Origin of the sequence: Asanoa iriomotensis (assembly GCF_016862515.1) — a bacterium.
GTDB lineage: Bacteria > Actinomycetota > Actinomycetes > Mycobacteriales > Micromonosporaceae > Asanoa > Asanoa iriomotensis.
Map to the genome: position 1 here is coordinate 1 of NZ_BONC01000017.1, position 54,228 is coordinate 54,228.

The following is a 54,228-nucleotide window of genomic DNA, read 5'->3' on the forward strand; positions in this document are numbered from 1 at the left end:
TGGCAGCGGAGCGAAGCGGAGCGGTGTCCGGCGGGAGCGACGGTCGTGCCCACCGCGGGCCCGGGTAAATGATCTCGATGCGCGTCAGCGCAGGCGGCCCGTTTCGTGCAGGTGGTCGAAGACGAGCTGGTCGACGGGGGAGAAGCGGTCGCGGTCGGCGTAGCCGAGCCAGACCAGCTCCGCGATCTCGTTGTCCGGGTGCAGGGTGCCCTGGTAGTCGGCGGTGTAGCAGGTCATGGTCACCCGTGTGCCCGGCGCTTGGCCGTGTGCCTCGGCCTCGAACGTGCCCAGGTGCGCTTCGGTGCCGGGGACGATCGCGACGCTCAGCTCCTCGCGGACCTCGCGCACCAGAGTCTCGACGTCGGTCTCGCCCGGCTCGCGCTTGCCGCCGGGCAGGTAGAAGACGTCACGGCCCTGGTTGCGGGAGCTGAGGATCGAGCCGTCGGTCAGCAGGATCCAGGCGATCTTGTCGATGGTCACAGGTAGCGGCCGACCGGGGTGCGTTCGATGAGTTGCCAGGCCAGCCAGAAGCAGACCGGGACGCCGATGCCGCCTACCGCGATGGCTTTCGCTTCCGCCGGCAGGTCGAAGGGGCGCAACATGATCGCGAGGGTGAGCAGGACCGGGGCCTGTAGCACGAAGGCGGCGAAGGAGCCGCGGGCGCAGCGGCGCCAGGTGCGGCTGTCGCCGCGCAGGCGGTCCTGGGCCAGGCCGAGCACCCAGACCGAGCCGGCGACGACCAGGATCGCCTCGACGGTCGCGAGGAGCAGGGCCTGCCAGTGCATGCCGCCCTGGTAGGGGCCCGCGTCGTCGGCCAGGTCGCTGATGCCGACCGTCCAGGCGTAGACCGGCAGCGACACGATCGTGACGATCACCGCGACGCCGCAGCCGCGGCGCAGGCCCTCCGGGACCCGCTTGGCCCAGCCGAAGCGGGCCGCCGCGACGCCGAGGCCGAACATGGCCACGCACTGCGGCCACTGCCAGACGTGCAGGTCGAGGACCTGCTTGCTCTGCGCCGGGAACCAGAGGCGGACGATGAACGAGGCGATCGCGACGAGGCCGATCAGCGTCGCCAGTTGGCGGCCGCCCAGGGCCGCGGGCGCCTCTTCGACCGGCTCGCCGTCGGTGCGGGCGCGGTCCTTGGCCCAGACCAGCGCGGCGTACGCGAGCGAGACGTAGAGCAGGATCTCGGCGAACCAGAGCGGGCCGGAGTCCAGGAACGGGTGCCGGTTGGTGAACTCCCACCAGAACGAGACCTTGTAGCCGGCCGAGAGGTAGGCGAACCACATGAACAGCGGCCAGACCAGCAGCGCGAACAGCAGAAACGGCACGCCGAGGCGGACCACCCGCTCGCTGGCGAACTTGGCCGGGCCCTTGCGGGCCATCGCGGCGGGCGCGAACAGGCCGGCGATGAAGAAGAAGGTGCCGATCACGAAAAGGGCCGTCGGTCCGACGACGACGGCCATGGCGAGCTCTGACTTGGGATGGAACGTGGTCTCTTGGACTTCGTCGTAGGGCCACCCCCCGATGGCCGAATATCCCAGCAGCGCGTGGCCACCGATGATCCACGCGACCATCACGGCCCGCAGGTTGTCGACGTGCGGAAGCCGCTCGACACGTGTCGGTGAACCGATCGTGGCCATCCGGACCCCCTCTCCGAAACAATGGCGCACATTCAAGATTGCCACCGGAGAGCCGTCATCGGGGACAACCGAAGGGTCAGGGTGCGGTTCGTCACTCGGCGGCGACAACCACTCACACCGTTTGTCCCGATACGCTCGGTCCTCATGGACATACAGATCCGACCAATGGCGGCGGTCGATTGGCCTGCGTGCCGCCGGATCTACCAGGAGGGCCTCGACACGGGCGAGGCCAGCTTCGAAACTTCGGCGCCGGACTGGGACGCGTTTGACGGCTCTCGATTGACATCGCACCGGTTTGTCGCAATGTTCAACGGGCGAGTAGTCGGGTGGGTCGCGGTCTCGCCGGTGTCTGCTCGACCGGTGTACGCGGGAGTGGTCGAGCACAGCGTCTACGTCTCGTCGGAGGCGCGCGGCGGCGGCGTGGGCGGTGCGTTGCTCGGTGCGTTGATCGCGTCCACCGAACAGGCCGGCATCTGGACCATCCAGTCCGGCGTGTTCCCGACCAACAAGGCGAGCCTGCGCCTGCACGAGGCGGCCGGCTTCCGCGTGGTCGGCACCCGGGAGCGCGTGGGCCGCCACCACGGCGAATGGCGCGACGTGGTCCTGCTCGAACGCCGCAGCCAGGTGGTGGCGTGAGGCTCAGGCGTCGACGCCGGCGCTCGTGAGCAGATCCGCGACGATGCCGGCTTGATCGGGATCGACGTCCGTGGACGCCGGAGTGTAGGCGGCCCGGACCTATGCACATCGGATCGCGAACCTGTCGGTATGCGCCGTCCCGCCGATCCGGAATAGTGTCCTCCGGTTGCACGTTACGTCTCGCGGAATCGGAAGATGAAGCTCCGCTTCGTACGCGCTTTGGGGTTGTTCTCGATGGAACTTGGTATCTACTCGTTCGGCGACAGCGGCACCGTGCCCACCCGGCAGCGGCTCGCCGACCTGGTCGCGCAGGCCCGCTACGCCGACGAGGCCGGTCTGGACGTGATCGCGCTCGGCGAGCACCACCGGCCCGACTTCACGCTGTCGGCACCCGAGATCGTGCTCGCCGCGATCTCGTCGGTGACCGACCGGATCCGGCTCAGCACCGGTGTGACCGTGCTCTCGACGGCGGACCCGGTGCGGGTCTACCAGCAGTTCGCGACGCTGGACCAGCTCTCCGGCGGCCGGGCGGAGATCATCGCGGGGCGCGGCGCCTTCACCGAGTCGTTCCCGTTGTTCGGGTACGACCTGCGCTCGTACGACCTCCTGTTCGAAGAGAAGCTGAAGCTGCTGCTGCAGATCGCCGCGGAGTCACCGGTGACCTGGCAGGGCCGCACCCGGCCGCCGCTGGAGAACGCCGAGGTCACGCCGCGGGCGCTGCAGGAACCGTTGCCGATCTGGGTGGGTGTCGGCGGCACGCCGCAGTCCGCCGTGCGGGCCGGGCGCCTCGGCGCGCCGATGTTCGTCGCGATCTTCACGGACCCGGCGCCGGCCCGCGGCCTGGTCGAGCTGTACCACCGGGCCGCCGCCGGCGCGGGCCACGACCCGGCGACGCTGCGGGTGGCCAGTGGCGGCCACATGTTCGTGGGTCGCACGTCACAGGGCGCGCGGGACGCGTTCTACCCGTACTACTCGGAATACCTGAGCCTGCTCCCGCAGTTCTCCGGAGGTATGCCACGCGAGGTCTACGACCAGTGGATCCGGGCCGGCCTGCTGGTCGGCAGCCCGCAGGAGGTCATCGACAAGATCATGAGGCACCGGGAACTGCTGGGCATCAGCCGGTACGTGGGCCAGTTCGACGTCGGCGGCATGCCGTCCGGCATGATCGACAAGAGCCTGGAACTGTTCGCCACGGAGGTGGCGCCGGTGATCCGCAAGGAGACGTCATGAGCTCGCCCCGGGTTGCCGTCCTCGGCGCCGGCAAGGTCGGCACGGTCCTGGCCCGACTGGCGGTCGCCGCCGGCCGCCCCACGGCGATCGCGGGCTCGGGCGACCCGTCTGCGCTGGGGTTGATCGTGGACGTGCTCGCGCCGGGCGCGGTGCCGATGACCGCCGCGGACGCGGCGGGTCAGGCCGACATCGTGCTCGTCGCGGTGCCGCTGGCCCGCCTGGACTCGGTCCCGGCGTCAGCGCTGCGGGGCAAGATCGTGATCGACGTGATGAACTACTGGCCGCCGGTGGACGGCGTGCTGCCGCTATGGGAGTCGGCGACACCGTCGTCGAGCGAGATCGTCCGCGACGTCCTCGGTGTCGACGTGGTGAAGTCGTTCAACCACATGGGCTACCACGAGCTGGACGCGTGGACGCGCCCGTCGGGTGACCCGGACCGCCGTGCCCTGGCCGTCGCGGGCGACGACCCGGCTGCCGTCGAGGTGGTCGCGGAGCTCGTGGACGCGATGGGCTTCGACCCGGTGCTGCTGGCGCCGCTGAGCGCGGGCCGCGTCCTACAGCCAGGCTCATCGGACATCTTCGGCGCCAACCTGACCCGCGCGGAGTTGCTCTCCACCCTGGACAACCTCGGCGTCGCACCCGCCGCCGCCTGCCCGTAGCCCGCGCCGCAGCTCGGCGCTTTCGTCGGCCGGCCAACCCCGCGGTTGGCCGGCTTTCGCGTCCCGGACCCGAGCGGCCGGCGCCCTGCAGTTATGGGAGGTGGTCGCCGGGGAAGCTGCGGGCTGGATGGGCCGTGTAGGTGAAGACGCCGGCGACCACGCCCGGGTCCTCGTCCATGAGGGCGGTCGTGGCGGCCAGGTCAAGGTCGAAGATGCCGATGCCGCAGACGTCGGAGTCGTCCCGGACCGGGCAGACGATGCTGAGCGCGCCGTCGGCCCGGAGCCCGAAGTTGCGCCGCCCGTGCTCCCAGACGATCGCGTCGGCCTCCGGCGTGCCGTGTTTCGGGCCCGCGCGCAGGATCACCGCCGTGTAGCCCTTCGTGGCGGACATACCGGCCCGCATCTCGTCGTCGCTGACGTAGGTGGTCATAGGTGATCACGGTAGACCTGTCGAAACCCGCGCCACGGCTCCGACCTCCGGGGTGAACCTGACACCACCGGAGAGGTACTCATGGACATGAAAGACCAACGGGCAGGTCGCAAGCAGTGGGTGGGGCTCGCGGTGCTCGCCCTGCCGTCCCTGCTCGTCTCCATCGACCTGTTCGTGCTGCTGCTCGCCATCCCGCGGCTCAGTGGCGACCTGCACGCCAGCAGCACCGAGCAGCTCTGGATCATCGACGTCTACGGGTTCCTGCTGTCCGGGTTCCTGATCACCATGGGCGCGTTCGGCGACCGGCTGGGCCGGCGGCGGCTGCTGTTCGGCGGCGCGGCCGTGTTCGGCGTCGCGTCCGTGGTCGCCGCCTACGCGCCCGACGCCACCACGCTGATCGCGGCCCGAGCCGTGCTCGGCATCGCCGGGGCGGCCATGGGACCGACCACGCTCGCGCTGATCACCGGCATGTTCCGCGACCCAAGGCAGCGCGCGACCGCGATCGGCGTCTGGATCATGTCGCTGATGGGCGGCAGCGCGATCGGCCCCGTTGTCGGCGGCGTCCTGCTCGCGCACTTCTGGTGGGGCTCGGTCTTCCTGCTCGCCGTGCCGGCGATGCTCCTGCTGCTGACCATCGGCCCGGCGCTCCTGCCCAAGGACCAACCGGAGCGGCACCCCGCGCCGCTCGACCTCACCAGCGTCGCGCTGTCGCTGGCCGCGATCCTGCCAACGGTGTACGGCATCAAGGAGCTAGCCCGACACGGCGCCCAGCCGACCCCGCTGGCCGTGCTGATCGTCGGGCTCGCGTTCGCGGCGGCCTTCGTGCGCCGCCAGCAGACCCTGCCGCACCCGCTGGTCGACCTGCGGCTCTTCAAACAGCGCACGTTCCGCACCGCGCTCGGCGGGATGTTCGTCAACACCATGCTGCCGGGCGCGACGATGGTGCTGATCACGCAATATCTGCAGCTCGTCGCCGGCTACGAGCCGCTGCGCGCGGGCCTCGCCCTGCTGCCGGCCGTCGCCGCCGGGATCGCCTCGACCCAGCTCGCCCCGCCGCTGGCCCGGCGCTTCCGGCCGGCACCCCTGATCGCGGGCGGCCTGGCCATCTCGGTGGTCGGCCTCGCGCTGCTGACCACCGCCGACTCCGCGACCACGGTGGTCGCCGGAATGGCGCTGTTCAACGTCGGCGCGGGCCCGCTGATCACCCAGGGCACCGGCATCGTCGTCGGCGCGGTGCCGCCGGAGAAGGCCGGCGGCGCGGCTTCGCTGTCGCAGACGGCCAACGAGTTCGGGTTCGCGCTCGGGGTCGCGGTGCTCGGCAGCGTCGCGGCTGCCGTCTACCGCCACGGCGCTCCGGCCGGTGCTGGCGACTCGCTCGCCGCGGCCCCGGCGGCGCTGCTCGACCAGGCCCGGGCCGCCTTCACCGACGGCCTGCACGTGGTCGCCGCGATCAGCGCGGTGGTGATCGCGGCGACGGCCGTCGTCTGCCTGCGGGTGCTGCGCCACCTGCCGCCGGTCGGTCAGGAGCGGGCCGACGAGCCGGGCACCCAACCACTCGAGCCCGCGGCCGGATAGGCCCAGGCCCGGCGCGAGCTGACCTGCCGCCGGCGGCGTGAGCTGACCTGCCGCCGGCGGCGTGAGCTGACCTGCCGCCGGCGGCGCGGCAGGTCAGCGCGAGCCGCTGAGGAAACTCCGTCGAGGTGATGGGCGGTCGGCCACTAGGCTCCGCCCATGCCGGACCCGCAAGGATTCACCTTCGAGCAGCGCGCCGACGGTTCGGTCCTGATCCTGCACCGCGGCCGCGTCGCGACGACCCTGCGTGGGGCACGGGCGCGGGAGTTCCTCGCCGAGGTCGACGACGACCCGCAGCACGTGATGGCCCGCTGGACCGGCAACTACCGCCACGGCAACGAACGCACCGCCCGGAACCACCCGCGTAACCGCGGCTCCGGGCGGCGCTGACGTCAAAGCATCGACATGTGCACGTGATCCGTGTGGTCGCTCTCGCCGCTGTAGGACTTCCAGCCTGTGGCGGGGAACCAGATGCGTTTGTACCAGATCACGTAGAGGATCCCGAGCGCGTCGGCGTTTCGCACGAGGAACGCGGCCAGGTTGTTGCCGTAGAGCTTCTCGGCGGTGCTGGACGCTCTCGCGAACCCGCTCGAGCGCAACGACCAGTCGCAGGCGCGGCCTTTCGGATGCTCGTAGGGCCCGCCCGGCCGGTAACAACCGACGAACTTGTTGAACCCGGCCCGCTTCACTTCCTTGTACGCGTTCAGCGTGCGCTTCGTGATGCAGCCGCTGGTGGTCGGGTCCTCCTGGTTGCAGGACTCGTCGGGCCAGCTCCCGTCGGCGGCCCGCGGCGCCGGGCGGGCCTTCGGGGACGTCGCGGACACCAGGTCCTCGCCGCCGGTCAGCGCGATGCCGCCGCCGACGAGGTCGAGGGCGTTCTCGGCGGCGCGCTTCTGCTTGGCGATCGAGTCGGCCGCCGCCTTCTGCGTCGCCACCTCGGCGTCGATCGCCGCCTTCGCCTCCGCGGCCGTCCGCTCGGCCTCGGCGAGGGCGGTGAGCTTGCCGGCGTTGTACTGGTTGATCTGCTCCAGCGCGGTCGCCCGCTCCAGGAAGCCGTTCGGGTCCGAGGCGTTCAGCATCGCGGCCATCGCGCTGATCCGCCCCGACCGGTACGACTCGGCGGCGAACTTGGTCACCTGCGGGCGCAGCTCCTCGATCCGCTGCTCCGCCTGCTGCACCTGGAGGTCGAGCTGCAACTGCCGCTTACGCGACTTGTCCAGCACCGCCTTGGCCTTGGCGTACTGCTTGCCGGTCGACGCGAGCACGTCGCCCAGCATCGGCACCTCTTTTTCCTTGGGTGCCGCGGGCGTGGGCGTCGGGTTGGGCGCGGCATAGCCGGGCGCGGGCGGCACCAGGGCGACCGTTGCGGCGGCGACCAGAGCCAGAGCAGTTGCAAGCCAGCGTCGTCGCGCGGCGGTCATACTCGTCGTTTCCCTCCGTCAAACCGCGCACGAGCATACCCAAGGGAGATCCGGTCGCAACTGGTGCACAAAGCGACAGGCCAATCGCGAACCGTAGCGGCCGTCGAGCGCGCCACCCGAAACACGCCGCGCGACCGGCCAAGACACCGCCCGGCGACGACCCGCGACCGCCCCGAACGCGACACCACCGAAAGGGGCAAAACCCCTCGCACCGGGCGGCTAATTTGGTGACAATCCGTCGACAGATCTTCAGTGCGAGTCGCGGGGCACCCGGTCACCGCTGCCGCCGACCAGGAAGTCGAGATCCGCGCCGGTTTCCGCGCCGCGGACGGTGTCCACGTAGAGCTTTTCCCAACCCCGGGTCGGCCGGGCCAGCGCCGCGACCATCGCCGCCGCGGGCTCGCGCGCCGCGAACTCGGCCGCGGGCACGTCCACGTCGATCCTCCGGGCCTCCACGTCCAGCACGATCGGGTCGCCGTCGCGGACCTTCGACAGCGGGCCGCCGGCCGCGCCCTCGGGGGCGACGTGCAGCACCACCGTGCCGTACGCGGTGCCGCTCATCCGCCCGTCGCAGACCCGCACCATGTCGCGGACGCCCTGTTGGAGCAGTTTGCGGGGGAGCGGCAGGTTGGCCACCTCCGGCATGCCGGGATAGCCCTTCGGGCCGCAGCCGCGCAGCACCAGCACGGAGGACGCGTCGACGTCCAGATCCGGGTCGTCGATCCGGTGGTGCAGGTCCTCGACGGAGTCGAAGACCACCGCGCGCCCGCGGTGCTGGAGCAACTCGGGGGTCGCCGCCGCCGGCTTGATGATCGCGCCGTCCGGCGCCAGGTCGCCGCGCAGTACCGCGATCCCCGCGTCCGCCATCAGCGGCTCCGCGCGCGGGCGGATCACCTCCGGGTCGTGGATCACGCCGTCCGCGAGGTAGGCGCCCAGCGGCTGGCCGGTCACCGTCAGCGCCGAGAGGTCGAGGAGGTCCGAGATCTCCCGCAGCACCGCGGCGAGGCCCCCGGCCCGGTGGAAGTCCTCCATCAGGTGCCGCCCCGCCGGCTGCAGGTCGACCAGCAACGGAATCCCGTGCCCGGCCCGGTCGATCTCGTCGAGCGTCAGCGGCACACCCAGCCGACCCGCCAGAGCCAGCAGGTGTACGACGGCGTTGGTCGAACCACCCAGCGCGCCCAACGCGACGATCGCGTTGTGGAACGACGCCTTGGTGATCACCTGGCTGGGCCGCCGCCCGTCCTGGACCATCGACACCGCCAGCCGACCGGACTCGTGCGCCTGCGCCAGCAGCCGGCTGTCCGCCGCCGGCAGCCCGGCCGTGCCCGGCAGCGTCGTGCCCAACACCTCGGCGAGCAGGCCCATCGTGGAGGCCGTACCCATCGTGTTGCAATGGCCCTTGCTCCTGATCATGGCCGACTGCGACGCCTGGAAGTCGCGGTTCGACAGCGTGCCGGCGCGGACCTCCTCGGACAGCCGCCACACGTCGGTGCCGCAACCCAGCGGCACACCCCGGAACGTGCCGGAGAGCATCGGGCCGCCGGGCACCACCAGCGCCGGAAGATCAACCGACGCGGCGCCCATCAGCAGTGACGGGATGGTCTTGTCGCAACCGCCGAGCAGCACCACGCCGTCGATCGGGTTGGCGCGGATCATCTCCTCGATGGCCATCGCGGCCATGTTGCGCCAGAGCATCGCGGTCGGCCGGACCTGCGTCTCGCCGAGGGACACGACGGGCAGTTCCAGGGGTACGCCGCCCGCCTCCCAGACGCCGTTGGCCACGCTGCGGGCGACCTCGGTCAGGTGCATGTTGCAGGGCGTGAGGTCCGAGGCCGTGTTGGCGATGGCGATCTGCGGCCGGCCGTCGAACGCCGAGTCCGGCGCGCCGCGGCGCATCCAGGCCCGGTGAATGTAGGAGTTCCGGTCCTGGCCGGCATACCACGCGTCGGAGCGGAGGGGGGCAGGCATACTGCCCATTATCAAGATTCGCCTGATCGGGTGGCAGGGGGTGGCCGTGCGCGCGTTCGTCGTCGTCGGGCCGGGCCGGGCGGAAATCCAGGACGTAGCGCCCCCGGTGCCCCGGCTCGGCGAGGTGATCGTCGATGTCGAGCGGGCCGGCGTGTGCGGCACGGACGCCGAGTTCTACTCGGGGCACATGGCCTACCTGCACAGCGGCGACGCCGCGTACCCGATCCGGATCGGTCATGAATGGTGTGGCGTGGTCTCCGCGGTCGGCGCCGAGGTCGACCGCGAATGGCTCGGCCGGCGGGTCACCGGCGACACGATGCTCGGTTGCGGCAACTGCCTGCGGTGCCTGAGCGGGCGGCAGCACCTGTGCGCCGACCGCTTCGAGATCGGCATCCGCGGCGGCTGGCCCGGCGCGCTCGCGGAGCAACTCCCGGTGCCGGTGCGGGCGCTGCACCCGCTGCCGGACTCGGTCGACGCCACCCTCGGCGCCCTGGTCGAGCCCGGCGGCAACGCGCTGCGGGTCGTCGAGGCCGCGGCCGTCACCGCGACGACCCGGCTCCTGGTGCTCGGCCCCGGCACGATCGGCCTGCTCACCGCCCAGATCGCCGCCGCCCGCGGCGCCGAGGTGCACCTGCTCGGCCGCGACGCGGCGTCGCTCGCCTTCGCCCGCGAGCTGGGCTTCGCACACACCTGGACCGCCGACGACCTCCCCGACGCGTGCGTCTTCGACGCGGTGGTCGACGCGACCAACGCGACCGCGCTGCCGGGGTTCGCGGTGCGCCGGGTCGAGCCAGGCGGGCGGGTCGTCTACATCGGCATCGCCGAGGAGCCGTCGCTGGTCGACTCCCGCGAGCTCGTGCTCAAGGACGTGACCGCCGTCGGTGTGCTCAGCGCGTCGGGCGGCCTGTCAGGGACCATCGAGTTGTACGCGACCGGCGCCGTCGACCCCCGCCCGCTGGTCGCCGCGACGGTCGGGCTGGACGGCGCGGCCGAGGTGCTCGCCGGCCGGCGACCCGCCGAATGGGGCGCGGCACCAAAAGTTCATGTCGACCCTCGCCGGTGATTCCCAGATTGCGGGGCTAGGGTGTGCGGCGTGGGTCGGGCCTTGCGGATCTTGCGACTCGCCGCCAAGCACTCCCTGACCCGTTTCCTCGCCCTCGCGGCGCTGGGCTTCGGCTTCGATCTGGCGCTGCTGGCGGTCCTCGACGCGGTCACACCGCTGCCGGCGGCGGCGACGGTGAGCATCGCCTTCTGGGTGACGTACGCGCTGAACTTCGCGCTCAACCGGACGTTCGCGTTCCACGCCAACGGCCACGGCGTGCGCGGCCAGCTCGCCCGGTTCGCACCGCAGGTGCTGGGCGACTACTTGCTGACCCTGGTGGGTGTGACCGCCCTCGGCGCGCTCGGCGTCGGCCTGGTCCCGGCCCGCATCATCGCCGGCGGCACCAACCTGGTCTTCAACTACGTGCTGTACCGCTGGTGGACGTTCCGCCGCCGCCCCGACCCGGCCGCCGCGCCGACCTCCGAGCCGGAGCTCGCACTGGCCGCGTCGGATCGGTCGTAACCCGCTCGAGCGGGAATTCCGGGAGCGCGTCCCAGACCACGGTCGCACCCAGGTCGGCCGCCACGGCGTCGCCGATGACCCGGGCACCGTGGAGGTGGACGCGGGCGCAGGAGATCGCGCCGATCAGTCCGATCGCGTGCCGGCCGCCGGGCCGCGGCCGGAGCACGCTGCTCGCCGCGGTCGTGCCGCGCAGCGGGCCCGGCCAGACCTCGCTGCGCCAGCCGGAGACCAGACCGTGGGTGAGGCAGTGCCGCACCTGCATCCAGCCGTCGGCGCGCGCCTCGGCCTCGGCGAACGTGATGGTCTCGGTGGCCGGCCGCCCGCCGATGCCGGGGATGTTCCACACCCGCACCTCGGGCGCGTGGGCCAGCCGGGTCGCGCTGCCCGGAAACTCGCTCGCGCACTTGCGGCGGAAGTCGGCCACCGTCGGGTTGTTCGTCGACACCCGCTTCGCGATCTGGGCGAGCCCGTACCCGCGCTGGTGGAGCGCGGTGGCCAGGAAGTCCTCGACGAAGCCCTCGAAGGCGGAGATGACGCCGAGCACGATCGCCGGCGGCAGCGCCGAGTAGTTGCCGGCGTTGCCCGACGTGCGCGGATGGAGGCTCGCGAGCCGCCGCGGCACCTCCAGCGAGCGCGCGAAGCGGTCGATGCTGTCCTGGAGTGCGACCGGGAGCATCCGGCCATTCTCCCCGCCGGGCGCGGCGGCCACGCTCGTCCGTACCGCCGGATCAGAATGTCCGGTATGGACCTGCAGCTGGCCGGCAAACGGGCCGTCGTCACCGGCGGCAGCCGAGGGATCGGCAACGCGATCGCCTGGGCGCTGGCCCGCGAGGGTTGCGACATCGGCCTGGTCGCCCGTCACCGCGAGGAGGTCGGTGGCGCGGCCCGGGAATTGCACGATGCGATTGGGGTACGGGTGGTGCCGCTGGTCGCCGACACGTCGTCCACAGAGGCCGTCGACGCGATGGTCACCGGCGCGATGGAGCTCCTGGGTGGCGTCGACGTCCTGGTCAACTGCGCGGCCCGCCCGGCGGGCGCCGGCACCGCGCCGCCGGTGCTCGACGACATCACGGACGAGCGCTTCCACGAGGAGATGAACACGAAGGTCATGGGTTACCTGCGCTGCGCCCGGGCGGTCGCCCCGCACATGCGCCGCGCGGGCTGGGGCCGGATCATCTCGATCTCGGGCCTCGCCGCCCGCCGCACCGGCGACACGATCGCCAGCATGCGCAACGTTGCGGTGGTCGCGATGACCCGCAACCTGGCAGAGGAGCTCGGCCCGTCGGGCATCAACGTGACGGCCGTGCACCCGTCGAGCCCGTTCACCCAACGAAGCCCGGCCATCATCCGCGCGGCGGCGGAACGCGAGGGCATCTCGGAGGACGAGGCCACCCGCAAGGTCCTGGCGGGCAACGCGCTGCACCGGGTGATCCACGCCGACGACATAGCCGCCCTGGTCACATTCCTGGCCTCACCCCTGTCAGTCGCGATCAACGGCGACGTCATAGCCGCCGGCGGCGGCGTAGGTCAATCGATCTACTACTAGGCGATCAATTCCAACTGTCGGTGGTCGCCGTTGGTGAGCAGTGGCGAGGCTTTCGACGCGTCATGGGTCCTGACGTGGGTTGCGGTGGCGGTGGCGCCGGCTCGCGGGTCGTCGCACCGTTGGTCGTGGAGGCTTTTCGCTTTCGTTCGCTGCTGTCCGATCGCCGTTGGTTTGGGTCGTCTGGAGGAACGCGTTCTGTCGGCCCCGGTCCGAGCCAGTGGGGGTGTTCGCGGCGGCGTGCCCGCCGTAGCCGTTGCGTGCGGGAGGACACCTCGGCCGGTGCTGGCCTTTGCCGCCGTGGTCGTTCGCGCGTCGCGTCGGTGCTTGCTCCTGGTCGGGCGTGCCGGAACCGAGGTGGCCGTTGGCAACGGCCGGTTCGTGATCGGATGCCAGCGGACCGGGACGCCGAGACGCTCGCGCGTGACCACGTGGGGCTGGTCGGGACGGTAGGACGCCCGGGGCGTGATCGTGTGCGGCTGGTCGTGTTCGGGCACGGCGTGTCGACCAGACCTGGTGCACAGGATCAGCGGTGCGGCTCTCGAGCTTCCCGACGAGCCACACATGATCATGGCCGGGGTGAACCCGCCCACGGCCCCGCGGCCCGTCCCTGATCCGGGGCGGCGGCGCTGGTGGATCGCGGATCGAACTTCCCGATCTGCCACCGGTCAGGCACATCTCGCACCACGCGCCCGGACGTTGGTGGACCATCCCCGATTCGTGGAGGCTTCAGCACGGCGCGCGGTAGGACCCACCCCTTGGAACAGATCGGATCAGGGGCTGTCGTGAGTCCTGACCGGGCTGCGGCGGCCTTGTCCACGAGACAGACCCGCGGCCGCGGGCAGGAGCTGTTCCGGGCCTGGCCTGGCCCGTAGAGTCGTGGGTGTGACCGCCGAGCTTCCCTCGCAGCGCGACATTCGCATGTCCGACGCCGAGCGGGAGAGCGTGCTGGCGCGCCTCAACACGGCGGTCTCCGAGGGCCGGCTGACCATGGCCGAGTTCGAGGAGCGGGTCGACGGCGTGCTGCGTTCACGCACCTTCCGCGACGTGGAGCCGTTCCTGGCCGACCTGCCGCGCGTCGCCGTCGTCCCGGCGATGGAGGCCAAGGACGTGGTCGAGCTGCGCGGCCACGCCGGGCAGATCCGGCGGTCCGGGCGCTGGGCGGTGCCGCGGAAGCTGGTGGTGCGCGGCGTCGCCGGGATCGTCAAGCTCGACTTCCGCGAGGCCGTCTTCAGCCACCGCTTCGTCGAGGTCGAACTGTCCACACAGGGCGGCACCACCTTCATCGTCCTGCCCCGGGGCGCCACCGCCGACCTGGACAAGCTCCGCACGACCGGCGGCTTCACCCTCTGCCGGGTCAACTCCTATCCCGACCCGGCCTCCACGGCACCGCACCTGGTGGTCACCGGCAGCAGTGCCGCCGGGACGCTGATCGTCCGCTACCCCCGCAAGCTCGGCCGCTGGACCTGGTGACCGCACTCCCGCGCGGCGCCACCGGTTTCTGGGACGCCGCCGACGGCCCGCCTGCCCGCACTGACGTCCGCGCCTTCCGTCAGGCCGTGCACATGGCCGCGCGCGAGGTGGCCGGTCGGGTCGAGGGCTTCGAGCCAGCCGGCGTGACACCGAACTTCCACCTCACGGTCATCCGGACGGTCGACGACCGGATAGGCGTGGTCTGCCACGCGCTGCTGCCCTGGCTGGCGATCGCGCGGCCGCCGGACGGGTCCGTCGAGCCGCTGACGTTCCGGTCCGAACCGGCGCTCGCCGCCGCGTTGGGTTCGGTCCCGCCGTTCCGCGTGTTCGACCCGGTCACCCTCGCGACCCCGCTCGCACGCCTGGACCTCTCCACCCTCGACCGCGGTGAGCGGGAGGAGATCGGCCGCTGGAAGCCGGGAGAGTTGGTGTTCAACTGGTGGGACTGACCCTGGGGGTCAGGTCACGCCAACGCCAGCGCGGTGTCGAGTGCCTGTCCGGGCGGGCACGCCACGTCCGGCACCACCCCCGTGCCCTCCCAGTTCGCGCCGGTCACCGCGTCCACCACATGGGCGTGCGGCACATGGGCCAACACCGTTGGTGCGAGCCGGATCGGCAGGACGTGGTCCGCGGCGCCGGGGGTGGTCGAGCCGACCACCGTCACCCGTGCGTGGGCCTGGAGGTGGTAGGCGAGTGCCTCGCCCGACGAGAACGTGCCGGGACCGACCAGCACGTACGCGTCCTGGAGCAGCGCCGTGCCGCGCGGCCGCTCAGGCGTCCACCACGACCGCACCGATCCCCGGTCGACCACATCGGACAGTTTGACCGACCGGTCGCCGAGCAGCCACCCGGCGATCCACGCCACCGTTGCCGGCTCCCCGCCGCCGTTCCGGCGCAGGTCCAGCACCACCCGCCGCGCGCCGCGAAACAAGCCGAACGCCGCGTCCACATATGGCTGGGCGAGGCCGATCGGGTCCAGCCCGTCGATCCGCACCACCCCGGTGCCGCAGTCGAGCCGCGACACGCCCGACACGAACGCCGCGCGGCCGCGGATCACCTCAGGTGCCACCGGCGGCCACGAACCTGCCACGACGTCCGCCGGCGACGTGCCGTCCGGCTCGAAGATCAATGCCACGTGCCGCGAGAACGGCCACGCGGCTCGGGCGATCGCGTCGCAGTCCGCGGCCGTGACCGGCGCGCCGGAGCCGCCGAATCGGCCGCTCAGCTCCGCGACCAGCGCGTCCCGCCGATCATCGTCGGGCATCAGCTCCGACAGCCACCCCACGAGCCGTCCGACGACCGAACCAACGGTTGAAATGGTCACCCGCCGACCGTAGGCGAACGGCGCGGGCCCGCGCCTACGCCCAACGCGAACAGGGCGAACGCGGCATAATGTGACCTGGGTAACCGCCGTTCATAGCCGGCGGGGGCGTCTCGTCTCCTGTTGGAGAGGAAGGAGACGTCATGAAGATCTTCGTCGCCGGTGCGGCCGGCGCGATCGGCACCCCGCTCGTCGCCCAGCTCGTCGCCCGCGGCCACGAGGTGGTCGGCACGACCCGCAAACCCGACCGGACAGCCGCGCTGCGCCGGCTCGGTGCCGAACCGGTGATCATGGATGCGCTCGACCCCGACTCCGTCGCCGACGCGGTGGCCCGGGCCGAGCCTGAGGTGGTCGTGCACCAGCTCACCGCGCTCGGCGGCCCCGCGAGCTTTCGCAACGCGAAACGCATGGTCGCCGCGACCAACCGGCTCCGCACCGAGGGCACGGACCACCTGCTGGCCGCCGCCCGCGCCGCCGGTGTCCGCCGGTTCGTCGCGCAGAGCAACGGCGCCTGGATGCGGCGCGCCGGCGGCCCGGTCGCCGATGAGAGCGGCCTCCTCGAACCGCACCCGCCCAAAGGCGCCGAGCCGCTCGTCGGCGCGCTGCGCCACCTCGAGGACGCCGTGACCGGCATCGACTGGGCCGACGGCATCGCGATCCGGTACGGCGGCTTCTACGGACCCGGCACCGACTTCAGCGCCGACCCGGACGCGACGATCGCGAAGCTGATCCGCAAGCGCCGGGTCCCGGTCGTCGGCGGCGGCACGGGCGTGTGGTCGGTCGTACACGTCGACGATGCCGCGACCGCGACCGTCGCGATCATCGAGCGCGGCCGCCCGGGCATCTACCACGTCGGCGACGACGAGCCGGCGCCCGTACGCGAGCTGTTCCCGGCCCTGGCCCGGGCGCTCGGTGCCAAGCCGCCCCGCCGCGTGCCGGCCTGGCTCGTGCGACCCTTGGCGGGCGCGAGCGCCGTCGACATGATGACCCGGTCACGCGGGATCTCCAGCGAGAAGATCAAGAAAGAGCTGGGCTGGGCACCGAGGTACGCGAGTTGGCGCACCGGCTTCGTTGAGGGAATGAGCTAGATGTCCGAGGTGTACGCCGAGTTGCGCCCCCGCGCCTTCGCCATCGCGTACCGGATGCTGGGCAGTGTCAGCGAAGCCGAGGACATCGTGCAGGAGGCGTTCCTGCGCATGCACCAGACGGAGGAGATCACCTCGCCGCGCGCGTTCGTGGCGACGCTGGTCACCCGGCTGTCCATCGACCAGTTGCGGTCGGCCAGGGTCCGGCGCGAGAGGTACGTCGGTGAGTGGCTGCCCGAACCCGTCCTGTCCGAGCCGTCGCCGGCCGACCAGGCCGAGACCGCCGACTCACTGTCACTGGCGTTCCTCGTGCTGCTGGAGAGCCTGTCGCCCCGGCAACGGGCCGCGTTCCTGCTGCGCGAGGTCTTCGACTACCCGTACCCGGAGGTGGCCGAGATCGTCGGCACCGATGTGGACACCACCCGCCACCTGGTCGCCAAGGCGCGCCACCACGTCAAGGAGCGCCGCCCGCGCTACCCGGCCTCGCGGCAGCAGCGGCAGGAGTTGGCCGAGCGCTTCACCGCCGCCGCCAGCCGGGGCGACCTCGCGGCGCTGGAGGCGCTGCTGGCCGACGACGTCGCCCTGCACGCCGACGGCGGCGGCCGGGTGCCGGCGCTGGGCCGGGCGGTCGACGGCCGCCACCGGGTCGCCCGGACCATCGCGGTCGGCTTCCGCAAGATCGCCGAGCGCGGCCTCCGGGTGAAGATCGCCGAGGTCAACGGCCAGCCCGGCTTCGTGACGGTCGACGCCGACGACCGCCTGATCATGGTGATGGGCATGGACGTCGCCGACGGCCGGATCCGGGCGCTGCACTCGATCGTCAACCCCGACAAGCTGCCCTGACCCGGAGAGGGATCGATCGCGGCCTGGATGGCGTAGGGCCGCGCGGCTCGGGCCGCACCAGCGGCAGGCCTTCCGCGATCAGCTCTCGGTCCCAGCGCGACCGGTCCTGGTCGTCAGATCGCGGCGATCCACTCGTACCACGACGGCAGCCCGTCGCCGGTTGTCGCCGAGACCGTGAGCAGCGTCAGGTCCGGGTTGACCGCGCGGGCGTGCTTGGCGCACAGGTCCAGGTCGAAGTCGACGTACGGCAGCAGGTCGATCTTGTTGATCAGCACCAGGTCCGCCGCCGCGAACATGTAGGGGTACTTCAGCGGCTTGTCCGTGCCCTCGGTCACCGAGATGACCACCACCTTGCGCTGCTCGCCCAGGTCGAACATGGCCGGGCAGACCAGGTTGCCGACGTTCTCCACGAACACCACCGCACCCGCCGGCGGGTCCAGCCTGGACAGTGCCGAGCGCACCAGCGCCGCGTCCAGGTGGCAGCCGGCCCCGGTGTTGACCTGCACCGCGGGCGCGCCCGTGCGGCGCAGCCGCTCCGCGTCCAGCGACGTGGCCTGGTCGCCCTCGATGACCGCCGCCGGCCGCACGCGGGCCAGCGCGACCAGCGTCCGCTCCAGCAGCGTGGTCTTGCCGGAGCCGGGCGAGCTCATCAGGTTGAGCGCGATCGCGTCCCGCTTGCGCAGCCAGGCCCGGTTGTCCCGGGCGATGGCGTCGTTCTTGGCGAGCACGTTCTGTTCCAGAGACACATGCTCATGAGCGTGGTCACCGTCAGGGCAACCGCAGGTTCCGCACACCGCTCAACCCACCTCCATCGAGACGATCTTCAACTCGCGGCCGGCGAGCACCGAGACGTCGGCGCTGCCGCACGCGCACAGCAACACGGGGTCGGGCAGGTCGAACGACACGCCGCAGGCCCGACACGCCGCGCGGGCCGGTGTCACGTCGATCTCCAGGCGGGCGCCCTCGACGACGGTGCCGGCGGCGACGAGGTCGAAGCAGAACTCCAGAGACGCGGGCACGACGGCCGTCAGGGCTCCGACCTGCAGTCGGACCGCGTGCACCCGACGTGAACCCGCCCGCGAGAGGACCTCGTCCACGACGCTCTGCGTGATCGACAGCTCGTGCACGCCGCTCCTTGTTGACAATTGTCAGCGTTGCGCCTACTTGCGGCCTAGGTCCGATATTACGCTGAGCACCGAGCTAAGCACGTTCAGCGACGCCGGACGCGCTCGGAAAGGCGGACACCATGCCGACGCAAGAAGCGATCAAGGCCGAGGAAACCCTCATCCACGTTCTCTGGATCAACGCCGGGCTCAGCTGCGACGGCGACTCGGTGTCGCTGACCGCCGCGACCCAGCCGAGCATCGAGGAGATCGCCCTCGGCGCGCTGCCGGGCCTGCCCAAGGTCGCGGTCCACTGGCCACTGATCGACTTCGAGTGCGGCCCGAACGGCGGCGCCGACGACTTCCTCGAGTGGTTCTTCAAGGCCGACCGCGGCGAGCTCGACCCATTCGTGCTCGTCGTCGAGGGCTCGATCGCCAACGAGGAGCTCAAGAGCGAGGGCTACTGGACCGGCTTCGGCAACAACCCGGCGACCGACCAGCCGATCACGATGAGCGGCTGGCTCGACCGGCTCGCGCCGAAGGCGACCGCGATCGTGGCGACCGGCACCTGCGCGACGTACGGCGGCATCCACGCGATGGCCGGCAACCCGACCGGCGCGATGGGCGTGGCCGACTACCTCGGCTGGGACTGGAAGTCCAAGGCCGGCATCCCGATCGTCAACGTGCCCGGCTGCCCGATCCAGCCCGACAACATGTCGGAGACGCTGACGTACCTGCTCTACATGGCTACCGGTCAGGCGCCGATGATCCCGCTCGACGACGCGCTGCGGCCCACCTGGCTGTTCGGCGCGACCGTGCACGAGGGCTGTGACCGCGCCGGCTACTACGAGCAGAGCGACTTCGCGACCGAGTACGGCCAGCCCGAGTGCATCGTCAAGCTCGGCTGTTGGGGCCCGGCGGTGAAGTGCAACGTGCCCAAGCGCGGCTGGATGAACGGCCTGGGCGGCTGCCCGAACGTCGGCGGCATCTGCATCGGCTGCACCATGCCCGGCTTCCCCGACAAGTTCATGCCGTTCATGGACGAGCCGCCCGGCGCGAAGCTCTCCACGACCACCGGCGCCGCGTACGGCAAGACGATGCGCAGCCTGCGCAACATCACCACCCACACGCTCGACCGCGAGCCCAAGTGGCGCAAGCGCGGCCGCGAACTCACCACCGGCGCGAAGCGCACCTGGTGACCCGACGAGAGAGGCAGCCGAACCGATGACGGTGACGCAACCGCAACGCGCTTCCGGCGCGGGGACCGAGTCCCTTGTGGACATGGCGTGGGACCCGATCACCCGCATCGTGGGTAGCCTGGGTATCTACACCAAGATCGATTTCAACCAGCGGGTGGTCGCGGAGTGCCACAGCACCAGCTCGATCTTCCGCGGGTACTCGATCTTCATGCGCGGCAAGGACCCGCGGGACGCCCACTTCATCACCAGCCGGATCTGCGGCATCTGCGGCGACAACCACGCGACCTGCTCCTGTTACACGCAGAACATGGCGTACAAGGTGAAGCCGCCGGCGATCGGTGAGTGGATCGTCAACCTCGGTGAGGCCGCCGAGTACATGTTCGACCACAACATCTTCCAGGAGAACCTGGTCGGGGTCGACTACTGCGAGAAGATGGTCGCCGAGACCAACCCGGGCGTGCTCGAGCAGGCCAACCGCACCGATGCGCCCAACGCGGGTGCGCACGGCTACCGCACCATCGGCGACATCATGCGCGCGCTCAACCCGTTCACGGGCGACCACTACCGCGAGGCGCTGCAGGTCAGCCGGATGACCCGCGAGATGTTCTGCCTGATGGAAGGACGCCACGTCCATCCGTCCACGTTGTACCCCGGCGGTGTCGGCACGGTCGCGACCGTCCAGCTCATGACCGACTACATGAGCCGGCTCATGCGCTACGTCGAGTTCATGAAGAAGGTCGTGCCGATGCACGACGACCTCTTCAACTTCTTCTACCAGGCGCTGCCCGGCTACGAGATGGTCGGCAACCGGCGGATCATGCTCGGCTGCTGGGGTTCGTTCCAGGACCCGGAGCACTGCAACTTCGAGTACAAGGACATGACCGACTGGGGTCGCAAGATGTACGTGACCCCCGGCATCGTCGTCGACGGCAAGCTGGTCACCACCGACCTCGTCCGGATCAACCTCGGCATCCGCATCCTGCTCGGCTCGTCCTACTACCAGGACTGGGAAGGCCAGGAGATGTTCGTGACCGAGGACCCGCTGGGCAACCCGGTCGACAAGCGGCACCCCTGGAACCAGCACACCAACCCGCAGCCGCAGAAGCGCGACCTCGACGGCAACTACAGCTGGGTGATGTCGCCGCGCTGGTTCGACGGCAAGGACTACCTGGCCCTGGACACCGGCGGCGGCCCGCTGGCCCGGCTCTGGTCGACCGCGCTGGCCGGCCTGGTCGACATCGGCTACGTGCAGTCCACCGGGCGCAGCGTGAAGATCAACCTCCCGAAGACCGCGCTGAAGGGCCCGGTCGAGCTGGAGTGGCACATTCCCCAGTGGAGCAACACGCTGGAGCGCAACCGGGCCCGCACCTACTTCCAGGCGTACGCGGCCGCCTGTGCGCTGCACTTCGCCGAGCAGGCGCTGGGCGAGATCCGCGCCGGGCGGACCAAGACCTGGGAGAAGTTCGACGTGCCGAAGGACAGCATCGGCTGCGGCTTCACCGAGGCGGTGCGCGGTGTGCTCTCGCACCACATGGTGATCCGGGACGGGAAGATCGCCAACTACCACCCGTACCCGCCGACCCCGTGGAACGCGAGCCCCCGGGACAGCTTCGGCACTCCCGGCCCCTACGAGGACGCGGTGCAGGGTCAGCCGATCTTCGAGGAGAACGACCGGGAGCACTTCAAGGGCATCGACATCATGCGTACGGTCCGCAGCTTCGACCCCTGCCTGCCCTGTGGCGTGCACATGTACCTGGGCAACGGCAAGAAGCTCGAGATGCTGCACTCGCCGACGCAGACGGCCGGCATCGAGTGACCACTGTAGACACCAAGGCTCCGGCCGCCGCCGACTGGCGCGCGGCCGGAGACCGCATCGAGGCACTGATCACGGCGAGCGCGGCCGGCGGGGCGGTGGCCCGGGACCGGGCCGAGGAGCTCGTCCGGCTGGTCGTCGACCTCTACGGTGCCGGCCTGGAACGCCTGCTGGAGTTGCTGCACGAGCGCGGCGCGCTCGGCGACGACGTGCTCGACGCCCTCGCCGGCGACGAGCTGGTCGCCAGCCTGCTGCTCGTGCACGGCCTGCACCCGGAGAGTGCGTCGACCCGCGTGGCGAAGGCGCTGGCGGCGGCCGCCCCCGGTGGCGAGGCCGCGCTCATCGACATCACACCCGAGGGCATCGCCCGGGTACGCCTGACCGCCAGCGGCTGCTCGTCGGCACCCTTGAAGGCGGCCGTGGAGTCCGCGGTCGCCGACGCCGCACCCGAGGTCGTGACCATCGAGGTGCTCGCCGGCGACCCGGCCGCCGGACCGATCATCCCGGTCGGCTCGCTGTTCAGCCGGGTCGGCCCGGCGCACGCGGAGACGCCGTGACCCAGCCGCTCGGCGCGCTGCGCCGGATCAGCCGGGACCGGCCCGCACCGCGGGTCGCGGGGGAGCGCTGCGAGATGTGCGCCCAGCCCGTGCCCGGAGCGCACGGCCACGTCGTGCACCTCGAGGGTCGCGCGCTGATGTGCACATGCCGGGCCTGCTACCTGCTGTTCTCCGGCGACGGTGACCAGCGCTACCGGGCCGTGCCGGACCGCTACCTGAGCTTTCCGAACGTCTCCGCCGACGGCCCGGCGTTCGACGCCCTGGACATCCCGGTCGGGCTGGTTTTCCTCTTCTACAACTCGGTGCAGGACCGGCTGGTCGGGTTCTACCCCGGCCCGGCCGGCGCGACCGAGTCGGAGCTGCCGCTGGACGCCTGGGCCGGCGTGCTCGCCGCCCACCCCGAGCTGGCCACGCTGCGGCCCGACGTGGAGGCCCTGCTGGTGCGCCGCACGACGCCCGGTGCCGCCCACTCCGGCTCGTGCCACCTCGTGCCGATCGACGTCTGCTACGAGCTCGTCGGCACGCTGCGCCAGGGCTGGCGTGGCTTCGACGGCGGCACCGAGGCGCGGGCCGCGGTGGCCGACTTCTTCACCCGGGTGCAGGAGCGGAGCGTCGACGGATGACCCTGCTCTTCGCCGTCCGCGACATCGTCGCCGAGCCGCACGCCGTGACCCCGCAGCTGACCGCCAAGCTGCGGATCGACGACGACGCCGGCCGCCGGGTGCACGCGATGACGCTGCGCTGCCAGGTGCGGGTCGAGCCGCAGCGGCGCGGGTACGACCCCGCCGAGGGCGAGGCGCTGCGCGGGCTGTTCGGCGGGCGGGAGCGGTGGACCGACACCGTGCGCCCGTTCCCGTGGCTGCGCTGCGACACCACCGTGCCGGGCTTCGCCGGCGGCACCGAGGTCGACCTGGCGCTGCCGTGCACGTACGACCTCGACGTGGTCGGCACCAGCTATCTGCACGCCCTGACCGACGGCACGGTCCCGCTCTCGTTCCTGTTCTCCGGCACCGTGTTCGTGCCCGGCGGGACCGGCTTCGCGGTGGAGCCGGTGCCCTGGGACCGGACCGCCGCCTACGACCTGCCGGTCGCGGTCTGGCGGGACATGATCGAGCAGTACTTCCCCGGCACCGGCTGGCTCCGCCTCGACCGCGAGGTGCTCGACGCCCTCGCCGCCCTCCGCGCCCGGCAGGGCCACGTGAGCTGGGAAGAGACCATTCGTTCGCTGCTGCCCGCCGACGAGGTGGTCGCATGAGTCTCGAGGCCGTCCGTGCGGTCGCCGACGCGGTGCTCTACGAGGGCTACCTGCTCTATCCCTACCGCGCCAGCTCCGGGAAGAACCGGTCGCGCTGGCAGTTCGGGGTGCTCGGACCGCCCGGCGCCGCCGAGCGCGGCCTGGGCGAGGAGTCCGGGATGGCGATGCAGTGCCTGCTGACCGGCGACGCCCACGACGGCACGGTCGACGTGCACCTGCGCTTCCTGCAGCTCCAGGTGCGGCAGGCGCAGCGCCGGGTCGGCGACGGGACGTTCGTCGACGTCGAGGCGCTCCACGCGGCCGGACAGACCGTGCTCACCTGGGACGAGGCCGTCGAGCGGGAGGCCGTCTTCGCGGCGCAGGAGATCGGCCCGGACGCCGAGCTGCGGGTCGAGATCTCCGGCGGCGCCGACGTCGAGCCGCTGCTGGACGAGCTCGGCACCGAGGTCGGGCGGGTCGTCCGGCGGCGCTGGCCCGTCCGCGCCCACGTCCGGCTCGCCGCGGCGGTCGACGACGGCCAGACCAGGCTGACCGTTGCCGTCGAGAACGCGTACGACGGCCCGGTGTCCACGAAGGACGACGCCGTACGCAGCTCACTGCTCGGTGCGCACCTCGTGCTCAAAGCCAACCGCGCCGGCTTCGTCTCGGTGATCGACCCGCCGGACGCCGCCGCCGGCGCCGCCGCCCGGTGCGCCCAGCACCGCTGCTGGCCGGTGCTGGCCGGGCCGGCCGGCACGACCGACCTCGTGCTCGGCTCGCCGATCATCCTCTACGACCACCCCGAGGTGGCCGAGGAGAGCCCGGGCGCGCTGTTCGACGCGACCGAGATCGACGAGATCCTGGTGCTGCGGATCATGACGATGACCGAGGCGGAGAAGGCCGAGGCCAGGGCCACGGACCCGCAGGTCGCCGCCATCATCGACCGGTGCGACGGGCTCACCCCCGAAGAGCTGCAACGCCTGCACGGCGTGTTCCGGGACCCGGCGCCGCGCGACCTCCGCAACGTCGAACCCCCGACGTTCGAGACCGGGGGAATGCCGTGGTGGGACCCCGCGGCGGATGCCGCCGTCTCGCCCGAGACCGACTCGGTCGTCGTGGACGGCGTCCGCGTGGGCAAGGGCAGCATCGTGCGGGTACACCCGCGCCGCCGGGCCGACGCGCAGGACCTGTTCTTCGCCGGCCAGCTCGCCCGGGTCACCGCCGTGCTGTCCGACGTGGACGGTGGCACGCACGTGGCCCTGGTGCTCGTCGACGACCCCGCGGCCGACCTGCACGACTGGTACGGCCGCTACTTCTACTTCGCGCCGGACGAGATCTCACCCGCCGGTGACGAGGAACCCATCCAGAGAGAGGAGAGCCGGTCATGAGAAGGCTCGGCATGGTGACGGCGGGCGTCGGTGCCGCGGTGGCGCTGGCAGCCCTGGTGCTGACCGTCCGGTCCGTACCCGACATCCGGCGGTACCTGAAGATCCGCTCGATGTGACCGTTCTGATAGCGGGGATCGGCAACGTGTTCCTGGGCGACGACGGGTTCGGCCCGGCCGTCGCCCAAGCGCTGGTCGAGCGGGGTGACCTGCCCGACCACGTCCGCGTGGTCGACTACGGCATCCGCGGCCTGCACCTGGCCTACGACCTGGTCGACGGCGTCGAAGCCCTGATCCTGGTCGACGCGCTGCCCGGCGACGCCGCGCCGGGCACCGTCACCGTCCTCGAAGTGAGCACCGGCGACCTGCCCGGCGGCGCCGGCCTCGACGCGCACGCCATGGACCCGGCCACCGTGCTGGCCACGCTGCACCGCCTCGGCGGCACCCTGCCACGCACCTATGTGGTCGGTTGCCGCCCGACCAACCTGGACGAGGATCTCGGCCTCAGCCCCGCCGTCGCCGCCGCCGTGCCCGAAGCGGTCGCCGCCGTCGACGTCCTGCTCGGCAAGCTCACCACCGGAGGGACCTGACAATGTGCCTGGGCATCCCGGGACAGGTCGTCGAGATCGTGCCCGGGTACGAGGGCCAGCTCGCCCTGGTCGACGTCGAGGGCGCCGCCCGCCGGGTGAACGTCGGCATGCTGGACGCCCAACCGGCGCCGGGCGCCTGGGTGCTCATCCACATGGGCTTCGCGGTCGAGCTGATCGACGCGGACCGCGCCCGCGGCGCCCTGGAAGGCCTGGAGCTGATGGGCCGGGGCCGTGATGAGGACCAGCGCGTCCGCCGCCGCTACGCGGTGACCGGCGTCGTGCAGGGCGTGGGCTTCCGCCCGTTCGTGTACGCGACCGCGACCGCGCTGGCCCTGACGGGCCAGGTTTCCAACACCGCGACCGGTGTCACGATCGAGGTCGAGGGCACCCCGGACGCGCTCGACACGTTCGCCCGTCGCCTGCGCACCGAACCCCCGCCGCTGGCCGTGGTCGAGACCGTCACCGAGTCCACCATGGACCCCGTCGGCGGCACCGGCTTCACCATCGAGGAGTCCGGCCCTGCCGGCCGCTCCCGCACCCTGGCCTCGCCCGACGTGGCCACCTGCGCCGACTGCCGGGCCGAGCTGCGCGACCCGGAGAACCGCCGCCACCGGCACCCGTTCATCACCTGCGTCAACTGCGGCCCGCGGCTGACCATCATCACCGCGCTCCCGTACGACCGGGAGACCACCACGATGGCCGGCTTCCCGATGTGCGACGCCTGCCGCCAGGAGTACGAGGATCCGGCCGACCGCCGCTTCCACGCCCAGCCGATCGCCTGCCCCGACTGCGGCCCCCGGATCGAGCTGGTCACCGGCGACCCGGGCCGGCACGCGTGGCCGCCCGTGCACGGCGAGACCGCCCTGCGCACCGCCCGCGAGCTGCTGGCGCAGGGCCGGATCGTCGCGGTGAAGGGCCTCGGCGGCTACCACCTCGCCTGCGACGCCCGCGACCCCCACGCCGTCGCGGAGCTGCGCCGCCGCAAGCGCCGCGGCGGCAAGCCGTTCGCGGTGATGGTCGCCGACCTGGCCACCGCCCGCCGGGTCGCGGTGCTCACCGCCGACGAGGAGCACCTGCTCGCCGGCGCGCAACGCCCGATCGTGCTGGCGCCAAAACGTGAGGCGCTGGCCGACGAGGTGGCGCCCGGCAACCCGGACCTCGGCGTGATGCTGCCCTACACGCCGCTGCACGAGCTGCTCTTCGGCCTCGACGGCGACCCGCCGATGACCGACGCCCTGGTGCTCACCTCCGGCAACGTGGCCGGCGAGCCGATCGTCACCGACGACGCGGACGCGCTGCGCCGGCTGGCCGGGCTGGCCGACGCCTGGCTGCGCCACGACCGGCCGATCCACGTGCCCTGCGACGACTCGGTCACCCGCACGGTGGCCGGCGCGCCGTTGCCGGTGCGGCGGTCCCGGGGCTACGCGCCGCTGCCGGTCGCCCTGCCGTTCGACGTGCCGCCGTCGCTGGCCGCCGGTGCCGACCTGAAGAACGCCTGCGCGGTCGCCGAGGGCCGCTACGCCTGGCTCAGCCCGCACGTGGGCGACATGGACGACCGGCGCACCGTCGACGCGCTGACCTCCGTCGCGAACCAGATCGAGGACCTCACCGGCGTACGCCCGGCGCGGCTGGTCGCCGACGCGCACCCGGACTACCGGAGCACGCGGTGGGCGCTGGAGCGCGCCGCCGGCCGCCCGGTGCACCGGGTCCAGCACCACCACGCGCACATCGCCGCCGTCATGGGCGAGCACGGCATCGGCGCCGGGGAGCAGGTGATCGGCGTCGCCTTCGACGGCACCGGCTACGGCACCGACGGCGCGGTCTGGGGCGGCGAGGTGCTGCTCTGCGGCTACAAGGCGGCGGAGCGCTTCGCACACCTCGGCTACGTGCCGCTGGCCGGTGGGGACGCGAGCGTGCTGCGCCCCTACCGGATGGCGCTCGCGCACCTGCGGCACGCCGGCATCGACTGGGCCGACGACGTGCCGGCGGTGGCGGCCTGCCCGCAGGCCGAGCGGGACGTGCTGGCGCACCAGCTCGACACGGCGTTCGGCAGCGTGCCGACGTCCAGCATGGGCCGGCTGTTCGACGCGGTGGCCTCGCTGGTCGGCGTCAAGCACGAGGTCGACTACGAGGCCGAGGCCGCCATCGTGCTGGAAGGGCTCGCCCGGTCGCACGGGCCGGTCGGTCGCGCGTACCCGATCGGCGTGCACGACACCGACGGGCCGCTGGTAGCCGACCCGGCCGAGCTGGTCCGGGCCGTGGTCGCCGACGTGCGTGCCGGCGCGCCGGCCGCGGAGGTCGCGGCGGTCTTCCACGCCACCGTCGCCGCGCTGGTCGCGGACCTGGCCGGCCGCGCCCGCGACCGGACCGGCCTGCGGACCGTTGCGCTTGGTGGCGGGGTTTTCCAGAACGCGGTCCTGCTCGACGCGGCCGACCGGCTGCTGTCCGACCGGGGCTTCACCGTGCTGCGCCCGAGCCTGCTGCCGCCGAACGACGGCGGCATCGCGCTTGGCCAGTTGCTGATCGCCGCCGCTTCGTAGGAAGGGGAACCACACCGTGTGTCTGGCAGTACCCGGACAGGTCATGAGCATCGCCGAACGGGACGGGACGTTGATGGCCGACGTCGACTTCGGCGGCGTACGCAAGGACGTGTGCCTGCAGTACGTCCCGGACGCGGCCGTCGGCGAGTACGTCGTCGTGCACGTCGGCTTCGCGATCCAGCGGCTCGACGAGGACTCCGCGAAGCAGACCCTCGCCAACTTCGAACAACTGGGCATTCTCGAGGAGGAGTTCGGGGCGAAATGAAGTATCTCGACGAGTTCAGCGACCCGGCGCTGGCGCGCCGGCTCCTCGACGCGATCCACGCGGCCACCACGCGGCCCTGGGCGATGATGGAGGTCTGCGGCGGGCAGACCCACTCGATCATCCGGCACGGCATCGACCAGCTCCTGCCCGAGGGCATCGAGCTGATCCACGGGCCGGGCTGCCCGGTCTGCGTGACGCCGCTGGAGACCATCGACAAGGCGCTGGCCATCGCGTCAGCACCCGACGTCATCTTCTGCTCGTTCGGCGACATGCTGCGCGTGCCGGGCAGCGGCCGCGACCTGTTCACCGTCAAGAGCGAAGGCGCGGACGTGCGGGTGGTCTACTCGCCGCTCGACGCGCTGGAGCTGGCCCGGCAGCACCCCGACCGGCAGGTGGTGTTCTTCGGGATCGGCTTCGAGACCACGGCACCGGCGAACGCGATGACCGTGCACCAGGCCCGGCGGCTGGGCATCCGCAACTTCTCGCTGCTGGTCTCGCACGTGCTCGTGCCGCCGGCGATCGCGGCCATCATGGAGTCGCCGAGCTGCCGCGTGCAGGCGTTTCTGGCGGCCGGGCACGTCTGCAGCGTGATGGGCACCGAACAGTACCCGGCGCTCGCGGCGAAGTACCGCGTGCCGATCGTCGTCACGGGGTTCGAGCCCCTCGACATCCTGGAGGGCATCCGGCAGACGGTCGTGCAGCTGGAAGCCGGGCGGCACGAGCTGGCCAACGCCTACCCGCGGGTGGTGCCGGCCGAGGGCAACGTGCCGGCGCGGGCGATGCTCGAGGACGTCTTCGAGGTCGCCGACCGCACCTGGCGGGGCATCGGCACGATCCCGGCCAGCGGCTGGCGGCTCTCGGCGCGCTACCGGGAGTTCGACGCCGAGGAGCGGTTCGCGGTCGGCGAGATCCGCACCGACGAGTCGCCGCTGTGCCGGGCGGGCGAGGTGCTCCAGGGGCACATCAAGCCGCACGAGTGTGCCGCGTTCGGCAAGGAGTGCACGCCGCGCAACCCGCTGGGCGCCACGATGGTGTCCTCCGAGGGTGCGTGCGCGGCCTACTACGCGTACCGGCGGCTCGATCTCGTGGAGGTCGGCGGGTGACCACTGTGGACCTTTCCGCGTGGTCGTGCCCGGTGCCGCTGCGGGACACCCCGGCGGTGGTGATGGGGCACGGCGGTGGCGGTGCGATGTCGGCCGAGCTGGTGGAGCAGCTGTTCCTGCCGGCCTTCGGCGCCGCGGGCGCGGCCGACCTCGGCGACTCGGCGGTGGTCGAGGCCGGCGGGGCACGGCTCGCGTTCTCGACCGACTCGTACGTGGTCAAGCCGATGTTCTTCCCCGGCGGCTCGATCGGCGACCTCGCGGTCAACGGCACCGTCAACGACCTGGCCATGTCGGGCGCGACGCCGCTGTTCCTGTCGACCGCGTTCATCCTGCAGGAGGGCACCGAGCTCGCCGTGCTGGGCCGGATCGCGCAGGCGATGGGCCTGGCCGCGGCCGCCGCGGGCGTCAAGCTGGTCACCGGCGACACCAAGGTGGTCGACAGCGCCAGCGGCGACGGGGTGTTCGTCAACACCGCCGGCATCGGCCTGGTCGCGCCGGGCGTCGAGATCGGCCCGCGGCGTGCCCGGCCGGGCGACGTGGTGCTGGTCAGCGGCGACATCGGCGCGCACGGGATCGCGGTCATGAGCGGCCGCGAGGGGCTGACGTTCGGCACGTCCGTGCTCAGCGACACCGCGCCGCTGGCCGGCCTGGTCGCGGCGATGCTGCGCACCGGCGGCGACGTGCGGGTGCTGCGGGACCCGACCCGCGGCGGCGTGGCGGCCTCGCTCAACGAGATCGCCCGGGCCTCGCAGGTCGGTGTGTCGCTCGTGGAGCGGGACCTGCCGGTGCCCGACGCGGTGCGGGACGCGTGCAGCCTGCTCGGGCTCGACCCGTTGCAGGTGGCCAACGAGGGCAAGCTGGTGGCGGTGGTCGACCCGGCGTCGGCGGACCCGGTGCTGGCGGCGATGCGCGCGCACCCGTTCGGCGCGGGCGCCCGGGTGATCGGCGCGTGCGTGGCCGAGCATCCCGGCACGGTCGTCGCGCGCACCGCGCTGGGCGGCAACCGGGTGATCAGCCTGCCGATCGGCGAGCAGCTACCCCGGATCTGCTGACGTGTCGGCCGAGGGCGCGCTGATGTTCGCGCGGTACGCGTACCCGCCGAACGCCCTGGGCTACTGCGGTCCGGCGGGGGCCGAGGCGATGCTGCGCGGCGACGCCACCGCGGACATCGCCCGCCGCGCCCGCCGGTTCGAGGGCGCGTGGTCCTATCTGGAGTTCCTCGCGTCCACGGCGGGCACGCCGGACCCGCTCGACGAGCGGGTGGTGGAGGCCTACTGGGTGGGCGGCGACCTGTTGGCCGGCGTCTCGTCGGAGTCGCTGGTGTCGTTCCTGACGACCCGGTTCGCCGGCCAGTCGGGCGGCACCTGGCAGTCCGCGACCGACCGCGCGCTGCCGCACCACACGTTCCAGGTGTTCGAGGTCTACCCGTGGGCGGGCCTCCTGGCCACCACCGGCCACCCGCAGGCCCTGTCGGTGCTCGACCAGTGCCGCATCCGCACCGGCGTGGTGACCGCCGTGTCGGGGGAGACCGCCACCGTCGAGTCGCGCCCGTTGCTCGCCGGCCCGGCCGGCGGGCTGGTGCCGGGCGCGCCGCACCGCGAGACGGTGCGGTGGTCGGTGGAGGGCTGGTCGCTGCTGCCGGGGCTGTCCGCCGGCGACCGGGTGGCGCTGCACTGGAACTGGGTCTGCGACATCATCACCCCCGACCAGGCGGCCCGGATCGAGACCCTGGAGGCCCGCTACCACTCGTCGCTGCGGACGCCCTCGGCATAGGCGGCGTCGAACGCGGCGCGGCCGAGTGCGGCTGCCGCGGCCGTCTCGGTCCGCAGCAGGTCGGCCCGGTGCGCCGGGGGTGGCGGGACGCCGGCCGGCCCCTGCGCCGACGCCGCGCCGAGCAGGCGGGCCGCGCTCTCGAACCGGTCGTCCGCCGCCGCGGCCGCGGCCAGGCCGCTCAGCGCGAGCGCCACGTCCTGCGTGGCGCCCAGCGCGCGGGCGGCGGCGAGGGCCGCGCGGTGGTGGGTGACCGCCGCTGCCGGGTCACCGCGGAGAACCTCTACGTGGCCGAGCTCGACGAGCGCGCTCGGCAGGTAGAGGGGCTGGCCGCCCTCGGCCTCGGTGCGCGCGGCCGAGTCGAGCAGCCAGCGCAGGTGGGTGGTGGCGGCGTCGAGGTCACCGGCCCGGCGGGCGGCGAACGCCAGGCCCATGGTGGCGAAGACCGCCAGCAGCGGCGCGCCCTGTTCCCGCGCCAACGCCAGCGCCTCGGTGCAGCGCGCGCTGGCCGTGGTGTGGTCGCCGCGTTCCATGGCGATCCAGCCGAGCCAACCTAGCCGTCCCGAGACGTCGGCCCAGAGGCCCAGCTCGCGGGCGACCGCGAGGCCCTCGGTGTGCAGCCGGGCGGCCGCGTCGTGGTCGCCGGTCATGGCGGCGTGCGCGCCCAGCCACTCCGTGGCCTGCAACAGGCCCCACCGGTCGCCCAGCTCGCGGAAGAGCGCGGCGCTGCGGTCGCCGTCGCGGGCGAGCGCGCCGGCGTCGCCGCGGACGTGGGCCAGCTTGGCGGTCAGGCTGAGCGTCGCGGCCGTGCCCCAGCGGTCGTCGCGGAACGCGTCCAGGAGCCGGGCGAGCAGCTTCCCCGTTGCCTCGACGTCGCCGAGGTCGATCTCCGCGTACGCCAGGAACCACTCGGCGTGGGCCCGCTCGGCCGGGTCGTGGATCGCGTCGACCGCGGCGGCGTGCCGGGCCGGCCGGTCGGCGACGTCGCCGAGCAGGAACGAGAAGCCGGTGAGCCACGCGTTCGCGCGGGGGTCCGGCGCCGCGTCGAGCGCGGCCCGCAGGGCGCGGCTGCCCTCGCCGAGCCGGCCGCGCAGGAACCAGTGCCAGGCCAGCGCGCGGACCAGCCGGATCGCCCGGGCCGGGTCGCGCCGGGGGTCGAGGGCGGCGCGCAGGTTGGCCGACTCGGCGTCCAGGACCCGCAACCAGTCGGCCTGGTCCGGGCCGCGCAGCCGGGCTTCGGCCCGCTCGGCCAGGACGGTGTAGTAGTCGCGGTGCCGCGCCCGCGTCGCGTCGAGGTCGCCGGCCTCGCCCATCCGCTCGACACAGAAGGCGGACACGGACTCCAGGAGCCGGTAGCGGCCTCGTCCGGTGCGCACGACCAACGACCGGTCGAGCAGGCGGGCCACCATCTCGGCGACGTCGGTGCGGGCCACGTCGCCGGCGGCGCAGACGGCCTCGGCGGCCTCCATCGTGCAACCGTCCGCGTGTGCGGCCAGGCGGCGCAGCACGATCCGCTCCGGCGCGGTCAGCAGCCGCCAGCTCCAGTCCACGGTGGCCAGCAGGGTCTGCTGCCGGGCCGGCACGCCCCGCTGCCCTGCGGCCAGCAGCCGGAAACGGTCGTCGAGGCCGGCGACCAGCCTGTCCAGGCCGAGCGCCCGGACCCGGGTGGCCGCCAGCTCCAGCGCCAGCGGGAGGCCGTCGAGCCGCCGGCACAGCAGGGCCACCTGGTCCGCGTTGGCGGCGTCGAGCGCGAAGCCGCGGTCCGCCGCGGCGGCGCGGGCCACGAAGAGCTGGGCGGCGCCGGCGGCTTCGAGCGGCGACACCGGCCAGACCACCTCGCCGGCCAGCCCGAGCGGCTCGCGGCTGGTGGCCAGGACGTGTGACCCGGGCGCCGCCCGGAGCAGCCCGGCGACCAGGTCGGCGGCGGCGTCGATCACGTGCTCGCAGTTGTCGAGCACCAGCAGCATCCGCCGGGCCCGCAAGGCGGCGAACCGGTCGGCGCCGCCCGTGTCGCGCAGCCCGAGCGTGCTGGCGAGCGTGTCGCTGACCGCGTCCGCCTCGACGCCGGCCAGCTCGACCAGCCAGACACCGTCCGGAAAGGACGGTCCCAGGGCGCCGGCCACCTCGATCGCCAGCCGGGTCTTGCCCACGCCGCCCGGGCCGGTCAGGCAGACCAGCCGCTGCGCCGGCAGGAGCGCGGTCAGCTCTCCGACGGCCTCGGCACGGCCGAACAGCTCGCCGAGCGGCGCGGGCAGGTTGGTGTGCGGCGGTGCCAGGTCGAGGCTCGGATCCTGGGCGAGGATCGCGCGGTGCAACGCGGCCAGCTCCGGGCCCGGGTCGAGGCCGAGCTCGTCGGCGAGCCGCTGCCGCAGGTCGGCGTAGCTGTCGAGGGCCTCCGCCTGCCGTCCCGCCCGGTAGAGCGCCAGCATCCACAGCCCGCGGGTGCGCTCCCGGAGCGGATCGCGCGCGACGAGGTCGGCCAGCTCGCCGGCCACGGCCGTGTGCTGCCCGAGCGCGAGCCGCCGCTCCGCCCGGTCGTCGAGCGCGGTGAGCCGCCGCTCGTCAAGCCGGACGACCGCCGCCCGGGCGAACTCGGCGTCCGCGAATCCGGCGTACGCGGGGCCGCGCCAGAGCGCGAGCGCGTCGTCGAGCCGGTCGGCGTCGAGCAGCTCCTCGAACTCGACGGCGTCGATCGCCCGGCTGCGCAGGAGGAAGCCGGCCGGGCCCGACTCGACCAGCGCGCGGGCGCCGGGCTCGGCGTCGTCGAGCGCCCGGCGGAGCTGCGACACCTTCACCGCGAGCGCCGCGGCCGGGTTGCCGGGCAGGTCGCCGCCCCACAGGTCGTCGACCAGGCGGTCCGCCGACACGGGCTGCCCCGCGCGGGCCACCAGCGCGGCGAGCAGCGCGCGCACCTTCGCACCGGGGATGGGGACCGTCGCCCCGTCCGCCGCCCACACCGTGAGCGGCCCGAGCACCCCGAAACGCATGCCCGCCAGCCTAAGCCCGGCAGGACCGTAAGGATTCGGTAATTCCCGTCCGCAGGATGGCCGTCATGACTGAAATCGAGAAGCAGGTGGCGGAGGTCGTCGGGCGGCTCGTCGACGACGGTGCCGAGCGCGGCGTGCAGGTCGCCGTGTACCGGCACGGTGAGCAGGTCGTCGACGTCGTCGCGGGGGAGGCGGCCGCGGGGCGGCGGGTCGCGCCGGACACGCTGTTCCACGTGACGTCCACCGGCAAGGGTGTCACCGCGACGGTGGCGCACACGCTGGTGGCCGACGGCGTGCTCCGCTACGACATGCCGATCGTGGAGGTGTGGCCCGAGTTCGGCGCCAACGGCAAGGACCGGGCGACGCTGCGCGACGCGCTCACCCACTCGGCCGGCGTGCCCGCCGTGCCCGTGGACACCACGCCCGACGACCTCTGCGACTGGACGAAGATGTGCGACCTGATCGCGGGCGCGACGCCGTGGTGGGAGCCCGGCACGCGGACCGGCTACCACCCGCAGACCTTCGGGTACGTCGTCGGCGAGGTCGTGCGCCGGGCCACCGGGCAGGCCGTCTCGACGGTGCTGCGGGAGCGGGTGGCCGGTCCGCTGGGCGTCGCCCGCGAGCTGTTCTTCGGCGTACCCCCGCAGGATCTGCACCGGGTCGCGACGCACGAGGATGCCGTCACGATGGAGTTCACGGCGGACATGGCCGCCAGCGTGCCGTTCTTCCGGGTGCTCGACGGCTGGACCGCGGCGCCGATGGGTGCCATGCCGACCGCCGCCTACTGCAACCGGCCCGACGTGCTCGGCGCCGACATCCCGGCCGGCGGAGTGCTCACGGCCCGCGCGGTCGCCCGCATGTACGCCGCGCTGATGGGCCCGGTCGACGGCGTGCGCCTGCTGTCGCCGGCACGGTTCGGCGAGGTCACCGCCGTCGCGGCCAGCGGGACCGACGCGGTGCTCGGCTTCCCGGCCCGCCGCGGGCTCGGCTTCGACCTCGGCTTCCAGGGCGCCCTGCACAGCCCGACGCTGTTCGGCGTGGCCGGCAGCGGCGGCACGGCCGCGTACGCCGACCCGGCCACCGGGGTCGCGATCGCGGTCGCCAAGAACCGGGTCAGCCCGGGTGACTACTCGACCTTCGCCGCGGTGTCGGCCGTCGTCGCCGGGAACCTCTGATGCGGGACATCGACGAGTACGCGGCGACCCACCTGGCCGGGGAGCAGGCCGAGATCCTGGCGGCGGTGCGGGCGCTGCTGGCCCGGCACGCGCCCGACGCGCGGGAGGTGATCAGCTCAGGGTCGCCGGCCTGGCGTGGCAACAAGGTGATCGCCATCATCAGCCGCAGCAAGACGCACATCACGCTCGCGTTCGCGCGCGGCGCCGAGTTCACCGACCCGCACGGGCTGCTCGACGGCGTCGGCAAGACCACGAGGCACGTGAAGCTCAAGCGGGCGTCCGATGTGGACGAGGGGCGGCTCGCGGACTACGTCAGGCAGGCCGTCGAGCGGGACAAGTAGGGTGAAAGACATGGACGCCGAGTCGTACGCGCGCGAGCTGGCCGACAAGGCGATCGCGGAGGGCGACGCCACAGGGTGGTTCGAGCGGCTCTACGCGGCCGCCGCCCGGGGTGAGACCGTCGCGCCATGGGACCGGGCCGCCCCGCACAGCCTGCTCGCCGGGTGGGCCGAGCGGGGCGGCGTCCGTGGTGCGGGACGACGCGCCCTCGTGGTCGGCGCCGGCCTCGGGCGCGACGCCGAGTTCCTCGCCGGCCTGGGCTTCGACGTGGTCGCGTTCGACATCTCGCCGACCGCGATCGAGTCGGCGCGCGAGCGACACCCAGGCTCGCGGGTGAGCTACGTCGCCGCCGACCTGTTCGACCCGCCGGAGGAGTGGCTCGGCGCGTTCGGCCTCGTGGTCGAGAGCATGACCGTGCAGTCGCTGCCCGACCCGCCACGTGGCACGGCGATCCCGCTGGTCGGCCGGTTCGTGGCGCCGGGCGGCACGCTGCTGGTGATCGCCGCCGGTCGCGACCCGGAGACGGACTTCCCCGGGCCGCCGTGGCCGCTGACCCGCCCGGAGATCGACGCGTTCAGGATCGGCGACCTGACCGTCGAGCGCGTCGAGGAGCTGCGCAAACCCGACGAGCCGATCTTCGGCTGGCGGGCGGAGCTGCACCGACCGGACATCGAGGGACGAACCACCTAGTGCCCGGCGGCGATCTGGGACCATGGACAGATGGGGTACGCCGAACTGCTCCACCGGCACAGCACGCGGTTCTACAAGCCGAACCCGCGTAACTCCTGGCTCAGCTGGATCGGCGAGGAGCACATCGCGGTCGGCAGCCTGCCGACCGGCACGACCCTGCCGCTGTTGCCGGACGCCGGCGTCACCCACGTGATCAACTGCCGCTCGACCTCGCAGACCTGGTTGTCGCAGGACCTGGCGGCCGAGCGCGCGCTGTTCGGCCCGGCCCGGGTCGTGCACGCGCCGATGTGGGACTTCGGTCAACCACAGCACCCGCGGCTCTGGTCGGCGGCCGCCCGGTACGTCGCGGACGTGCTGGCCGACGAGCCGACCGCCGGCGTGCTGATCCACTGCCACCAGGGGCGACGCCGGTCGATCCTGCTGACCTACGCGGTGCTCCGGCTGCGCGGCCACGATCCTGACACCGCCGCGGACCTGATCGCCGCGCACCGCACCGAGGGCGTGCTGGTCAAGGCCTACGCCGGCAGCGTCGAACGCTGGCTCGACGACGGCGGCGTCCCGATCGGCCGGCTGCGCCTCCGCTAGCTGTAAGGAACGGACCGTTATTAACGCTGTGCGTTAACAACGGTCCGTTCCTTACACGCTCAGCGTGTCGCGAGCCGACCGCCGCCGCGGCCCATCATGCCCGTCCGCGCGCCGATCCCGTACCGGCGCGTGAGCTGGCCGACCGCGCCCAGCAGGCCGAAGAAGATGATGAAGGCGCCGACGATGATGTCGCTCCAGCCGGGGCGTCCGAACGTGCCGAAATGCGGGTAGCCGAACGCCCACGGCGACGCCATCATCCAGCCGCCGGCCACCACCGCCACCAGGTCGATCATCGGGTTCGACCGGTACGCGGACATCCGGACGAGCGCCAGGATCGCGACCACGATGCCGATCACGACGCCGTTGAGCACGCCGCCCGCGGTCGAGCCGGCCAGCGGGTAGTCGAAGACGAAGCGCGAGATGATCAGCCAGACACCGGCGATCAGCAGGAGCGCGTTCGGCAGCGAGATGGCGCTCTGCTGGACCCGCTCGGCTCTCGCCAGCGCCTCCGGCCGGGCGGCGTAGCCGCCGTCGTCCGCCATCCGCGATCTGGGGTCGTCGGCGTACTCCTGCCGGGACTCCATCCGTGCCTGGCCGCCCTGGGTCGCCATCGGGTCCGCGGCATGCCGGCCGGTCGCGCCGGCGCCGGTCATGTCGTTGCCGGAGGTGCCGTTGCGGTCCGTCACCCCGTCACGAGCCGGTTCGTCCGGCTGTGATCCGCGTGGGTTGGACATTGTTCCTCCAGGTGCGTGTAGTTACTTCCCGCACCCGGTCAGCTACCCTCGGCAAGCGGCCGAAAACACCCCCAAGCTCGCCGTTAAACGCGTTTAGTGCGACAAATCACACGGTACGTTGGTCCGCCCACCGCATCACGGCACCGATCCCGTGCTCCAGCGGCACCTCGTCGGGCCCGACCAGCACCAACGCGGCGTCCGTGCCCGTGATCGCCCGCAGCAGCGCCTGGTCCGCGCGTACCCGGAGCGGATCTTCCACGCCCTCGACCCGCAGCGTGTCGGCGTCCATCGCGACCAGCGACGGGTCCTCGAGCCCGATGAACAGCGTGTCGGTCGACGACAGGTCGTTGACCATCAGCACCGTCTCCACCTGCCGGCGCTGCAGCGCGGCGACCACGCCGGGCAGCCCGGATGCCGCGAGCTGCTCCCCGCGCTGGGTCTGGAACCGGTCGATCGCGTCCTGGGTGTGCCGGTCCGCGACGTCGGCGATCGCCTGGATCGTCACGTCCTCCAGCGCCTCCTCGTCGGCGCCCGGCGCGCGGGAACCGGCATCGGTCCGCACCACCCGCTCCTGCCAGCGCTTGGGCAGCTTGGCGATGAACATCGGGATGGCCCGCAGGTCGCCGCCGACCACCACGACCTCGGCGCCGACCGCCTCGGCCAGCTCCGACGTCGCACCGGCGACGTCACCGGCGTTGCGCTTCCACACCTCGTCGACGCGGTAGTTGTCGCCGTGGCGGTCCTCGCCGCCGGTATGTGCCTTGTGCAGGGGGTACGACTCGCGCCCGCGCACCTCCTTGTCGACCTCGCGGAGCCGCGGACTGGTCGCGACCGCCATCCCCTCCAGCTCGGCGCCGGCCTTGTCGACGACGACGCGGACATACGGGATGTCCTCGCCGCGGAAGGCCACGAGGGGCATCGCGTGCGGAAGCTCCGAATACCGCGCCTCGTCGGCGGGCGGTGGCGCGTTCATGGGCTCGACCAGCGCGACCCGCCCGGCCCGCGCGAACGCGGCCAGCCCGTACCGCCCCTCCTGGGGTGGGTAGTTCAGCAGCGTGTCGCCGGTGACGTCGATCGTCGGCTGGTCGGCGCCCAGGTCCGCGAGCTGCCCGGCGAGAGCCCGCCAGCGGAGCTCGACCTCGCGGGCGCCGCTCTCGTCGCTGCGCGAGGCGTCGAGGTAGACGGACGCCCAGGGCCCCGGTTGCGCGTAGATCGGCCGCAGGTAGTGGAGATCCATGACCCGCGTCTACCCCGGAAAGCGGCGGTTCTCACCCTGCTGACCAGGTGCGAACGTCACACGAACCCCAGCGGTCCCAGGGCCGTCGCGGCTAGGGTCTGGTCAGGGGGCACGGGGTATGGACTGGTTGCGGCAGTTGGCCGCGAACGCGCCGGCGAAGGACAGGCTCGGCACCGCGCGGCTGATCGACCAGCGGGCACGCGAGCGGGCCCGGGACGCGATCGCGCTCGCGCTGCCGGTCAGCCTGGGCCGGCCCGTCATGGCGACGCTGGGCCGGGACGGCCGGCCCGACTTCTCGATCGAGACCTACTCCGCGCCGCTGCCCGGCACGCCGTTGGCCTTCGGGTTCGACCGCGTCGAGTCCGAGGCGCACGGGCTGGCCAACACGCATGTCGACGCGGCCAACCACGTGCTGGTCGACGGCACGGGTTATGCCGGCTGGGCGGCCGACGACCCGGCCGCGCCGTCGGTCGCCGACCTGGCCGGCGCGGGGCTGTTCGCCCGCGGCGTCCACGTCGACCTGCCGGCCCTGCTGGGAGTCGACTGGGTCCCGATCGACGAGCCGGTCACCGGCGCCGACCTCGACCGCGCGGTGGGCGCGACCTTCGAGCCCGGCGACGCGTTGCTGGTCGAGGTGGGCCGGGACCGGTTCGTCGCGGCCGGCGGCGACCTGCTCGACCTGGAGCGGGGCCTCGGCGGGCTGGGGCCCAGCGCGGCGCGGTGGATCGCAGACCGCGGTGTGTCGATCGTCTGCTGGGACTTCGCGGACTCCCGCAAGCCGTCCGACCCGCCGCTGCCCGTGCACTCGCTGATCTGGGCGTTGGGGCTGGTCATCGTCGACAACTGCACGTTCGCCGGTCTGGCGGGCGCCGCGCGGCACACGGGCGCGCTGGTCGTCGCCCCACCGGCGACCGCCGGCGGCACCGGCGCGCTGGTCAACCCGATCCTGGTGCTCTGACGCCGTGTCGTGGCGGCCGCTGGCGGTGCTGGGTCTCGCCCAGTTCCTGATGGTCCTCGACACCTCGGTGATGAACGTGTCGATCAGCCAGCTCGTCGACGACTTCAACACCGACGTGACCGCGATCCAGGCCGCGATCACGCTGTACACCCTGGTCATGGCGGCATTCATGATCACCGGCGGCAAGCTCGGCGACCTGTGGGGGCGCCGCCGCAGCTTCGCCGCCGGGATGGTCGTGTACGGCGTCGGTACCGTGCTCACCGCCGCCGCGCCGAAGCTGTGGGTGCTCATCCTGGGCTGGTCGATCATCGAGGGCCTCGGCGCGGCGCTGGTGCTCCCGTCGCTGGCCGCGCTCGTGGGCGCCAACTACACCGGGCAGGCCCGGGCGACGGCGTACGGCGTGATCGGCGGCGTGGCCGGGGCCGGCATCGCGGTCGGCCCGCTGCTGGGCGGTTGGGTCACCACGTACCTCACCTGGCGCCTGGTGTTCGCCGGCGAGGCCGTGCTGGTCGTCGTGATCCTCCTGCTCACGCCCTGGATCCGGGACGCGGCCGGTGCGTCGCGCCGGACCCGGCTGGACGGCGTCGGTGCCGCCCTGTCGATCACGGGCATGGCGCTGGTCGTCCTCGGCGTGCTGCAGAGCAGCACGTGGGGCTGGCTCCGGCCGCGCGACACCCCGGTCGAGATCTTCGGCCTCGCGCCGACCCTGTTCGTCATCGCCGGAGGCGCCGCCCTGCTGGCCGGCTTCGAGGCATGGGAACGGCACCGCGAGGCGGTCGGGCGGGAGCCGTTGGTCCGGCCGGAGCTGCTGGCCGTGCCGCCGGTGCGGGCCGGCCTGTCGATGCTGTTCGTGCAGAACTTCGTCCTGTTGGGAGTCTTCTTCGCCATCCCGTTGTACGTGCAGGTCGTGCTCGGCCTCGACGCGTTCGAGACCGGGCTGCGGTTGCTGCCGGCATCGGCCGCGATGCTGGTCGCGGCGCTCGGGGGAGCCTCGCTGGCCCACCGCGTCGGGTCGCGCCTGATCGTCCGGGTCGCACTCGTGCTCGTCGTCGCGGCGGTGCTCTGGCTGGTCAGCACCGTGCGGCCCAGCCTCGACAACGTCCAGTTCGCCCTGGCCATGGCACTGCTGGGCATCGGCATGGGACTGCTCGCCTCGCAGCTCGGCTACGTGGTGCAGGGCAGCGTGGGTGAGACGGCGCGCGGCGAGGTCGGCGGTCTCCAGTACACGGCGCAGAACCTGGGGTCGTCGTTCGGCACGGCGCTGGTCGGCGCGGTGCTCATCGCCTCGCTCACCAACACCTTCACCGACCGCGTCACCGCCGACCCGCGGATCTCGGACACCGTCGAACAGCAGGCGACGGTACGGATCAGCGCGGGCATCACGTTCGTCTCGACCGACGATCTGCGCGCGGCCCTGGCGCGCACGACGGTGCCGCCGGCGGAGCAGGAGGCGATCGTGGAGGGATACGCCGACGCGCAGCTGCGCAGCCTCCGCGTGGCGTTGCTCGCGGCCGCCCTGTTCGCGGCCGCCGGCTTCCTCGCCACCCGCCGGCTCCCGACCGGCCCCCCTTCCTCAGTGGAGTGAGGCCTTGAGCGCGACCACGATCAGCCCCAGCAGACCGGCGAAGATCGTCGCCGCCCAGCGCACCCAACCGCGCAGATCGGCCGCGCGGGCGGCCAGCCAACCCAACACGACCAGCAAGGCGACGGTGTACGCGAGCGCGGCGTCCAGGGCGGCCGCATGGCTGGCGCCGGCGAGCCGGGACAGCAGCAGCACGAGCAACGGCGTGACCGACGCCTGGATCATCGCCCAGCCCGCGCTGAGCACGCGCAGCACGTCGGTCCGGGTGATCGCGTGCTGGCGTGCGGCCAGCGCCAGCAGCTCCGCGTAACGCTCGGCCAGCCAATAGGTCAACAGGGTCACCAGCACCGTGGCCGCGACCCGGGCGACCGAGTAGGCGCCCGACGCGGCCAGCGTGGCCGCGCAGATGACCGTGCCGTAGATGCCGGCCGGCACCCACGGCGCGGCGGCCCACATCCGGCGCCTGGACTGGGGGTCGGGTGGGACCACACAGTCCATCGTGCCGGACCTCGGCGCCGGTGCCGCGCACCTCGGCGCCGGGCGGGTCGTTCAGCGCAGCAGGGGGATGACCTTGGCGAACGTGGCCATGTGGGGCTGCAGCACGGTGATGTAGCTGATCCCGTACGTGTCGCGGTAGTGCTGGAGCTTGTCGGCGATGTGCCGGGGCGAGCCGACGAGGACGCCGGGGAGGTCGATGAGCTCCTCGGGTGACTTGCCGCTGGCCGCCGAGACGATCGACAGGTCGACGTCCGACAGGTCGTCGCCGACGCCGGCGATGAAGAGGTTCAGCTCCAGATCGGCCATGCGGTCGCCGGCCGCCGCCCGGACGCGCTCGACCCGGGCCGCGAGTGCCTCCTCGGGCGTGCCCGCGCCGAAGCCGGCCGTGATCGGGAAGCTGATGATGTCCGCCTCGCGGGCCGCGTAGTCCAGGAGACGATCGCCGGCGGCGGCGACCATGATCGGCGGCAGCGGCCGGTCCGGTTGGGCCAGGAGCAGGTCGCGGGTCCCCTCGAGCACCTCCCGGAGCCGGCGGAACCGCGACCCGGGCGTGCCGAACGGCAACCCGGCGGCGGTGAACTCCTGCTCCACGTAGCCGGCGCCGAGCCCGACCTCCAGCCGCCCACCGGTGAGCCGCTGGGTGTCGGCGACGTCGCGGGCGAGGTAGGCGGGGCTCAGGACACCGGTGTTGAGCACATAGACGCCGAGCGGCAGGCTGGTCATGTCGGCCGCGGCCACCAGAGCGGGAAACGGCGCGGCCATGCCGAGGTGGTCGTTGACCTGGACGATGTCGTACCCGAGATCCTCGACCTGGCGGACCTGGGCCTGCCAGTCCGCGCGCGAGGTGCCGACGTTGATCAGGCTGGCTCCGAACCGGAACGGGCGAGCGCTCATGACTCGAACGGTAGGTAGCCGCGGCGGGTCGCGCCCAGTAAACCCGCAGGTAGGTGAGGCGGCGCACGCCTCAGCGGCGCAGGGCCTTGCGCCAGACGAGCTTGAGCCCGGACCAGTCGTGGTCGATCGCGGCGACCTTGACGTCGACGAGCCCGCGGGGGAGGGCGGCGTCCCGGATCGCGTTCTCGGTGACGTCGCTCACGTGCCCGGCGGCCTTCCGCGGCCACGCGACCCAGAGCGCGCCGTCGGGAAAGATCCGCCGTTCGTGCGCGACGATCGCTGGTGCGAGGTCGGCCAACTCGCGCACGAAGGCGAGAACGACGTCGGCTTCGCCCGCGGTGACCCGGTCGGCGGGATCGGGTTCCTCCTCGAACCGCCACCCCGGGTCGGCGCCGTCGACGTCCCAGCGCAGACCAGGCTTGATGCCGAGCTTCGCGAGCTGCCGGGTCGTCCCTGCTGATCCCATCGTCCACCCTCGCCGATGCCGGGTGCCCATCGTATGACCGCGCCCTGACCTAGCGTCGTCGAGCGCGCGCCGGTAGCGTCGTGGGCGCGCCCGATGCAGCCGGCCGCTTGCGCCCTCCGGGGTTTGGTGAATGCATCGAGACGACGCCTCTGGTCCGTCCACCGGCGAACGACGCAGCAACGCAGGCACTGGTCACCTCGGTTCGCCGGGACATGGAGGATCAGTCATGCGTACGTTCCGCGAGGCCAAGGAGATGGCCAAGTCCCTGCGCGGCGAGCTGCGCGTCCGCCGGCAGGTCGACCTTACGCACAGCGAGTGCCTGGAGATCGTGGCGCGGCAGTTCGGCTTCGACAACTGGAACGTCCTGGCCGCCCGCATCGAGAGGGAGGGCCGCGGCCGGATCGTCCCACGCTTCCTGCTCGACGGCCCGGATGTCAACGACCCACGCCGGGCCACCACCACGATCCCGGTGCTGCGCATCGGCGACCCAACCCGAGCGCTGTCCTTCTACTGCGACTTCCTCGGCTTCACGCTCGACTTCGGCGGTCCGGCGGGTGGGCCCGCCGGCGGACCATTCTTCGGCCAGGGTGATCCGCGTGGAAACGACGCTGCGCCTGTCAGAGGAATCGGTCGCGGGCGGCGCGACGGTGACGATCCATATGGGCGACGTCGACGACGTGCGCAAGGAACTCGTGGCTCGTTGGCCGGACGTACCCGAGGTCGAAGAGGTGTTCTGGGGCTATCGGATCCTTTACTTGACCGATCCGTTCGGCAACCGCCTTCAGCTCAGCGAGCCCCTTGACCCATACCAACGGGCGGCGATGCCCCGCTGGACCTGAGAATCGCACGCATGGACATTTCAGAGGCGCTTTGCCGGGCGGCTCTGGCGATGCCGCCCGGCGCGGTCACGGCGGCCCGGCTTTCCGTGGCGGACGCCCCGGAAGCAGCTGGACCATCGGGAGTGGGAGATCGCACTCGAGGTTCTGGCCGAGCTTGGTGACGCTTTCCCGCCGCCGCTTCGTGGCGGGACCTGCTCGTCGACGCCGCGGGGTCGATGGGGCTGGCGCACCGCGTCGCCTGGTGTCAATGGCGTCGTCGCGAGACTCTTCGCGGCATCGTCCGCGCCGATCTGCGGCTGCTGGCCAGTACGGATGGCGGGCGCCGCACGCCCGTCCCGGGGCCGGGCATCGTCCGGCCGCTGCGGGATCTCGGTGGGCGCACGGCGGCCGGCGACCCGGACCTTCGCGTAGCGGTGATCTGGGTCGAGAACGCGCCCGAGTTGGTGCCCGGCACGACCGAGCGGATCCGGCTCGCGCCCCTCGATCCGTCGCCCTGGCTGCGGCTGGCGCCCCACGACGTCATCACCATGCGCGAAGGTCGGCCTGTCGTCGGAGTGGCGACCGTACTCGAGGTGACGCGGCCCCGGGCAGACTGAAGGGTATGCCGGTCATCGTTGCCGTTCTTGGTGACATCACGACGCAGGACGTCGACGCCCTCGTCAACCCGGCCAACGCGGCCATGCGTGGGGGTGGGGGTGTCGACGGCGCCATCCATCGTGCCGGTGGGCCGGCGATCCTGCGGGAGTGTGTCGCACGGTTTCCGGGCGGGCTCGCCACCGGTGATGCCGGGTGGACGACGGCCGGTGAGCTGCCCGCGCGGTGGGTCGTCCACACGGTTGGGCCCAACTATCGCGCCGGGGAGCGTGATCGGGCGCTGCTGGTGTCGTGTTACCGGCGTGCGCTGGAGGTCGCCGACGAGCTTGGCGCCCGGAGCGTCGCGTTTCCGTTGATCAGTGCCGGCGTGTTCGGCTGGCCGCGGGCGGATGCGATCGCGGTCGCGGTCGGGACCCTCGCTGCTGCCCAAACCCGGGTCGAGGACGTGCGGCTCGTCGCGGTCGACGAGGGCACGTACCAGCAGATTCGGGCGGCGCTGCTCGTCACGAGTCCGCCGCCGGTGGGTGCCGGCACGGTCGGGTCCCTGTTCGAGCGTGAGCCGGTCCAGTTCGGACTGCGCGGCGACGCCTACCTGTGGCGCGAGCTTCGCGCGCGGTTCGCCGACACGCCGTTACCGGACGACTGGTTCGGCCTGCGGAAGCTGCTCACCGACGCCATCGAGCAGGTGGTCGGCGAACCGCTCACCGGGGACGCGGCGGTCTACGTGCCGCGGTTCGATCCCGGCCACGGCATGTCGGCGGGTGCCGTGCAGCTTCCGTGGTGGGCGCGGACGGGACTGCCCATCCTGCTCGACCGGTACGCCGCGCGGGTCACCCGCTGACCTGTTGCTGGATGAGCGTGCGTAGCTGGTCGATCTCGGATGCCGCGGCCTGTGCGTTGTAGCCGTCGACTGTGGACAGAACCTTCGTGATGCGGTCCAGTGACGCCAGGGCGGTGCCGTTGCCGTAGATCTTCTCGTGGAGGTCCGCGTACGCGTCCTCGTACACCTTCGTGAAGGCCGCGCTCGCCTGGAAGCGTTCCTTCAGCTCGTTGCCGCCGAACCGCCCGCCGCCCATCGCATTGCCCGAGAAGGTCAGGTTGTAGTCCCAGCCCACCACCGTGAACGTCCTGGTGTCCAGGTCGTACCAGAGGTAGTAGTTGCGGCCCGGGCCTGACATGTCGTCGAAGTTCAGCAGCAGGTCCTGCACCGCGACGTAGCGGGCGAACGAGTCCACGTCCACGTGGTCCGCCAGCTGCTCGGCGAACTCCGTGTCGCTGCTCGTGTTGACCCATCTGATCAGGTCGATGACCGGCTGCAGGTCCTGGCTGCCCTTCATCGTGATCTGCTTGAAGTCGTCCGCGTACGCGGTGGGGTCGTCGCCCTGGTCCGTGAACTGGCTCGTGGCCAGGCTCTTGTAGAGCACACCGTCACCGCCGTCGGCCACGTCGGGGTGGTCGACGATCAGGCGGGCGGTGGTCGGGCGGTCGTTGACGGTGAAGCTGGAGTACGCGTACCGCTGCGCGCTCTGGCCCGTCGCCGCCAGCACGTCGAGCGAGACCGCCTCGTTGAGGACCGTGCTCCCGCCGCCCATGCCCGCGACGCGGACGGCGATCTCCCGGTGGCCCTGGTAGCGGCGGCCGTCGACGAACTCGTCGAACCGGATCAGCCACGGCAGGGTCTCGGGCTCCTCGGCCTTGAGCGAGGAGCGACCGAACCCGCCACCGCCCGGTCCGCCGCCGCCCGGCCTGAAGTCACCCTCCGGAGGCGCGGCGCCGTCAGGCGGCTGTTGCGCACCCGCCGGCGGTGCCTGTCCCGCGTCCGGCCGTTCGCGTTGGCCGGCCATCCCGCCGCCGGGGCCGCCGAACCCACCAGAGCGGGCCTCGCCGTCGCGGGTCAACCCGGACAGCGTCGAGTTCCCCTTCAGCCGGATCCCGACGCTGGCCAGGAACGTACCGTCGATGGTCAGATCGGCTTCGAGAAAGTCCTTCTCGCCCTCCGCCCAGAACTCGTCGAGCAGCCGCTGGTAGTCGCTGTCGCGGAACGTCACAGTGATCTCGTGCCCCACCGTCGAGTCGAACAGGTCCGTCGTGCCGGCGACGTCCTCGGTGACGTCGTCGGCCTGGTTGTCGCTCGCGCTGGTCACCAGCGGCGTCACCCGCACGGTGCTGAACACCACCGCGCACACGACGAGGAACGCGGCGCACGCGAGCAAGAGCTTCCAGTAGTGCCGCAGCCGCGGCGGCAGCCGGTGCCGCAACCGGGCCCGAGGCGGCGGCATCACAGGTCCGTCTGGTCGTAGCCGGTCAACACCGTGACACGTTGCCCACCCGTGCGCTCACCGAGCGCGCTGATGAGTTGCCCGGGCTCGTGCCCCTTCTTCAGCCGGACGGTGTACATCAGCTCGGTCAGCATCCCGCCGCGGATCGTCTCCATGCTGACGAGCTCGTACTCGCTGGTGTGTGCGATCAGCACGTCCTGGATGTGTTCCGTGTAGTTGCCGTCCGGCGGCACCTGGACCTTGACCACCTGCCGCTGGACGCTGGACGCGAACCAGTTGAAGCGGTACATCACCAGGATCACCAGGCTGATCGCGACCGCGGCGACGACCGCGAGCGTGTAGAACCGCGTGCCGGCCGCCATGCCAACGCCCATGACCAGGAAGATGAACCCGACGTCGCGGGTCTCCTTGATGGCGTTGCGGAACCGCACCACCGACAGCGCGCCGACGAGCGCGAACGCCCGTGCGATGTTCGACCCGACGACCAGCATGATCAGCGCGATGAGCATGCCGAGGATGACCAGGGTCTGCACATAGGACTGGCTGTACGAGACGTTGCGGTGCGTGAACCGGTAGACCCAACCGATCATGGCGCTGAGCACGAACGACAACGACAGCGCGATGGCGATGTCGCCGACGCTGAAGGTGCCGGACAGGTCCTGGACGTCGAACGGCATGTGGGGTCAGACCTCGATTCGCGTGGATGCTTCGTCGGGCACGTGGAAGATCGAGCGCGGCGCGCGGCCGAACGCCTCCACGCTCTGGCAGTACTTGGACATGCGGACCACCGACATGTTCAGCTCGGCGGCCAGGTCGGTGAGCCAGTAGGGCACGCGCTCGTTGGCCTTGAACTCCACGACGGCGAGCCGGGCGGGCACGATCAGCCGGTTGTCGGCCGCCGCGCCGAGGTGGAAGTCGCGGTCGCGGCCGCGGACCCGGTGGTCCAGGGTGACCCGCAGCCCGGCGTCGGCGTCGCGCCCGACGAACGCCTCCCGCCGGTAGCCGGTCATCGCCACGGGGCGCAGGTCGAGCCCGCAGATCAGCTCCAGCACCTCGTCGAGGAACGCGCGCTGGCCGGCGTCGTGCGCGACCATGGCCCGCCCGTCGCAAAGCTCACGAGCCAGCCGGTACGGGAGCCCGACGCGCCGTTTCTGCGTCACACGGTTGACCCGCTGCTTGATCTCGACGTACACGTGGGTTTCGTCGTCCACAGTGTATGGATCGCCGTAGTGCCGCACCCGCAGCTTGCGCCGGAACCGCAGCCCCTCGATCTTCTCCCAGTAGAAGCGCAGATCCCGGGTGTCGTAGTAGACGCTCCAGACGCCGTACCCGCCGCTCGCGCCGTGGTCGTCGAGCGCGAGCCGCCGCGCGAGCCGTTCGCGCAGCACCGGCACGGCGGTGCTGGGCATCAGGTACTTGATCTCGTACCGGTTGAACGCGTGCAGCCGGCTCGGCGATCGCAGCGCATGACCACCGTGGTCGCCGTCCAGTCGCATAGTCCCGTCCGTCCCTTGTCGGCAGAGGCGAATAGGACATAAACAACCGAAACTGAAAGCCGGCTATGAACCACCTTCGAAAACCAGGTGAACGCCAGGTGTACGCGCGGCGTCAGCCGACCGAACGCAGCAACCGGTCGATGGCCGACAGGTCTCCCACGACCGCGACGCTGCCGTCGGCGCAGGCGGATTCGAGACCGGCCGGGTCTTCCAGCAGGGCGCTGAGGGTCCGCGGCGTGGTCCGGAGCGAGGCGGCCGCTGTCGCGGGCTCGCCGGGCTCGACCTGGACCCGGCCGGACGCGACGTGAAGTGTCCACACTCGACCGTCGAGCTCGAGACGGTAGTTCGCCGGCGGTGCGGCGGGGTCGGGGCGGGCGGCACCGCGCAGGAAGATCAGCACCGAGGTCGCGCTCAGCGCCGTCGGCTCCGCGGGTTGTGGGGCGTCGATGCCCCAGTCGCCCAAGGCTTCCAGGATGGGCTCCAGCCGCCGGCCCCGGTCGGTCAGCTCGTAGACCTGGGACGGGCCCCGGCGGATCACCCCGTTGTGCTCGAGCTCGCGAAGGCGGTCCGCCAGCAGGTTCGAGCTGACGTTGGGCAGTGCATGCCGCAGTTCGGAGAAGCGCGCGGACGCCAGGAGCAGCTCGCGGACGACCAGCAGGGCCCAGCGTTCCCCGACCACGTCGAGGGCGCGGGCGATCCCGCACGAGTCCCGGTAGCTGCGGCTGGTCGGCATCAAACTACGGTAGCAGGTAGTTGTTTTTAACAATCATCCGTGGTTTCGTTTTGGTATGAAGCTGCTTGAGGACAAGAACGCCGTGATCTACGGCGGCGGGGGTGCCGTCGGCGGTGCGGTGGCGCGGGTGTTCGCCCGGGAAGGTGCGCGGGTCTTCATCGCCGGGCGCACGCAGGCAAAGCTCGACACTGTGGCGCGCGACATCGCCGCCGCGGGCGGCACCGTCGAGACGGCGGTGGTCGACGTCTTCGACCAGGCGGCGGTCGAGCGTCACGCCGGCGCGGTCGCCTCTGCGGCCGGCGGCATCGACGTCGCGCTCAACGCCGTGAGCGTCATGCACGACCAGGGGACCCCGCTCGCGGACCTCTCGGTAGAGGAGTTCATGCGGCCGATCGACGGCTTCCTGCGGGCGCTGTTCATCACCAGCAAGGCCGTGGCGCCACACATGGGGCACAAGCGTCCGGGCGTCATCCTGACCTTGTCGGAGCCGGGTGCCAAGCTGGCCGTCGGCGGCATCCTGGGGCACGCGGCGAGCGCGGCCGGCAAGGAGGCCTTCGCCCGGATCCTGGCCGTCGAACTGGCGCCCAGCAACATCCGGGTCGTCGGCATCCGCCCGCACGCGATCGTCGACGCACCGGCGGCCGGCTCCTACACCAAAGACGTCTTCACCCAGATCGCGGCGGCCGCCGGGGAGTCGGTCGAGGAACTGCTCGACGGCGGTGGCTTGGCGCAGGGGACCCTGCTCAAACGGTTGCCGACGCTCTCCGAGATCGCCGAGACGGCCGCGTTCCTCGCGTCGGACCGGCCGGGAGTCATGACGGGCGCGATCGTCAACCTCTCCGGGGGCGCCCTCGTCGACTGAAACGCGTCCCTCGCCAGAGCTGGCGGCGTATTGTCCGCTTTAGCCATTACCTAGCGATTCGGTGGGCGAAGGGCATGAGCTTTCCGTTCGGCGACGAGCGCGACTTCGCGGCCGTCACCCGCGGATTCGTGGCCGCGCCCGCTTCGGGCGTGGTGCGCGACGCCCGGGGCGAGCCGGTCTGGGACGCCGACTCGTTCGCGTTCCTGACCGGGGCGAGCCCGGAGACCGTGCATCCGAGCCTGTGGCGGCAGTCGTCGCTGGTCGCGCGGGCCGGCCTGTACGAGGTGACCGACGGCATCTATCAGGTCCGGGGCCTGGATCTGTCCAACGTGTCGTTCGTCGAGGGTGACACGGGCGTCATCGTGATCGACCCGCTCATCTCCGTGGAGACGGCCCGCGCGGCCATCGACCTCTATCGGTCCCATCGGGGCGACCGGACGGTTACCGGCGTCATCTACACCCACAGCCACGTCGACCACTTCGGCGGCGTGAAGGGCGTGGTGTCGGCGGAGGACGTGGCGGCCGGCGGCGTCCCGGTGATCGCCCCGGAGGGCTTCGTCGAGCACGCGATCGCCGAGAACGTCTACGCCGGGACGGCGATGGCCCGGCGGGCGGGTTACATGTACGGCGCCGCGCTGTCCCGGGACCCGCGCGGCGCCGTGGGTGCCGGTCTCGGGCAGACGACGTCGACCGGCACGGTGAGCCTGATCCCGCCGACGGTGACGATCTCGCGGACCGGTCACGAGCTCACCGTGGACGGAGTCCGGATCGTCTTCCAGCTGGCGCCGGGCACCGAGGCACCGGCGGAGATGCATTTCCTCTTTCCGGACCGGCGCGCGCTGTGCATGGCCGAGAACGCGACGCACACGCAGCACAACCTGCTGACGCTGCGGGGTGCGCTGGTGCGGGACCCGCACGCGTGGGCGGGTTACCTGACCGAGGCGATCGAGCTGTTCGCCGGGAAGGCCGACGTCGTGTTCGCCTCGCACCACTGGCCGACCTGGGGTGCGGACGACATCACGGAGTTCCTGGGGCTGCAGCGCGACCTGTACGCGTACCTGCACGACCAGACCCTGCGGCTGTTGAACAAGGGCTTCACCGGAGCCGAGATCGCCGAGCGGATCGAGTTGCCGCCGGCCCTCGACCGGGCCTGGCACACCCACGGCTACTACGGATCGGTCAGCCACAACGTCAAGGCGATCTACCAGCGCTACATGGGTTGGTACGACGGCAACCCGGCCCGGCTCTGGCCGCACCCGCCCGAGGAGGCGGCCCGCCGCTACGTCGAGTTCATGGGCGGAGCCGATGCGGTGGTACGCAAGGCGAAGCAGTCGGCCGCCGACGGCGACCTGCGGTGGGCGGCGCAGGTGCTCGACCACGTGGTGTTCGCCGAACCGTCCCATCAGGAGGGCCGGCGGGCGTTGGCAGACGTCCTGGAGCGGCTCGGTTTCGGCTGCGAGAACGGCACCTGGCGCAACGCCTACCTGTCGGGCGCGATGGAACTCCGGATCGGCAACTTCGGCACGCCGACGGTCACCAACTCGGCCGACATGCTCGCCCAACTGCCGCCACGGATGTTCTTCGACGCGATCGCCGTCCAGATCGACGGGCCGAAGGCCTGGGACCTGGACCTCGCGATCCGCTGGGAGTTCCCCGACCACGGCGAGACGTTCCGGACGACCGTGCGCAACGGGGTCTTCACCTACGTCCGCGACGGCTCCGGCCCGGTCACGCTCACTGTCACCGTGCCGCGGGCGGCCCTCGCCGGCCTCGCGGCGGGCGACCTCGACGCGGCCGAGGAGGCCGGCCTGGTGCGCGACGGGGACGCGGCCGTGCTGTCCCGGCTCACGAACATCCTCGATCCCGGCGACCCGGGCTTCAACATCGTCGAACCCTGACCCGGGCTCAGGCGGTGCTGACGAGCGCGCCGACGCGTTCGGGTTCGTCGACCTGCACGTAGTGGCGCGCGCCCGGCAGTAGGTGCAGGTCCGTGTTCGGGAACTCGTTCGCGAAGCTGTGCGCCACCCGGGGGTTGAGGGCCCGGTCCCGTGCGCCGAAGACCACCCGCACGGGCGGAGTGAAGCGGCGCAGGTCGGCGACCCGGCGCCGCCGGCGCAGCAGGGTGCCGAACAGGTCCTGGTTGAGGCGGAAGAACGCCGGCTGCTCCGGCGGGAAGTCCTTCGCCAGTTGCGGGACCACCTCGCGGCGCACCGCCGGATCGCTGATGAACGCGCCGACCTGCCAGGAGTAGATGCGTTCCTGCACCTCGGGACGGCGGCCGGCCAGGTTGCGGGCGACCACACCCAGCCCGGGCGTGGCGAAGACCGCGATCACGGGTGGCAGCAGCAGGCCGGGCACCCACTGGTAGTAGGTGTTCAGCAGAACGAGCGCCGCGACCCGGTCGGGGTTGGCCAGCGCCCAGTCGATGGCCGGCGGACCGGACGCGTCGTGGGCCACGAGGACGACCCGGTCCTGCCCGAGCCGCTGGGACACCGCGTCCATGACCGCGGCGACGTCGAGCGTCATGTTGTCGGCCGTGTACGGCCAGCCCTCCGGTTTGTCGGAGCGGCCCCAGCCGAGGAAGTCGAACCGCACCACCGGCCGCTGCGCATCGAGGTGAGGCATCAGGCGGTCGTACAGGTGCAGGTTGTCGGGAAACCCGTGCATCAGGACGATCGGGATCCCGGCGCCCGGCCGCACCTCGGCATGGATCTGGTGCCCGTCACGCATTACCGGCAGGGCATCCCCGGTCATCTCTCGACCATAACGCCTTACCCAGGGGCATTCGGGCGGTCGCGCGGATTGCCGGGCTGGTCCGGCCAACCGAGGAGGCGGGCGCCCAGGACGGCGGTGTGCAAGGTGAAGCGTTGGGTCGGGTCGCTCGGGTGGTAGCCGGTCAGGGCCTGGACACGGTCGAGGCGGTAGGTGACCGCGCGGACGCTGATGTGCAGTTGTCGCGCGGTCGCGGTGTGGTTGCCCTGGTTGTCGAAGAACGCCATGAGGGTGTCCAGCAGCGGGGCGGCGCCGCCGCGGGCCGAGGTCAGCGGTCCCAGGGCCGTGGTGACCAGGTCGACCATGGCGTCGCGGTCGCGCAGCAGCACGGGGAACACGAGCAGGTCCGCGGCATGGAGGATCGTGGCGGTCAGACCGAGGCGGTCGGCGAAGTCGAGGGTGTCGCGTGCCTCGTCGAGTGACGCGGACAGCCCGGCCAGGCCTTGATGGGCACGGCCGACCCCGATCTGCCATCCGTCGGGTCCGAGGTGGGCGAGCAGATGGTGCGCGAGTTCGGCCGGCACGCCGCGCAGGGATCCGGTGGCGACACACACGAGGCGACCGTCGCGCATGCTGGTCAGCGTGTTCCCGGCGCCGAAGCGGGCGGCGAGCGCCGCGTCGACGGCTTGGACGGTCGCCCCTGTCAGCCGCTCGGCCCGCGCCATCGCCACCGTGTGCTGGCCGGCGAGTCGGATGCCGTAGCGATGTGCGCGAGCGGCGAGTCGCCCGTGGTCGGCGTGGCCTGTGAGCAGGTCGTCGACGAACGCCGCCCGATCCTGTGCCTGCCGCCTGAGCTCCGCGCGGGTGTCCCGGTGGTAACCCTCGACCGCGACGGCGACGGTGGCCCGCAGCGCCTCCAGCATCCGCGCGGCCCGGCGGTGCTCGCCGGCGGCGGTCGCGTCGACCACCGTGCCCGGCCAAGCCGCCGCGGCCGCGGCGAGGAGCGCGTCGACGAGGTCGTCCAGGGCCACCGATCGCCGGGCGGCGTCCATGCCGAGCGCTGCCGCGAGGGCGGGATCCGCGGCGGCGACCGCCTCGGCGGAGGCCGCCGCGAGCCAGGCTGAGCTCTCGTCGGTCATGGGTCCTCGGTCCGGAGTGATGGGACGTCGAGCGGTTACGCGGGTTCAGACGCCGACGTCGCGCCGCTCGAACAGCACGATGCCGGCGACGCAGGTGACCATCGCGATGGCGACGAGGACCGCGATGTTCCCCCAGTGGAAACCCGTGCGGAGCGGGTCGGCGCCCGTGAAGTAGTGAAACGGTGTGAGCCATCTCAGCCAGCCGGCGCCGTCGATCATCCCTGACAGGGCCCGCAGGAGGTAGGTGGCGACCGCGACGGCGCCCGTGATGGCGACGACCTGCCCGCGACGTCCGGTGGCCGCTCCGATCAGGAAGGCGATGCCGCTGAAGCACCAGACCAACGCGATGAGACCCACGGACGCCGCCGCGATGTTCCGGAACGGGACGTCGATGTCGAGCCCGGCCGCGAGCGCGGTGACCAGCAACCACGGGATGGCCGCGACCGCCGTCACCGCCACGCCGGCGGCCGCGAGCCGTTGCCG

At 72.2% G+C, this 54,228-nt stretch carries 58 protein-coding genes and 1 pseudogene (1 of these 59 only partly in view); 37 read left to right on the forward strand and 22 right to left on the reverse strand.

Going from position 1 to position 54,228, the window contains the following annotated elements; genetic code table 11:
• Positions 1-84: 84 nt before the first annotated feature.
• Together Air01nite_RS14070 and Air01nite_RS14075 are read right to left on the reverse strand one after the other, a co-directional pair.
• A complete protein-coding gene (locus tag Air01nite_RS14070) occupies positions 85-480 on the reverse strand; it encodes an NUDIX hydrolase (RefSeq protein WP_203702620.1) in 396 nt (131 codons plus the stop codon).
• On the reverse strand, positions 477-1,643 hold the full coding sequence (locus Air01nite_RS14075) for an acyltransferase family protein (protein WP_203702621.1): 1,167 nt from the start codon (positions 1,641-1,643) through the stop codon (positions 477-479). The genes Air01nite_RS14070 and Air01nite_RS14075 overlap by 4 nt, the downstream gene beginning before the upstream one ends.
• 144 nt (positions 1,644-1,787) lie before the next feature.
• Here Air01nite_RS14075 and Air01nite_RS14080 point away from each other — a divergent pair, with 144 nt between their 5' ends.
• From Air01nite_RS14080 to Air01nite_RS14090, 3 genes are all read left to right on the forward strand, one after another.
• Positions 1,788-2,279, forward strand: coding sequence for a GNAT family N-acetyltransferase (locus Air01nite_RS14080; protein ID WP_203702622.1), 492 nt, complete (start codon positions 1,788-1,790; stop codon positions 2,277-2,279).
• A gap of 234 nt (positions 2,280-2,513) precedes the next feature.
• Positions 2,514-3,509, forward strand: a complete 996-nt coding sequence (locus Air01nite_RS14085; RefSeq protein WP_203702624.1) for an LLM class flavin-dependent oxidoreductase — start codon at positions 2,514-2,516, stop codon at positions 3,507-3,509.
• A complete protein-coding gene (locus tag Air01nite_RS14090; protein ID WP_203702626.1) occupies positions 3,506-4,168 on the forward strand; it encodes an NADPH-dependent F420 reductase in 663 nt (220 codons plus the stop codon). Before Air01nite_RS14085 ends, Air01nite_RS14090 begins: the two co-directional genes overlap by 4 nt.
• A 91-nt stretch (positions 4,169-4,259) precedes the next feature.
• Here the strand turns inward: Air01nite_RS14090 and Air01nite_RS14095 are convergent, their stop codons facing one another.
• Positions 4,260-4,598 (reverse strand): hypothetical protein, encoded by a 339-nt coding sequence (locus tag Air01nite_RS14095; RefSeq protein WP_203702628.1) that lies wholly within the window; start codon positions 4,596-4,598, stop codon positions 4,260-4,262.
• 81 nt (positions 4,599-4,679) lie between these two features.
• Between Air01nite_RS14095 and Air01nite_RS14100 the strand changes: the two genes are divergently transcribed.
• A complete protein-coding gene (locus Air01nite_RS14100; RefSeq protein WP_203702630.1) occupies positions 4,680-6,173 on the forward strand; it encodes an MFS transporter in 1,494 nt (497 codons plus the stop codon).
• A 156-nt stretch (positions 6,174-6,329) separates the two neighbouring features.
• A complete protein-coding gene (locus Air01nite_RS14105) occupies positions 6,330-6,560 on the forward strand; it encodes a hypothetical protein (protein WP_203702632.1) in 231 nt (76 codons plus the stop codon).
• Between the two features lie 2 nt (positions 6,561-6,562).
• Here Air01nite_RS14105 and Air01nite_RS14110 read toward each other — a convergent pair whose 3' ends face one another.
• Both Air01nite_RS14110 and Air01nite_RS14115 read right to left on the reverse strand, forming a co-directional pair.
• Positions 6,563-7,591, reverse strand: a complete 1,029-nt coding sequence (locus Air01nite_RS14110) for a coiled-coil domain-containing protein (RefSeq protein ID WP_203702634.1) — start codon at positions 7,589-7,591, stop codon at positions 6,563-6,565.
• A gap of 249 nt (positions 7,592-7,840) precedes the next feature.
• Positions 7,841-9,559, reverse strand: coding sequence for an IlvD/Edd family dehydratase (locus Air01nite_RS14115; RefSeq protein WP_203702636.1), 1,719 nt, complete (start codon positions 9,557-9,559; stop codon positions 7,841-7,843).
• Positions 9,560-9,605: 46 nt separating this feature from the next.
• On the opposite strand from Air01nite_RS14115, the gene Air01nite_RS14120 reads away from it, so the two are divergent.
• Together Air01nite_RS14120 and Air01nite_RS14125 are read left to right on the forward strand one after the other, a co-directional pair.
• A complete protein-coding gene (locus Air01nite_RS14120) occupies positions 9,606-10,622 on the forward strand; it encodes a zinc-dependent alcohol dehydrogenase (protein ID WP_203702637.1) in 1,017 nt (338 codons plus the stop codon).
• A gap of 30 nt (positions 10,623-10,652) precedes the next feature.
• Positions 10,653-11,123 (forward strand): GtrA family protein, encoded by a 471-nt coding sequence (locus Air01nite_RS14125; RefSeq protein WP_203702638.1) that lies wholly within the window; start codon positions 10,653-10,655, stop codon positions 11,121-11,123.
• Here the strand turns inward: Air01nite_RS14125 and Air01nite_RS14130 are convergent.
• Entirely contained in the window at positions 11,017-11,799 is a 783-nt protein-coding gene (locus Air01nite_RS14130; protein ID WP_203702639.1) for a hypothetical protein, read from the reverse strand. The genes Air01nite_RS14125 and Air01nite_RS14130 overlap by 107 nt on opposite strands.
• A gap of 66 nt (positions 11,800-11,865) precedes the next feature.
• Between Air01nite_RS14130 and Air01nite_RS14135 the strand changes: the two genes are divergently transcribed.
• The 3 genes from Air01nite_RS14135 (at position 11,866) to Air01nite_RS14145 (ending at position 14,588) form a co-directional block, all read left to right on the forward strand.
• Complete coding sequence (locus tag Air01nite_RS14135; RefSeq protein WP_203702640.1) at positions 11,866-12,669, forward strand: SDR family NAD(P)-dependent oxidoreductase; 804 nt, start codon at positions 11,866-11,868, stop codon at positions 12,667-12,669.
• Positions 12,670-13,551: 882 nt separating this feature from the next.
• Positions 13,552-14,139, forward strand: a complete 588-nt coding sequence (locus Air01nite_RS14140) for a DUF1707 SHOCT-like domain-containing protein (RefSeq protein ID WP_203702641.1) — start codon at positions 13,552-13,554, stop codon at positions 14,137-14,139.
• On the forward strand, positions 14,136-14,588 hold the full coding sequence (locus Air01nite_RS14145; protein ID WP_203702643.1) for a hypothetical protein: 453 nt from the start codon (positions 14,136-14,138) through the stop codon (positions 14,586-14,588). Before Air01nite_RS14140 ends, Air01nite_RS14145 begins: the two co-directional genes overlap by 4 nt.
• Before the next feature lie 14 nt (positions 14,589-14,602).
• On the opposite strand, the gene Air01nite_RS14150 is transcribed toward Air01nite_RS14145, so the two are convergent.
• Entirely contained in the window at positions 14,603-15,463 is an 861-nt protein-coding gene (locus Air01nite_RS14150; protein ID WP_203702645.1) for a S41 family peptidase, read from the reverse strand.
• A gap of 140 nt (positions 15,464-15,603) precedes the next feature.
• On the opposite strand from Air01nite_RS14150, the gene Air01nite_RS14155 reads away from it, so the two are divergent.
• A complete protein-coding gene (locus Air01nite_RS14155; protein ID WP_203702646.1) occupies positions 15,604-16,548 on the forward strand; it encodes an NAD-dependent epimerase/dehydratase family protein in 945 nt (314 codons plus the stop codon).
• Positions 16,549-17,388: an RNA polymerase sigma-70 factor gene (locus Air01nite_RS14160; protein WP_203702648.1), complete on the forward strand. Its 840-nt coding sequence runs from the start codon at positions 16,549-16,551 to the stop codon at positions 17,386-17,388. It abuts the gene before it with no gap.
• Between the two features lie 113 nt (positions 17,389-17,501).
• Here Air01nite_RS14160 and hypB read toward each other — a convergent pair whose 3' ends face one another.
• Together hypB and Air01nite_RS14170 are read right to left on the reverse strand one after the other, a co-directional pair.
• A complete protein-coding gene (hypB, locus tag Air01nite_RS14165; RefSeq protein WP_239090709.1) occupies positions 17,502-18,134 on the reverse strand; it encodes a hydrogenase nickel incorporation protein HypB in 633 nt (210 codons plus the stop codon).
• Between the two features lie 51 nt (positions 18,135-18,185).
• Positions 18,186-18,515, reverse strand: coding sequence for a hydrogenase maturation nickel metallochaperone HypA/HybF (locus Air01nite_RS14170; protein ID WP_203702652.1), 330 nt, complete (start codon positions 18,513-18,515; stop codon positions 18,186-18,188).
• Between the two features lie 119 nt (positions 18,516-18,634).
• Here Air01nite_RS14170 and Air01nite_RS14175 point away from each other — a divergent pair, with 119 nt between their 5' ends.
• From Air01nite_RS14175 to Air01nite_RS14230, 13 genes are read left to right on the forward strand one after another with little or no spacing between them, the layout of a single operon-like run.
• Positions 18,635-19,690 carry an NADH-quinone oxidoreductase subunit B family protein gene (locus Air01nite_RS14175; RefSeq protein WP_203702653.1) on the forward strand — a complete coding sequence of 352 codons (1,056 nt, stop codon included), beginning with the start codon at positions 18,635-18,637 and terminating at the stop codon, positions 19,688-19,690.
• A 25-nt stretch (positions 19,691-19,715) separates the two neighbouring features.
• On the forward strand, positions 19,716-21,506 hold the full coding sequence (locus Air01nite_RS14180) for a nickel-dependent hydrogenase large subunit (RefSeq protein ID WP_203702654.1): 1,791 nt from the start codon (positions 19,716-19,718) through the stop codon (positions 21,504-21,506).
• Entirely contained in the window at positions 21,503-22,060 is a 558-nt protein-coding gene (locus tag Air01nite_RS14185; RefSeq protein WP_203702655.1) for a NifU-related iron-sulfur-binding protein, read from the forward strand. The genes Air01nite_RS14180 and Air01nite_RS14185 overlap by 4 nt, the downstream gene beginning before the upstream one ends.
• Positions 22,057-22,683 carry a DUF5947 family protein gene (locus Air01nite_RS14190; RefSeq protein ID WP_203702656.1) on the forward strand — a complete coding sequence of 209 codons (627 nt, stop codon included), beginning with the start codon at positions 22,057-22,059 and terminating at the stop codon, positions 22,681-22,683. The genes Air01nite_RS14185 and Air01nite_RS14190 overlap by 4 nt, the downstream gene beginning before the upstream one ends.
• Positions 22,680-23,315 carry a DUF6084 family protein gene (locus Air01nite_RS14195; RefSeq protein WP_203702657.1) on the forward strand — a complete coding sequence of 212 codons (636 nt, stop codon included), beginning with the start codon at positions 22,680-22,682 and terminating at the stop codon, positions 23,313-23,315. Before Air01nite_RS14190 ends, Air01nite_RS14195 begins: the two co-directional genes overlap by 4 nt.
• Positions 23,312-24,682: a hypothetical protein gene (locus Air01nite_RS14200; RefSeq protein ID WP_203702659.1), complete on the forward strand. Its 1,371-nt coding sequence runs from the start codon at positions 23,312-23,314 to the stop codon at positions 24,680-24,682. The genes Air01nite_RS14195 and Air01nite_RS14200 overlap by 4 nt, the downstream gene beginning before the upstream one ends.
• Positions 24,679-24,798 (forward strand): DUF6893 family small protein, encoded by a 120-nt coding sequence (locus Air01nite_RS41920; protein WP_373310404.1) that lies wholly within the window; start codon positions 24,679-24,681, stop codon positions 24,796-24,798. Before Air01nite_RS14200 ends, Air01nite_RS41920 begins: the two co-directional genes overlap by 4 nt.
• A complete protein-coding gene (locus Air01nite_RS14205) occupies positions 24,795-25,268 on the forward strand; it encodes a hydrogenase maturation protease (RefSeq protein ID WP_203702661.1) in 474 nt (157 codons plus the stop codon). Before Air01nite_RS41920 ends, Air01nite_RS14205 begins: the two co-directional genes overlap by 4 nt.
• A gap of 2 nt (positions 25,269-25,270) precedes the next feature.
• Positions 25,271-27,808 carry a carbamoyltransferase HypF gene (gene hypF, locus Air01nite_RS14210; protein WP_203702662.1) on the forward strand — a complete coding sequence of 846 codons (2,538 nt, stop codon included), beginning with the start codon at positions 25,271-25,273 and terminating at the stop codon, positions 27,806-27,808.
• A 16-nt stretch (positions 27,809-27,824) separates the two neighbouring features.
• The gene (locus Air01nite_RS14215) at positions 27,825-28,073 is read left to right on the forward strand and encodes a HypC/HybG/HupF family hydrogenase formation chaperone (RefSeq protein WP_203702664.1); all 249 of its coding nucleotides are present in this window, start codon (positions 27,825-27,827) and stop codon (positions 28,071-28,073) included.
• On the forward strand, positions 28,070-29,176 hold the full coding sequence (gene hypD, locus Air01nite_RS14220; protein WP_203702665.1) for a hydrogenase formation protein HypD: 1,107 nt from the start codon (positions 28,070-28,072) through the stop codon (positions 29,174-29,176). Before Air01nite_RS14215 ends, hypD begins: the two co-directional genes overlap by 4 nt.
• Positions 29,173-30,228, forward strand: coding sequence for a hydrogenase expression/formation protein HypE (gene hypE, locus Air01nite_RS14225; RefSeq protein WP_239090711.1), 1,056 nt, complete (start codon positions 29,173-29,175; stop codon positions 30,226-30,228). The genes hypD and hypE overlap by 4 nt, the downstream gene beginning before the upstream one ends.
• Position 30,229: 1 nt before the next feature.
• On the forward strand, positions 30,230-30,949 hold the full coding sequence (locus Air01nite_RS14230) for a DUF6390 family protein (RefSeq protein ID WP_203702666.1): 720 nt from the start codon (positions 30,230-30,232) through the stop codon (positions 30,947-30,949).
• Here Air01nite_RS14230 and Air01nite_RS14235 read toward each other — a convergent pair.
• Positions 30,916-33,933: an AfsR/SARP family transcriptional regulator gene (locus Air01nite_RS14235; RefSeq protein ID WP_203702667.1), complete on the reverse strand. Its 3,018-nt coding sequence runs from the start codon at positions 33,931-33,933 to the stop codon at positions 30,916-30,918. The genes Air01nite_RS14230 and Air01nite_RS14235 overlap by 34 nt on opposite strands.
• 65 nt (positions 33,934-33,998) lie before the next feature.
• Here Air01nite_RS14235 and Air01nite_RS14240 point away from each other — a divergent pair, with 65 nt between their 5' ends.
• Genes Air01nite_RS14240 through Air01nite_RS14255 form a run of 4 tightly spaced genes read left to right on the forward strand, consistent with a single transcriptional unit; the run spans position 33,999 to position 36,722 of the window.
• The gene (locus tag Air01nite_RS14240) at positions 33,999-35,108 is read left to right on the forward strand and encodes a serine hydrolase domain-containing protein (protein ID WP_203702668.1); all 1,110 of its coding nucleotides are present in this window, start codon (positions 33,999-34,001) and stop codon (positions 35,106-35,108) included.
• Positions 35,108-35,449, forward strand: a complete 342-nt coding sequence (locus tag Air01nite_RS14245; protein WP_203702669.1) for a DUF1801 domain-containing protein — start codon at positions 35,108-35,110, stop codon at positions 35,447-35,449. Before Air01nite_RS14240 ends, Air01nite_RS14245 begins: the two co-directional genes overlap by 1 nt.
• A gap of 10 nt (positions 35,450-35,459) precedes the next feature.
• Positions 35,460-36,137: a class I SAM-dependent methyltransferase gene (locus Air01nite_RS14250; RefSeq protein WP_239090712.1), complete on the forward strand. Its 678-nt coding sequence runs from the start codon at positions 35,460-35,462 to the stop codon at positions 36,135-36,137.
• Between the two features lie 30 nt (positions 36,138-36,167).
• Positions 36,168-36,722: a protein-tyrosine phosphatase family protein gene (locus Air01nite_RS14255; protein WP_203702673.1), complete on the forward strand. Its 555-nt coding sequence runs from the start codon at positions 36,168-36,170 to the stop codon at positions 36,720-36,722.
• A gap of 59 nt (positions 36,723-36,781) precedes the next feature.
• Here Air01nite_RS14255 and Air01nite_RS14260 read toward each other — a convergent pair whose 3' ends face one another.
• Together Air01nite_RS14260 and Air01nite_RS14265 are read right to left on the reverse strand one after the other, a co-directional pair.
• Positions 36,782-37,408: an SPW repeat protein gene (locus tag Air01nite_RS14260; RefSeq protein WP_203702674.1), complete on the reverse strand. Its 627-nt coding sequence runs from the start codon at positions 37,406-37,408 to the stop codon at positions 36,782-36,784.
• Between the two features lie 154 nt (positions 37,409-37,562).
• Entirely contained in the window at positions 37,563-38,693 is a 1,131-nt protein-coding gene (locus tag Air01nite_RS14265; protein ID WP_203702676.1) for a baeRF2 domain-containing protein, read from the reverse strand.
• Positions 38,694-38,811: 118 nt separating this feature from the next.
• Here Air01nite_RS14265 and Air01nite_RS14270 point away from each other — a divergent pair, with 118 nt between their 5' ends.
• Positions 38,812-39,651: a cyclase family protein gene (locus tag Air01nite_RS14270; RefSeq protein WP_203702678.1), complete on the forward strand. Its 840-nt coding sequence runs from the start codon at positions 38,812-38,814 to the stop codon at positions 39,649-39,651.
• Between the two features lie 4 nt (positions 39,652-39,655).
• The gene (locus Air01nite_RS14275; protein WP_203702680.1) at positions 39,656-41,236 is read left to right on the forward strand and encodes an MFS transporter; all 1,581 of its coding nucleotides are present in this window, start codon (positions 39,656-39,658) and stop codon (positions 41,234-41,236) included.
• Here the strand turns inward: Air01nite_RS14275 and Air01nite_RS14280 are convergent.
• The 3 genes from Air01nite_RS14280 to Air01nite_RS14290 all read right to left on the reverse strand — a co-directional run bounded on the left by Air01nite_RS14280 (position 41,225) and on the right by Air01nite_RS14290 (position 43,091).
• Positions 41,225-41,731: a hypothetical protein gene (locus tag Air01nite_RS14280; protein WP_203702682.1), complete on the reverse strand. Its 507-nt coding sequence runs from the start codon at positions 41,729-41,731 to the stop codon at positions 41,225-41,227. The two genes, Air01nite_RS14275 and Air01nite_RS14280, sit on opposite strands and share 12 nt — an antisense overlap.
• A 51-nt stretch (positions 41,732-41,782) precedes the next feature.
• Positions 41,783-42,625 carry a TIGR03621 family F420-dependent LLM class oxidoreductase gene (locus Air01nite_RS14285; RefSeq protein ID WP_203702684.1) on the reverse strand — a complete coding sequence of 281 codons (843 nt, stop codon included), beginning with the start codon at positions 42,623-42,625 and terminating at the stop codon, positions 41,783-41,785.
• Positions 42,626-42,695: 70 nt separating this feature from the next.
• Positions 42,696-43,091, reverse strand: coding sequence for a DUF3052 family protein (locus Air01nite_RS14290; RefSeq protein ID WP_203702686.1), 396 nt, complete (start codon positions 43,089-43,091; stop codon positions 42,696-42,698).
• 226 nt (positions 43,092-43,317) lie between these two features.
• Between Air01nite_RS14290 and Air01nite_RS41925 the strand changes: the two are divergent.
• The 4 genes and pseudogenes from Air01nite_RS41925 to Air01nite_RS41765 all read left to right on the forward strand — a co-directional run.
• A pseudogene (locus Air01nite_RS41925) lies at positions 43,318-43,464 on the forward strand (glyoxalase superfamily protein); the annotation flags it as partial.
• Positions 43,465-43,687: 223 nt separating this feature from the next.
• The gene (locus tag Air01nite_RS14295; RefSeq protein WP_203702688.1) at positions 43,688-43,930 is read left to right on the forward strand and encodes a glyoxalase superfamily protein; all 243 of its coding nucleotides are present in this window, start codon (positions 43,688-43,690) and stop codon (positions 43,928-43,930) included.
• Between the two features lie 215 nt (positions 43,931-44,145).
• Complete coding sequence (locus Air01nite_RS14300; RefSeq protein ID WP_239090713.1) at positions 44,146-44,526, forward strand: hypothetical protein; 381 nt, start codon at positions 44,146-44,148, stop codon at positions 44,524-44,526.
• Positions 44,527-44,531: 5 nt separating this feature from the next.
• Positions 44,532-45,365, forward strand: coding sequence for a macro domain-containing protein (locus Air01nite_RS41765; RefSeq protein ID WP_203702689.1), 834 nt, complete (start codon positions 44,532-44,534; stop codon positions 45,363-45,365).
• Here the strand turns inward: Air01nite_RS41765 and Air01nite_RS14310 are convergent.
• The 4 genes from Air01nite_RS14310 to Air01nite_RS14325 all read right to left on the reverse strand — a co-directional run bounded on the left by Air01nite_RS14310 (position 45,355) and on the right by Air01nite_RS14325 (position 49,032).
• A complete protein-coding gene (locus Air01nite_RS14310; protein WP_203702691.1) occupies positions 45,355-46,803 on the reverse strand; it encodes a CotH kinase family protein in 1,449 nt (482 codons plus the stop codon). The two genes, Air01nite_RS41765 and Air01nite_RS14310, sit on opposite strands and share 11 nt — an antisense overlap.
• Positions 46,803-47,480, reverse strand: a complete 678-nt coding sequence (locus Air01nite_RS14315) for a DUF4956 domain-containing protein (RefSeq protein WP_203702693.1) — start codon at positions 47,478-47,480, stop codon at positions 46,803-46,805. The genes Air01nite_RS14310 and Air01nite_RS14315 overlap by 1 nt, the downstream gene beginning before the upstream one ends.
• A gap of 6 nt (positions 47,481-47,486) precedes the next feature.
• Positions 47,487-48,299: a polyphosphate polymerase domain-containing protein gene (locus Air01nite_RS14320; protein ID WP_203702694.1), complete on the reverse strand. Its 813-nt coding sequence runs from the start codon at positions 48,297-48,299 to the stop codon at positions 47,487-47,489.
• A 112-nt stretch (positions 48,300-48,411) separates the two neighbouring features.
• Positions 48,412-49,032, reverse strand: a complete 621-nt coding sequence (locus tag Air01nite_RS14325) for a winged helix-turn-helix transcriptional regulator (RefSeq protein WP_203702696.1) — start codon at positions 49,030-49,032, stop codon at positions 48,412-48,414.
• Positions 49,033-49,087: 55 nt separating this feature from the next.
• Here Air01nite_RS14325 and Air01nite_RS14330 point away from each other — a divergent pair, with 55 nt between their 5' ends.
• Positions 49,088-49,894 carry an SDR family NAD(P)-dependent oxidoreductase gene (locus Air01nite_RS14330; RefSeq protein ID WP_239090714.1) on the forward strand — a complete coding sequence of 269 codons (807 nt, stop codon included), beginning with the start codon at positions 49,088-49,090 and terminating at the stop codon, positions 49,892-49,894.
• A 74-nt stretch (positions 49,895-49,968) separates the two neighbouring features.
• Positions 49,969-51,792 (forward strand): alkyl/aryl-sulfatase, encoded by a 1,824-nt coding sequence (locus tag Air01nite_RS14335; RefSeq protein ID WP_203702697.1) that lies wholly within the window; start codon positions 49,969-49,971, stop codon positions 51,790-51,792.
• A gap of 7 nt (positions 51,793-51,799) precedes the next feature.
• On the opposite strand, the gene Air01nite_RS14340 is transcribed toward Air01nite_RS14335, so the two are convergent.
• The 3 genes in view from Air01nite_RS14340 to Air01nite_RS14350 are tightly spaced (at most 45 nt apart) and all read right to left on the reverse strand, a layout consistent with a single transcriptional unit that may run on beyond the window.
• Positions 51,800-52,648 carry an alpha/beta fold hydrolase gene (locus Air01nite_RS14340; protein ID WP_203702699.1) on the reverse strand — a complete coding sequence of 283 codons (849 nt, stop codon included), beginning with the start codon at positions 52,646-52,648 and terminating at the stop codon, positions 51,800-51,802.
• 17 nt (positions 52,649-52,665) lie between these two features.
• On the reverse strand, positions 52,666-53,745 hold the full coding sequence (locus Air01nite_RS14345; protein WP_203702701.1) for a PucR family transcriptional regulator: 1,080 nt from the start codon (positions 53,743-53,745) through the stop codon (positions 52,666-52,668).
• A gap of 45 nt (positions 53,746-53,790) precedes the next feature.
• On the reverse strand, positions 53,791-54,228 hold the 3' portion of the coding sequence (locus Air01nite_RS14350) for an efflux permease Rv1217c-related protein (RefSeq protein ID WP_203702702.1). 351 nt of this gene lie beyond the right edge of the window; the window shows 438 of its 789 coding nt (coding positions 352-789); the start codon falls outside the window, past its right edge; it ends in the stop codon at positions 53,791-53,793.

What these genes read in the sequence shown, in the direction of transcription:
- Air01nite_RS14315 (WP_203702693.1), bottom strand. Translation starts at nt 47,480, where the DNA reads ATGCCGTTCGACGTCCAGGACCTGTCCGGCACCTTCAGCGTCGGCGAC.
- Air01nite_RS41920 (WP_373310404.1), top strand. Translation starts at nt 24,679, where the DNA reads ATGAGAAGGCTCGGCATGGTGACGGCGGGCGTCGGTGCCGCGGTGGCG.
- Air01nite_RS14130 (WP_203702639.1), bottom strand. Translation starts at nt 11,799, where the DNA reads ATGCTCCCGGTCGCACTCCAGGACAGCATCGACCGCTTCGCGCGCTCG.
- hypF (WP_203702662.1), top strand. Translation starts at nt 25,271, where the DNA reads ATGTGCCTGGGCATCCCGGGACAGGTCGTCGAGATCGTGCCCGGGTAC.
- Air01nite_RS14280 (WP_203702682.1), bottom strand. Translation starts at nt 41,731, where the DNA reads ATGGACTGTGTGGTCCCACCCGACCCCCAGTCCAGGCGCCGGATGTGG.
- Air01nite_RS14195 (WP_203702657.1), top strand. Translation starts at nt 22,680, where the DNA reads ATGACCCTGCTCTTCGCCGTCCGCGACATCGTCGCCGAGCCGCACGCC.
- Air01nite_RS14175 (WP_203702653.1), top strand. Translation starts at nt 18,635, where the DNA reads ATGCCGACGCAAGAAGCGATCAAGGCCGAGGAAACCCTCATCCACGTT.
- Air01nite_RS14075 (WP_203702621.1), bottom strand. Translation starts at nt 1,643, where the DNA reads ATGGCCACGATCGGTTCACCGACACGTGTCGAGCGGCTTCCGCACGTC.
- Air01nite_RS14340 (WP_203702699.1), bottom strand. Translation starts at nt 52,648, where the DNA reads ATGACCGGGGATGCCCTGCCGGTAATGCGTGACGGGCACCAGATCCAT.
- Air01nite_RS14320 (WP_203702694.1), bottom strand. Translation starts at nt 48,299, where the DNA reads ATGCGACTGGACGGCGACCACGGTGGTCATGCGCTGCGATCGCCGAGC.
- Air01nite_RS14255 (WP_203702673.1), top strand. Translation starts at nt 36,168, where the DNA reads ATGGGGTACGCCGAACTGCTCCACCGGCACAGCACGCGGTTCTACAAG.
- Air01nite_RS14090 (WP_203702626.1), top strand. Translation starts at nt 3,506, where the DNA reads ATGAGCTCGCCCCGGGTTGCCGTCCTCGGCGCCGGCAAGGTCGGCACG.
- Air01nite_RS14235 (WP_203702667.1), bottom strand. Translation starts at nt 33,933, where the DNA reads ATGCGTTTCGGGGTGCTCGGGCCGCTCACGGTGTGGGCGGCGGACGGG.
- hypD (WP_203702665.1), top strand. Translation starts at nt 28,070, where the DNA reads ATGAAGTATCTCGACGAGTTCAGCGACCCGGCGCTGGCGCGCCGGCTC.
- Air01nite_RS14335 (WP_203702697.1), top strand. Translation starts at nt 49,969, where the DNA reads ATGAGCTTTCCGTTCGGCGACGAGCGCGACTTCGCGGCCGTCACCCGC.
- Air01nite_RS14285 (WP_203702684.1), bottom strand. Translation starts at nt 42,625, where the DNA reads ATGAGCGCTCGCCCGTTCCGGTTCGGAGCCAGCCTGATCAACGTCGGC.
- Air01nite_RS14240 (WP_203702668.1), top strand. Translation starts at nt 33,999, where the DNA reads ATGACTGAAATCGAGAAGCAGGTGGCGGAGGTCGTCGGGCGGCTCGTC.
- Air01nite_RS14155 (WP_203702646.1), top strand. Translation starts at nt 15,604, where the DNA reads ATGAAGATCTTCGTCGCCGGTGCGGCCGGCGCGATCGGCACCCCGCTC.
- Air01nite_RS14265 (WP_203702676.1), bottom strand. Translation starts at nt 38,693, where the DNA reads ATGGATCTCCACTACCTGCGGCCGATCTACGCGCAACCGGGGCCCTGG.
- Air01nite_RS14310 (WP_203702691.1), bottom strand. Translation starts at nt 46,803, where the DNA reads ATGCCGCCGCCTCGGGCCCGGTTGCGGCACCGGCTGCCGCCGCGGCTG.
- Air01nite_RS14180 (WP_203702654.1), top strand. Translation starts at nt 19,716, where the DNA reads ATGACGGTGACGCAACCGCAACGCGCTTCCGGCGCGGGGACCGAGTCC.
- Air01nite_RS14325 (WP_203702696.1), bottom strand. Translation starts at nt 49,032, where the DNA reads ATGCCGACCAGCCGCAGCTACCGGGACTCGTGCGGGATCGCCCGCGCC.
- Air01nite_RS14115 (WP_203702636.1), bottom strand. Translation starts at nt 9,559, where the DNA reads ATGCCTGCCCCCCTCCGCTCCGACGCGTGGTATGCCGGCCAGGACCGG.
- Air01nite_RS14250 (WP_239090712.1), top strand. Translation starts at nt 35,460, where the DNA reads ATGGACGCCGAGTCGTACGCGCGCGAGCTGGCCGACAAGGCGATCGCG.
- Air01nite_RS14300 (WP_239090713.1), top strand. Translation starts at nt 44,146, where the DNA reads ATGGGGCTGGCGCACCGCGTCGCCTGGTGTCAATGGCGTCGTCGCGAG.
- Air01nite_RS14290 (WP_203702686.1), bottom strand. Translation starts at nt 43,091, where the DNA reads ATGGGATCAGCAGGGACGACCCGGCAGCTCGCGAAGCTCGGCATCAAG.
- Air01nite_RS14160 (WP_203702648.1), top strand. Translation starts at nt 16,549, where the DNA reads ATGTCCGAGGTGTACGCCGAGTTGCGCCCCCGCGCCTTCGCCATCGCG.
- Air01nite_RS14345 (WP_203702701.1), bottom strand. Translation starts at nt 53,745, where the DNA reads ATGACCGACGAGAGCTCAGCCTGGCTCGCGGCGGCCTCCGCCGAGGCG.
- Air01nite_RS14080 (WP_203702622.1), top strand. Translation starts at nt 1,788, where the DNA reads ATGGACATACAGATCCGACCAATGGCGGCGGTCGATTGGCCTGCGTGC.
- Air01nite_RS14270 (WP_203702678.1), top strand. Translation starts at nt 38,812, where the DNA reads ATGGACTGGTTGCGGCAGTTGGCCGCGAACGCGCCGGCGAAGGACAGG.
- Air01nite_RS14200 (WP_203702659.1), top strand. Translation starts at nt 23,312, where the DNA reads ATGAGTCTCGAGGCCGTCCGTGCGGTCGCCGACGCGGTGCTCTACGAG.
- Air01nite_RS14245 (WP_203702669.1), top strand. Translation starts at nt 35,108, where the DNA reads ATGCGGGACATCGACGAGTACGCGGCGACCCACCTGGCCGGGGAGCAG.
- Air01nite_RS14135 (WP_203702640.1), top strand. Translation starts at nt 11,866, where the DNA reads ATGGACCTGCAGCTGGCCGGCAAACGGGCCGTCGTCACCGGCGGCAGC.
- Air01nite_RS41765 (WP_203702689.1), top strand. Translation starts at nt 44,532, where the DNA reads ATGCCGGTCATCGTTGCCGTTCTTGGTGACATCACGACGCAGGACGTC.
- Air01nite_RS14105 (WP_203702632.1), top strand. Translation starts at nt 6,330, where the DNA reads ATGCCGGACCCGCAAGGATTCACCTTCGAGCAGCGCGCCGACGGTTCG.
- Air01nite_RS14330 (WP_239090714.1), top strand. Translation starts at nt 49,088, where the DNA reads ATGAAGCTGCTTGAGGACAAGAACGCCGTGATCTACGGCGGCGGGGGT.
- Air01nite_RS14085 (WP_203702624.1), top strand. Translation starts at nt 2,514, where the DNA reads ATGGAACTTGGTATCTACTCGTTCGGCGACAGCGGCACCGTGCCCACC.
- Air01nite_RS14100 (WP_203702630.1), top strand. Translation starts at nt 4,680, where the DNA reads ATGGACATGAAAGACCAACGGGCAGGTCGCAAGCAGTGGGTGGGGCTC.
- Air01nite_RS14110 (WP_203702634.1), bottom strand. Translation starts at nt 7,591, where the DNA reads ATGACCGCCGCGCGACGACGCTGGCTTGCAACTGCTCTGGCTCTGGTC.
- Air01nite_RS14095 (WP_203702628.1), bottom strand. Translation starts at nt 4,598, where the DNA reads ATGACCACCTACGTCAGCGACGACGAGATGCGGGCCGGTATGTCCGCC.